The following is a 56,717-nucleotide window of genomic DNA, read 5'->3' as shown; positions in this document are numbered from 1 at the left end:
CCCGTGGCCGCGTGGCCGGCATCGTGATCAACCCCGGTGCCTGGACCCATACCTCGGTGGCGATCCACGACGCGCTGATCGCCGCCGAGGTGCCGGTGATCGAGGTGCACATTTCCAACGTGCACAAGCGTGAAGCCTTCCGCCACCACTCCTATGTGTCGCTGGTGGCCCAGGCGGTACTGGCCGGGTTCGGCACCCATGGCTACGTGCTGGCTATCAACCACTTCGCCCACCTGCAGCGCACCGCGCAAGGAGCCGCGCAATGAAAACCGTAGCCAACCCCAGCCAGCGCCTGCGCCTGGGCTTTGTCGGTGGCGGCCTGGAGTCGTCGATCGGCGCCACCCACCGCTACGCCGCGCAACTGGACGGGCACTTCGAACTGGTGGCCGGGGTCTTCGCCCGCGACCCGGCACGCAACCGCGCCGCTGCCCAGGCCTACGGCGTAGCGCCGGAGCGGGTGTACCCGGACTTCCAGCGCATGGCCGTGGCCGAAGCCGCGCGCGCCGATGGCGTGCGGGCGGTGGCGATCATGGCGCCCAACGCGGTGCACGTGCCGGCCAGCCTGGCGTTTCTCGACCAGGGCATCGACGTGATCTGCGACAAGCCGCTGGCCTCGAGCCTGGCCGAGGCGCAGCAACTGCTTGAACGCGCACGCAAGGGCCCGGCGCTGCACCTGCTGACCCACAACTACAGTGGCTACCCATTGGTGCGCGAAGCCCGCGAGCTGATCGCGCGCGGCGCCATCGGCGAGGTGCGCCTGGTGCAGGTGGAACACGCCAGCGCCTTCGGCACCCACCCGCTGGAGCAGCAAGGGGTCAAGGCGCTGGCCTGGCGCACCGACCCGGCCCAGGCCGGGGCCTCATCGGTGCTGGCGGATGTGGGCGTGCATGCCCACCAGTTGCTGCGCTTTGTCACCGGGCAGGAGGTCAGCGAAGTGTCGGCCGAGCTGAGCACCCTGGTGCCGGGGCGCCAGTCGGACGACAACGCACACGTGAAGCTGCGCCTGCAGAATGGCGCGCGCGGCATGCTGTGGGCCAGCTTCGTGGCGGCCGGGCACCGGCATGGCCTGCAGTTGCGCGTGTTCGGCTCCACCGGATCGCTGTACTGGAATCAAGAGGAACCCGACCGGCTGGAGCTGCGTCATCAGGACCAGCCGCACCAGATCCTGCGCCGTGGCGAGGCCTGGCTGAGCGAGTCGGCCAGGTTGTCGACGCGAATCAAGGCGGGCCAGCCGGAGGGGCTGCTGGAGGCGTTCGCCAACATCTACAGCGAGGCGGCCGAGCGGATCATGGCGCGCCGCGAGCACCGTGCGCCGAGCGCGCAGTCGCTGCTGTGCCCGACGGCCGAGGATGGGGTACGCGGCATGCGCTTCATTGATGCCTGCGTGCGCTCGGATGCGGCGGATGGGCGCTGGACGCAGGCCTGAACGCCAGAAGCTGCACTTATGCAGGCCCAGCAGAATTGATTTTGCTGATCAACAATCGGCTGCCAGACTGGCGGCCGATTTCTTTTGCAGGGGCACGATCATGTCGGGTGAAACAAGTCTGGCCACGCTGTTGCGCAGCATGCGGCCGCAGTTGAATGAAGGCAGCTACGTGTTCTGCACGCTGGCCGACTGGTCGGGGCTGCAGCCTGACGAGGTGATCGGCAGTTTTCGCGAGCAGGAGGGGCTGACGGTGATCGTGTCGCGTGGGCGGGCGGAGGCGCTGAAACTGCCTTTCAGCTACGAGGCCGCGTGGATCACCCTGACGGTGCATTCGTCGCTGGAGGCGGTGGGCCTGACCGCGGCGTTCGCCACGGCGCTGGGCCAGGCCGGCATCAGCTGCAACGTGGTGGCCGCGTTCTACCATGACCATATCTTCGTCGCGCAGGCCGATGCGCAGCGGGCGATGGCGGTGCTGGAAGGGTTGGCGGCGGGGGCCTGATGATAGCAGGGGCCTTCGCCGGCAAGGCCGGCTCCTACAGGTTCGGCGTTCTCTGCAGCAGCCAGCCTTGCCGGCGCCTGGGCCATCGGCCACGATGCACCTCCCCCCGCCCTACACGGAACGTCAGCATGGCCCAGATCAAGATCTATGGATTGCGCACCACCCTCGACCAGCACCGCCCTGCCCTTGCCGAAGCCATCCATGGCGCGGTGATGAGCGCCCTGCAGTACCCGCCGGAAAAACGCTTCCAGCGCTACCTGGCCCTGGACCCCGCCGACTTCCTCTACCCCGACGACCGCAGCGAACACTACCTGATCATCGAGATCAGCCTGTTCGAAGGCCGCTCCAGCGCCGCAAAGAAAGACCTCATCCGCCAACTGTTCCAGCGCATCGGCGAGCACACCGGCATCGGCGCCCAGGACATCGAGATCACCCTGTTCGAGACCCCCCGCGAAAACTGGGGCATACGCGGCCTGCCCGGCGACGAGCTGGGCCTGAACTACACCGTGGAGGTCTGAACACACGCGCCGACCGGTAGCAGCAGCCGTGCATTCTTCTGCTTAACTGGAAGAACCCGGGCCACAGGCTGCCCGCCTTTTGCACAGGTGAACGACCATGGCGCGCACCACCCCCATCGAGCTGTACCGCAATATCGGCATTGTCGCCCACGTCGACGCGGGCAAGACCACCACCACCGAACGCATCCTGTTCTACACCGGGGTCAACCACAAGATGGGCGAAGTGCACGACGGCGCCGCGACCATGGACTGGATGGCCCAGGAACAGGAGCGCGGCATCACCATCACCTCCGCCGCCACCACCGCCTTCTGGCAGGGCTCGACCAAGCAGTTTCCCGAGAAATTCCGCTTCAACATCATCGATACCCCCGGCCACGTCGACTTCACCATCGAGGTGGAGCGCTCGCTGCGCGTGCTCGATGGCGCGGTGGTGGTGTTCAGCGGCGCCGACGGGGTCGAGCCGCAGTCCGAGACGGTGTGGCGCCAGGCCAACAAGTACCATGTGCCGCGCCTGGCCTACATCAACAAGATGGACCGCCAGGGCGCGGACTTCCTGCGCGTGGTCAAACAGATCGACAAGCGCCTGGGCCACCACCCGGTGCCGATCCAGCTGGCCATCGGCGCCGAGGAACACTTCATCGGCCAGATCGACCTGGTGAAGATGAAGGCCATCTACTGGAACGAGGCCGACAACGGCACCAGCTACCGCGAAGAGGCGATACCGGCCGACATGCTGGAGCTGGCCACCGAGTGGCGTGCGCACATGATCGAGGCCGCCGCCGAGGCCAACGACGAGTTCATGGAGCTGTACCTCAACGGCACCGAACTCGACAACGAGCAGATCAAGGCCGGGCTGCGCCAGCGCACCCTCAACAACGAGATCGTGCCGGCCATCTGCGGGTCGTCGTTCAAGAACAAGGGCGTGCCGCTGATGCTCGACGCGGTGATCGACTACCTGCCCGCCCCGTCCGAGATCCCCTCCATCAACGGCACCGACCCGGATCATGAAGACCGGCACCTGGAGCGCCATGCCGACGACAGCGAGCCGTTCTCGGCGCTGGCCTTCAAGATTGCCACCGACCCCTTTGTAGGCACCCTGACCTTCGCCCGGGTGTACTCCGGGGTACTGAACTCGGGCGATGCGGTACTCAACTCGGTCAAGGGCAAGAAGGAGCGCGTGGGCCGCATGGTGCAGATGCACGCCAACCAGCGCGCCGAGATCAAGGCGGTGTGCGCCGGCGACATTGCCGCACTGATCGGCATGAAGGACGTGACCACCGGCGACACCCTGTGCGACATCAACCAGCCGATCATCCTCGAACGCATGGACTTCCCCGATCCGGTGATCTCGGTGGCCGTGGAACCCAGGACCAAGGCCGACCAGGAGAAGATGGGCATCGCCCTGAGCAAGCTGGCCCAGGAAGACCCGTCATTTCGCGTGCGCACCGATGAAGAAACCGCGCAGACGATCATCTCCGGCATGGGCGAGTTGCACCTGGACATCATCGTCGACCGCATGCGCCGCGAATTCGGCGTCGAGGCCAATGTGGGCAAGCCGCAGGTGGCCTACCGCGAGAAGATCCGCAACACCTGCGAGATCGAAGGCAAGTTCGTGCGCCAGTCTGGCGGGCGCGGCCAGTACGGGCACTGCTGGATCCGCTTCGCCCCGGCCGAGGAAGGCAAGGAAGGCCTGGAGTTCGTCAACGAGGTGGTCGGCGGCGTGATACCGCGCGAGTACATCCCGGCGATCCAGAAGGGCATCGAGGAGCAGATGAAGAACGGCGTGCTGGCCGGCTACCCGCTGATCGGCCTGAAGGCCACGGTGTTCGACGGCTCGTACCACGACGTCGACTCCAACGAGATGGCGTTCAAGGTGGCGGCGTCGATGGCCACCAAGCAACTGGCGCAGAAAGGCGGCGCGGTGCTGCTGGAGCCGGTGATGAAGGTCGAGGTGGTGACCCCCGAGAAGTACCAGGGCGACATCCTCGGCGACCTCAGCCGGCGCCGCGGGCTGATCCAGGAAGGCGAGGACACCCCGGCCGGCAAGGTGATCCGCGCCGACGTGCCGCTGGGCGAGATGTTCGGCTATTCGACGCAGATGCGCTCGATGACCCAGGGCCGCGCCAGCTACACCATGGAGTTCACCAAGTATGCCGAGGCGCCGGCGAGCGTGGCCGATGCCATCATCAAAAAGCAGGGCTAGGTCGTCGCGCGATTACTGCACGGTCGACGCCCCGCCGACCCGGTCGCTGGGTGCAAGGATGTGCTGATTGCTGACCACCAGCTGCAGCAGGTGTGCACTTGGCCGGTAAAAGGGGCGCCTGCTCAGTGTGTGGTCAAGCCAGGCATTGAGCTCGTACAGGCGCACCGGTGCTTCACCCGGGTAGTCCGCCAGTACGGCGAGGACCATGTTCCGCACCGCAGGGCTGGAACGCAGGCAACGGCTGTCGATGTACTGCCCTATGAACTGGCGAACATCCGCTGTCTCGCTGTGTGAAATGAAGATTGTCCGCACGCTGTCGGGGCATCGCTGCTCAAGATCGGGCGCCATGATTGCCTCCTGTGGAATGCTGCCGTCGCTTGACGCCATTGAACGATACAGCCGGGCCCCGTTCCATCAGGCAAACCTGAAAACGCGGGCACGCCTACTGGAACAGGTTGGCCTCCAGGCAGTACGAGATCAGCTCCTGGTCGCTGCGCACATCCAGCTTGCGCATGGCCGCGATCTTTTGCGTGCTGATGGTCTTGGGGCTGCGATTCTGATTGATCGCGATGTCGCGCAGGCTCATGCCCGCCACGAACAGACGCAGGATCTCCACTTCGCGGGTGGAAAGCGAAGCCATGCGCTCGTCGATCTGGTAGCCGTTGTCGATCACCGAGTTCCGGTTCGCCGGCGCCAGCTTGTAGATGCGGTTCTGGCTCAAGGCTTCCAGTGCGCGCAGCAACTCTTCGTTCACCGTACGCTTGTCGATCACACCCGCCACGCCCAGATTGTAAAGCCGCGTGAGGATGAGGCTGTTGGACACCATCGTCAGCACCAGCACGCGCAGCGCGGGGAAGTTGCGCGTCAGGTAGGTGATCAGCCGCAGGCCGTCGCCATACTGGGAACTCTCCGGCATGTTGTAGTCGGTGATCAGGATCTGGGGCTGCTTGTCGTGCAGCACGTTGATCAGTTCGGTAGAGCTGCCCGCTTCGCCAACCACCTCGAAGCGCGGGTCGGACTTGATGAGTTCGCGTACGCCAAACAGCACGATCGGGTGGTCATCGGCGATGACTACGGTGATTTTATGCATGATCGCTCCGGTGTGCACAAAGTGTGGCAAGTCTCGGCCCGGGTCATACCGACCTCATCAAGTCGCAGAGCCGGTCGAGCGCCTGGTGAATATCGTCAATCAAGGTGAGCTGCAGGCTGGGCGCGCGCAGGCGGTGCTCAAGCTCACCGAACAGCCTGGCCAGCGCGTGCGCCTGCACCACCGACAGTGCGCCACTGACACCATGCACTTTGTGCAGGACGTCGGTTTGCTCGCCGGCCGCCAGGGCCAGGCGAATGGCGCGGATGTCCTTCTCCATGGTACTCAAAAACAGGTCGCGCATGGCCGGCGACAACACGATGCCCGCTGCCGATGACTCCGCCTCGGCCAACTGCACCGACAGCTCTAGCGACGGCTGGCGCCCGGCCTCCTCGTGCGCCAGCGCCGGGGTGACATTGAGCAGCAGGTTGCGCAAGGTGGTCAGGCTCAGCGGCTTGACCACCCAGCAGGTCATGCCCGCTGCCTGGCAACGCTCGCCCTCGTCGCGCATGGCATTGGCGGTAACGCCGATGATCGGCGCCTTGGCGTTCTGCAGGCGTATCGCGCGCGCCAACTCGTAGCCGTTCATGACCGGCATGTTGACATCGGTCAGCAGCACGTCGAAGCGGTACTTGCGCCACTGCTGCAGCGCCTGCTGGCCATCGCTGGCCAGTTCCACGGTGCAGCCCAGGGCTTCGAGTTGTTCCTTGAGAATGGCCTGGTTGATCAGGTTGTCCTCGGCCACCAGCACCTGCAGGCCAAGCGCCGGCAAGGCAGGGGGTGCGCCAGGCGGCGCGGGCTCGGTGACGCCGTTCTTTTCCATCAGCACGGCGCCGGCAATCGCCCGCACATGATTGGCGCTGACGCGCCAGCCCGCCTCCATCGGCTCGGGAACCTGCGGGCCGTCGTAGTCGCACAACAGGCGCCGGCCGTTCCAGTCCGGCAGCCACTTGCCGTTGCCCAGTACCTCGACCAGCAGCGCCCCGCTGTGCACCTCGTGCTGCGCGGCGCTGAGCACCGTAACCGTGGCATGCCAGCGCAGCAGCCAGCTGCCGATGTTCTCGGCCAGCTCCAGCACGGGCGCACGCACGTACACCTGCACGCCGCCGAGGTCGATGCCAGGTTCTGCCGGCAACGGCGTGTCCGGCAGCACGAACGGCAGGCGTAGCGTGAAACTGCTGCCCAACCCCTGTTCGCTGACCACCTTAACCTCGCCGCCCATCAACGCACTGAAGCGGCTGCAGATCGACAGGCCAAGCCCGGTGCCGCTGACAAGGTTGCTCGCGCGGGCCTGGTAGAACGGCTCGAACAGGTGCAGCTGCTGCTCCGGGGAAATGCCGATGCCGGTGTCGGTGACCTGGAGTTCCAGCATGATGTCTTGCCCTTCGCCCCTGGCCACGCGACAGCGCAGCACAACCCGCCCGATGTCGGTGAACTTGATCGCATTGCCCAGCAGGTTGTTGAGGATCTGCCAGATGCGCACCTCGTCCCCTACCAGCTGGTCGGGTATTTCCGGTGCCACGCAGGCATAGATCTGCAGGCCCTTTGCACGCGCGTTGGCGATGTGCGCGGACATCACGTCCTCGATCAGGCCCAATGGCGAAAAGGCCACCGACTCAAGGGTGAGTTGACCCGACTCGATCCTGGACACGTCCAGCACATCGCTGATCAGTTGCAACAATGTCGAGGACGAGCGCTGGATGATGCTGAGGTAATCCATCTGGCGCTGGTCGAGGCCGGTCAGGCCGAGCAGCTCCAGGGTGCCCAATACGCCGTACAGCGGGGTGCGGATCTCGTGGCTCATGGTCGCCAGGAAGAGGGTCTTGGCTTCACTGGCCTTGTCGGCCATGGACTTGGCCTGGCTCAAGGCCACCGCGCGTTCCAGGTGTTCGGTGACGTCGGTGAACGCGCACAGCAGAACCTGCTGGTCCTGGTAGCGGGTCGAGGAGAAACTGAGCCGGAAACAGCGACCCTGCAGCACCATGCTCGCCTCGCCGCACAGTTCGATGCCGGGTTGGCGCGCCATCTCGACGATGGACTGCGCCACTTCGCGACTGTCCTTGGCACGCTGATTCTCCACCACCACCTGGAGGTCGTGCAGGCGGATGACAATCAGCCCGGCAGGTGCACTTTCGATCACCGCCAGGCTGAACGCCTGGCTGTCGAGCAGCTCGCTCCGGGCCTGGCGAGCCGGCGCGATGACCTGCCGGCGATAGTGGTAGTACAGCCACCCCAGCAGGGCACTGAGCAACGCGAATGCCAGCACGATGCGCAGCAGCGGTAAATTCGCCCCACGGATGAAGCTGACGCAATCGACGCAGTACTGCGCTGCCCATTGCTCGTGGGTCATCGCCAGCAGGAAGATCAGGGCAATGCCAAGCAGCAAGCCGATACCGAGGCGTAGGGAGCTTCTGGCCAACGACGTCACTCTCGCCTCTCTTCACGCTGGCAGTGCTGCAGGCAGGTGAACAGCGCACCGAGGCCGAAGGGTTTGACCAGCAGCTGCTGCATGCCTACCGCCAGGCACCGATCGCCCTCGTCGCGCATGGCATTGGCCGTGGCACCGATGATGGGCACCACGCAGCCTTGACGACGAAGGGCCTTGGCCAGGTCATAGCCATTCATGCGCGGCATGTTGATGTCGGTGAGCACCACGTCGAACACCTCGTTCTGCCACAGCGCCAGGGCCTCATGCCCATCGCGGGCCAGGCCCACGCTGCACCCCAGCTCTTCCAGCTGGTCCTTGACGATCAGCTGGTTGATCACATTGTCTTCGGCGACCAGTACCCTCAGGTCCAGTTGCCGGGTGATCTCGTGCTCGATCCGGCCAGGCGCCGGGGGGGCGATGCCCTGGGCCTGGCTGACGGCCGCCAGCAGCCCGTTCAGGTCGTTGAGCTTGACCCGCCAGTAGCGTTGCTGCGACGGCGGCTCGCACTCCTGCGGGCAAATCACTACACGCGGCCCGCTCCACTCCAGCAGGACGGGGTGCGCGGTGTGCGGGTGGGCCTCCACCAGCAGCACGTCATGCGCGGCCTGGATCTCGGGTGGCAGCCCCATATGGGTCTGCGCGCCCCAGCGCCGCAGCCAGCCACTGACGTATTCGGCCATTTCCAGCACCGGGGAATGCACGTAGATCATCTCGTCGGCCAGGCGCGGCGTGTCGCTCGCCGGCATCGGGTACGAGCGCCCCAGCGGAATGCTCAAGGTAAAGCTGCTGCCCAGGCCCACGGCGCTGACCACGCGGATGCTGCCGTTCATCAAGGCGGCCAGGCGCTGGCAGATGGACAGGCCCAGGCCGGTGCCGGGCACCACGTTGGTCTTGGTCGAGGACTGGTAGAACGGCTCGAACAGCAAGGCCTGGTCGTCCGGGGCAATGCCCGGGCCGCTGTCGCTGACCTGCCAGAGGATGTCGGCCCGTTCCTCGGTCATCGAGCCGACCTTGGCACGCAGTACGATCTGCCCGCTCTCGGTGAACTTCACCGCATTGTTGAGCAGGTTGTTCAGCACCTGGCGGATGCGCGTTATGTCGCCGCGCAACAGCGCCGGCATGTGCGGGTCGACGAAGGCATACAGATACAACCCCTTGCTGCGCGCAGCACCGGCGTAGCTCTGGGTCACGTCGTGGATCAGCTCCAGCGGCGAGAACTCGCTGGCCTCCAGGGCCAACTGACCGGCTTCGATCTTGGCCACATCGAGAACATCGCACACCAGGTTGAGCAGCGCTGCCGAGGAACTCTCGATGGCGTGCAGGTAGTCTTTCTGCGGCCCCCTCAGCTCGGTACGGGCCAGCAGCTCCAGGGTTCCGAGCACGCCATACAACGGCGTGCGTATCTCGTGACTCATGGTCGCCAGGAACAGTGTCTTGGCTTCATTGGCGGCATCGGCCATCTGCTTGGCCATGGTCATCGCGGCCTCGGCCTGCTTGCGCGTACTGATATCGCTGAAGGCGCAGAACAGCACATCCTCGCCGTTGTAGCGGGTGCGCACGAAACTCAGGTGCAGGTGGCGACCGTCGCCAGCCTGGAACTCGTCGGACTGGACGATTTCGCGGTCGCTGAAGGCTTGTTCGATCCAGCCGTGGCACAGGCGCTCGCGCTCCTTGCACTCGCCCAGCCACTGCTGCGACAAGGTGTTCTCCAGTACCACCTGGCCATCCGCGCGGCGCAGCACGCACAGCGCCACCGGGGCGGTCTGGATGATCGCGCGGTTGAACGCTTCACTTTCGATCAGTGCATCGATGCGCTGGGTTGCCGGGGTGATCAGGCGCCGTTCGACGCGCGTCACCAGGCGCCCCACCAGCACGCCGATCAGCAGGATCAGGGCGCTGGCAGCCAGCAACGGCCACCACAACACCTTGAGCAAGGCCTCCAGCCCAATGGCATAGAACAGCTTCCAATCCGAGTAGCCCAGCTTCTTGCGCATCACCAGCTGGTCGGGCCAGAAGCCTTCCCCGGAGAAGCCGAAGTCATGGCCTGTCTCCAGCTTCGGCAAGGGCAGCGACGGGTACACGCTCGACACGCTGCGCATCATCACATCGCCTCTGGGGTTGAGCATCATGAACTGCCCTGCCGCGTCATCGTGCAGCGTGCTGGCCACGTCGCTGGCATCCATCTCCATGCCGAGCCAGCCCGATCGGGGCTGGTGGAAATCCACCCGCACGAACAGATACAGCCGCGGCGTCGACGCCTGCTGATCGCTGAGCCAGACCGCCTGGTCCGCCTCGGGCAGGGTGGGATCAATACGCTGCAGGCGGCTCAGCACCGCGCCAGGGATCGGCGTATCGAAGCTGACCGTGCGGTTCAGGTACACCACGCGGGCCGCCACCTGATCGGCGACGTACAGCAGGTTGATGCGGTTTGTGGTGAGGAAATCCACCATGCGCCCGGACAACTGCAGGTCCCAGCGGAGGTCGTCACCGGGCTGTCGGTGGCCGACCTGCTGCGCCACCGCGAACTGTTGCCCAGGTGGCTTCGCCACCGCCGACAGCGCGAGGCTCTTGAGCAGCGCCTCGCGCTGGGTGAAGAACACCCGTGCATTGGCGATGGCATCGCTCATGAGCCCCTGACGACGGGAAACTTCGTTCCTGAGAATCGAGCTCAGGGAAATGATCGCACCCACCACCATGCCCAGCACCAGTAACTGGGCGAACAATCGCAGCAGCCGGCGCACGGCCTTGGGGGTGGAGAAGAACGAGTCGGTGGGTTGCAGGAAATGCTTCAATTTCATGGCGCCAGCTTAAGTGCCCTTTGCTGCGCAGCACTATCAGGCAAGCCTTAAAAATGCGCCCCAGCACAGCCAGGGCGCTTGGCTCAGCTCGATGTACCGCCGCGAATGCGCATGCCGTGGCTGGGGCACGGGCGCGGTTTCACGTGGTGAAGCGCCGGGTCAGGTCGGCCATGGCAATCGCCAGCCTGGACAGCTCGTTGCTTGCAGTGGCCGTCTGGCTGGCGCCGTCGGAGGTCTGCACCGAGTGATCGCGAATGCTCACCAGGTTGTGGTCCACCGAACGTGCCACCTGCGCCTGCTCTTCGGAAGCGGTTGCAATCAGGAAGTTGCGGTCGTTGATCTCGGTGATCGAACGGGCAATCGCATCCAGTGCGGCGCCGGCTTCCTGCGCGATCCCCAGGGTGTCCTGGGCATTGACGCGGCTTTGCGACATCGCCGTTACCGCCTGCTCGGCCCCCGCCTGGATGTCGGCGATCATGGTCTCGATTTCCTTGGTGGACTCCTGGGTACGGTGGGCCAGTGCCCTCACCTCGTCGGCCACCACAGCGAACCCGCGCCCCTGGTCACCGGCCCTGGCAGCCTCGATGGCAGCATTGAGGGCCAGCAGGTTGGTCTGCTCGGCAATCGCGCGAATCACGTCCAGCACCTTGCTGATGTTCTGTGCCCTGTTCGCAAGGCCTTCGACTTCCCCGCTGGTGGACTCGACAATCGTTGTCAGGTTCTGGATGGCGACAACCGCCTGGGTCACCCGCTCGGAACCGGTGCGGGTCGAACTGGCGGATTGCTGGGTGACTTCCGACGCGGAGGCTGCGTTGCGCGCCACCTCTTCGACCGCAACCGTCATCTCGTTCACGGCGGTGGCGGCCTGTTCGATTTCATCGCTCTGCTGCTGCAGCCCGCGGCTCGATTCCTCGGCCACCGAATGCATCTGTTCGGCCGCTGCGGCCAACTGGTTCGACGAGTCGCCCATCAGACGAATGGTGTCACGCAGGCTGGCCTGCATGCTCGCGGTCGAGGCCATCAGGTCGGTCAGCTCGTCCTTGCCGGACATCGGCACGACACTGCGCAGGTCGCCTTCGGCAATCCGCTGGTTGATCCCCAGCACCGCCAGCAACGGTACGGTGATGCTGCGCGCAAACAGAACCCCCATCAGGATGCTCAACACCACGACCACGCTGATGATCACGATCACGGTCTTCACCGAGCTCTGATAGATGGCCTCGGACTCGATCCCCGATTGGCGGGCACCTTCGCGGTTGATGTCCATCATCTTGCCGATAACGACCTGCAGGCTGTTCGCCAGCGGCCGAGTCGTCTGGTTGAGGTACTCGGTGGCTTCGGCGGCGTGGTCGGCCTGCACCCGTTCCAGAAAGCTGTCCAGCTGCCCTATGTAGTTGGCGATCCCTGTCTTGACATCGTCGTAGGCCGCTTGTTCGTCCGGGCTGGACACCTGGTGACGATAGTCGGTGACCGCCTTGTCGAGCTCGCTGCGTGCGCCGGTGATGGTCTCGATGGACATCTTCCTGATCGCTGGGTCATCGGTACTGAGGAGGCGATAGCTTTCAAGCCGCAGGCGCAGCACCAGCGCGTCGATCGCGCCTCCCTGGCGCACACTTTCCATCCAGTTCTTCTCGATTTCCAGGGCAGCGGCACGCACTCGGCCCATTTGCATGATGGAAACCACACCCAGGACAATGACCAGCACGTTCAATACGAAAAACACCAGTATTGCTCGATGGCCCAGCCTGAAATTTCTAAGCAGCATGTTCAATCCCTCATAGAAACAAGCAGAAAATCGGAGGCACCCGACTCCGCGTCGTTGCTGGTGGGGACTTTAATGAGGGCGTTTGAAATAGCCTATCAGGCAAGCCTGAAAACGGGCCTGCACACCGCCCTCCGATGATCGGCGATCGAGGTACGCCCACACTCCGAGCGGCAAGGCGCCCTTGCGTGGCGGTGGCAGCCGCTAGTTGAACAGGCGTTGCAACTCCGTCGGCGGCAAGGGCCGACTGAGCAGGTAACCCTGCGCGTAATGGCAGCCCTGGCCCACGATGAAGTCCAGGTGGTCAGCCTCCTCGACGCCTTCGGCAACCACTTCGAAGCCCAGCTCGCACCCCAGCCCGATGATTGCACGACAGATCGCGTGCAGCTTGCCGCTCTGGGGCTGGCCGCTGACGAAGCTCCTGTCGACCTTGAGGATGCTCAATGGAAAACGCAGCAGGCAACTCAGGGCTGAGTAGCCGGTGCCGAAATCATCCAGCGCCAGCCGCACGCCCATGCTCACCAGTTCATCGAGGCAGGCCTTGACCTGGGCACTGTCGCTGACCCACTGGCTTTCGGTGATTTCCAGGATCAGGCTCGCCGGCGGCAGCCCGCAGGCCTGCAGAACGCGCCGCACCGAGGCGGCGAAGCCGACCTGCTCCAGCTGCAGGCTGGAGACGTTGACCGAACAGTGCAGCTGCCCCTGCCCGGCCAGTTGCCAGTCGCGGACCTGTCGACAGGCGCGCTGCAGCACCCACTCGCCAACCGGTACGATCTGCCCGGTGGCTTCAAGGGTGGGGATGAACGCCAGCGGCGGCACCAGTTGCCCGGCAGATCGCCAGCGCAGCAGCGCCTCGACACCCGCGATGTAGGGGCGACCCTGATCGACGCGGTAGAGCGGTTGATAATGCAGTTCGAACTGATCCCGCTCCAGGGCCCTTCCGAGGTCCGACTGCAACGACGTACTCGCGACGGGCGTCGAGACCACGCAAAGCGCCGACTGATTCATCACTCACCCCTCCCACGCAGGCGTGCCATAGCCCATCCACCGCTTCGAAAGACTCCTCCAATCAACAGGCTTGCCGTCAGAGAACGTCACTCCCGTGACAGGCCAATGTTCAGGCACATGCCGCAGCGCGGACCATCAGCAGATCCTTAAAAATGCGCGTGGGCTCAGGCGGTGTGCTGCTCCCCCGCACGCCTGAGCAGTTGCTTGCAGCGCTCGGTCAGGTGCACCACGCGCAGGTGCTTGCCGGCCTTGGCATAGCGCTCGCGCAGGGTCTTGATGGCAGCGATCGCCGAGTAGTCGACCACCCGCAGGTGGGCGCAGTCCAGGGTCACCTCGGCCGGGTCGTCGGCCGGGGTGAACTGGTTCAGAAAGGTGGTGACCGACGCAAAGAACAGGGTGCCGTGCACGCGGTACAGCTTGCTGCCGTCGGCGTGCACGTCGCTGTCGGCGTACAGCTCGCGGGCCTGCTGCCAGGCAAAGTTCAGGGCGGCGATGATGATGCCGAACATCACGGCAGCCGCCAGGTCGGTGAACACCGTGACCACGGTGACCGCCACGATGGTCAGCACGTCGTTCACCGGCACCTTGTGCAGCACCCGCAGCGATGCCCAGGCGAAGGTCTGCTGCGCCACCACGAACATCACCCCCACCAGTGCCGCCAGCGGAATGCGCTCGATCAGCGGCGCGAGAAACAGCACGAACATCAGGATCATCACCCCGGCCACGACGCCCGACAGCCGGCCGCGCCCGCCGGAGCCGAGGTTGATCACGGTCTGCCCGATCATCGCGCAGCCGCCCATGCCGCCGCACAGGCCCGAGACCATGTTGGCCGCGCCCAGCGCCACGCATTCGCGGTCGGGGTGGCCGCGGCTCTCGGTGATTTCGTCGGTGAGGTTGAGGGTGAGCAGGGTTTCGAGCAGGCCGACCATGGCCATCAGTACTGCGTATGGCGCGATGATGCGCAGGGTGTCGAGGGTCCATGGCACCTCGGGCAGGGCCAGGCCCGGCAGGCCGCCGGCAATGTGCGCCATGTCGCCCAGGGTGCGGGTGGGCAGGTCGAACAGGTACACCAGCAGGCCCACGCCGAGAATCGCCACCAGCGCCGGCGGCACGGCGCGGGTCAGGCGTGGCAGCACGTAGACGATGGCCATGGTCAGTGCCACCAGGCCGAGCATCAGGTACAGCGCATTGCCGGCAAGCCAGGCCTGGCCGGACTTGAAGTGTTCGAGCTGGGCCAGGGCAATCACGATGGCCAGGCCGTTGACGAAGCCGAGCATCACCGGGTACGGCACCAGGCGCACCAGCTTGCCCAGGCGCAGCAGGCCGAACAGCAGCATCACCAGCCCGCCCAGCAGCACCGTGGCCAGCAGGTATTGCACGCCGTGCTGCACCACCAGCGCGACGATCACCACCGCCATCGAGCCGGCGGCGCCGGAAACCATGCCCGGGCGCCCACCGAACAGTGCGGTCAGGGTGCAGATGATGAAGGCGCCGTACAGGCCCATCAGCGGGTTGAGGTGCGCAACCAGGGCGAAGGCGATGCACTCGGGCACCAGGGCGAAGGCGGTGGTGAGGCCGGCGAGCACGTCGGCGCGCACGGGGGCGAGTCGGAAGGGTTTGCGTGTGGGCTGCATCGGGGTTCCAATCGGCAGGGCATCGCCTGCGGGGGTGACAGGGCATCGAGGGGGTGCAAAAGGTTGGCTAGCTTACCTCAAACACAAACGGCGTCGCAGCCATCGCGGGGCAAGCCCGCTCCCACAGGACTGTGCAGAGCCTGTGGGAGCGGGCTTGACCCGCGATGAAGGGGACACCCTCATCGCACCCGGTCGCGGCTCTGCACCGCCAGGTCCAGGGCCTTGTGCATGTCCAGCCGCGCCGAGCGGCCGACGTCCTTGTCATTGAGCTGGTAGTTGCGCTCGGACGGCAGGATCGGCGCGGTCAGGTCTTCGGCGTCCATCGGCTCGAAGTCGCCCTCGCCGCCCAGGGTCATGGCGCTGCGGCGCAGCAACAGGCGCAGTTGCTCGGGCTGCAGGCGCGGGTTGATCGAGAGCATGGCCGCCACCACCCCGGCCACCATCGGCGTGGCATAGGAGGTACCGCAGTGCACCTCGCCGCGCTGGTCGGCCTGCACAGTGGACGCCTGCACGCAGGCGGCGGCGGTGATGTCCACGCGCGCATCGATGTTGGAGGCGGCGCGCTTGACCACATAGGCCGGATCATCCACCGCCACCGGGCGCTCGCTGCGCTGGTGCCCGCCCACCACCAGCAACTGCTCGGTGACGAACGAGGACGGCAGGCGGTACTCGTCGGTACCCGAGTACGACGCGCCATTGCCCGCCGAGTTGATCACCACCACGTCCTGGTGCTCCTTGCGCAGCCACAGGAAGAACTCCTCCAGCAGCTCTTCATAGCCGCTCATGGCCAGGCCCGAGCGCACCAGCGAGTCGACCTCGTCGCCCTCGACGTTCTTCGCCCCCACCCGGTGGATGCCCCAGCTCCAGTTCAGCACCCGCACGCCGTCCTCCACCAGGTTGACCGAGGCGGCGATGTTGGCGGTGATGCCGGCGTCGGAATTGCGCTCCACGATCACCTCGAAGCCGGGGCTGGCCGGGTCGAGCCCGCGCAGAAAACCGGTATTGCCGCCCTGCTCCCAGCGCGCGGCGAGCACCCCGGCCACCGTGCTGCCATGCCCGTCGGGCTTGTCGGCGTCACGCGCGTACAGGCAGGTGCGTGGTCGCTCGCCGCGGCACGGGCCCAGGTAATCGGCGAAATCGGGGGCGTCGAAATCCACGTCGCGCTCGATCACGCCGATGCGAACCGGGCTGACCGGTACCGCCGCATCGCGGGCAGGGATGCGCCGCTGGTAGAAGTTGACCGCGTCCATGAAACGGTTGGCGGCCCACTCCTCGCCGCCGGGCCGGGCCTGCGCATCTGCGGATTCGCGCTCCTCGCCCTTTTCCGGCGCGGACTCCTCGATCACCACGGCGTCCACGCTGACCTCGCTGCCCAGGCGCAGCACCATGGCATCGCGCTGCACCAGGTCACTGACCGGCAGGCGCAGCTGGTAGACGTTCAGCGGCGCGATCGCCCCCACCACCTTGGCGCCGTACTTGTCGGCCAGGCGCCGGGCCTCCTGCAGGCCGTCGTGGCGCTCTTCGATCAGCAGGCTGACCAGGTCGACATAGGTGGTCAGGCCGTCCATGTTCTTCGCCACCTCGCCCGGCCCGGCGGGCACCACATGGCTGGCCTTGAGCGACAGCCACACCGGGTTGCTGGCCTGGCCGCCCGCGTCCTGCAGCCACAACGGGCCGCTGTCCAACCGCGCCGTATCGAGGTTCAGGCGCAGCGTATCGCCATCGCGGGTGACACGGGCGGCGGGCAGCACGTGCCCGTCCAGATGCACCCCGGGCGTGCCCTGCGCCAGGCCGCGGGTGCTCACGCACCACTGCTGCTGCACCGCGCTCAGCACATCGCCACAGCGCTGCAGGCCGGTGATGCGCAAGGGCTCGGCGGCGATGGCCAGGGTGCTGGCCAGGGCCAGCAGGGCGAAACCGGGTGCAAACAGGTGGGGCAGCATGGGCGACTCCGTTGCAGGGTGGCAGGCAATGACCATCCGACCGGCTGGCGCAGGTCATCGTTCAGCGGGGCAAGGCTTGACCCCGCGTTTGCGCGCCGCGCATGCTTCGGCCTCCACGACTTTCAAGGAACGACTGCATCATGAAGCTGGAAACCTTGGCGATCCATGCGGGCTTCAGCCCCGATCCGACCACCAAAGCGGTTGCGGTGCCGATCTACCAGACCACCTCGTTCGCCTTCGATGACACCCAGCATGGTGCCGACCTGTTCGACCTCAAGGTGGCCGGCAACATCTACAGCCGCATCATGAACCCCACCAACGATGTGCTGGAACAGCGCATGGCCGCGCTGGAAGGCGGCGTGGGCGCACTGGCGGTGGCCTCGGGCATGGCGGCGATCACCTACGCCATCCAGACCGTGGCAGAGGCCGGCGACAACATCGTCTCGGTGGCCAAGCTGTATGGCGGCACCTACAACCTGCTGGCCCATACCCTGCCGCGCTTCGGCATCCAGACCCGCTTCGCCGCCCATGACGACATCGCCGCCCTCGAGGCGCTGATCGACGACAAGACCAAGGCGGTGTTCTGCGAGTCGATCGGCAACCCGGCCGGCAACATCGTCGACCTGCGCGCGCTGGCCGATGCCGCGCACCGCCATGGCGTGCCGCTGATCGTCGACAACACCGTGGCCACGCCGATCCTGTGCCGCCCGTTCGAGCACGGCGCCGACGTGGTGGTGCACTCGCTGACCAAGTACATCGGCGGCCACGGCACCAGCATCGGCGGCATCGTGATCGACTCGGGCAACTTCCCGTGGGCCGACCACAAGCAGCGCTTCGCCCTGCTCAACACCCCCGACCCGTCCTACCACGGCGTGACCTACACCGAGGCCTTCGGCCCGGCGGCGTTCATCGGGCGCTGCCGCGTGGTGCCGCTGCGCAACACCGGCGCGGCGCTGTCGCCGTTCAACGCCTTCCTGATCCTGCAGGGGCTGGAGACCCTGGCCCTGCGCATGGAGCGTCACACCGAGAACGCCCTGAAGGTGGCCCACTACCTGCAGGGTCACGAGCAGGTGGCGTGGGTCAAGTACGCCGGCCTGCCGGACCACCCCGAGCACGCGCTGGCGCTGCGCTACACCGAGGGCAAGCCGGCGTCGATCCTGTCGTTCGGGATCAAGGGCGGCCAGGAGGCCGGTGCACGCTTCATCGACGCACTCAAGCTGGTGGTGCGCCTGGTGAACATCGGCGATGCCAAGTCGCTGGCCTGCCACCCGGCCTCCACCACCCATCGCCAGTTGAACGACGAAGAGCTGGAAAAGGCCGGCGTGCCGCGTGACATGGTGCGCCTGTCGATCGGCATCGAACACAGCGACGACATCCTGGCCGACCTGGCCCAGGCACTGGAAGCGTCGCGCGGCTGAGGCATCGGCGGGCAGGCAAGCGCTACACATTCATCTGTATATCCATACAGATAAACCTTGCCTGCATCGCCAATCCTGCGCATTCTAGGGCCCATCACAGCCCGACCAAGAGCTCACTCGGCCATGCGCCTGTACCTCTGCGAAAAACCCTCCCAGGCCAAGGACATCGCCAAGGTCCTTGGCGCCAGCCGCCGCGGCGACGGTTGCTGGGTCGGCACGGGTGTCACGGTGACCTGGTGCATCGGCCACCTGCTCGAAACCGCCCCGCCCGACGCCTACGATGCCCGCTACAAGCGCTGGTCGCTGGCCGACCTGCCGATCATCCCGGCGCAATGGAAAATGCTGGTAAAACCCAGGACGGCCGCCCAGTTCAAGGCGGTCAAGCGCCTGCTCGGCGAGGCGGCCGAACTGGTGATTGCCACCGACGCCGACCGCGAGGGCGAAATGATCGCCCGCGAGCTGGTGGAGCACTGCCGCTATCGCGGGCCGATCCAGCGCCTGTGGCTGTCGGCGCTGGACGACGCCTCGATCCGCAAGGCCCTGGCCGCCCTCAGGCCCGGCGCCGCCACCTTCAACCTGTACCACTCGGCCCTGGGCCGCTCGCGTGCCGACTGGCTGATCGGCATGAACATGAGCCGGCTGTTCACCCTGCTCGGCCGCCAGTCCGGCTATCAGGGCGTGTTGCCGGTGGGCCGGGTGCAAACCCCGACACTGCGCCTGGTGGTGGACCGCGACCGCAGCATCGCCGATTTCGTGCCGGTGCCGTTCTGGGCCATCGATGTGCAGTTGCGCAGCGCCGGCGAGGTGTTCAATGCCCAGTGGCGTGCGCCCGACGAGCTGTGCGACGACCAGGGCCGCTGCCTGAACCAGGCGTTCGCGCAGCAGGCGGCTGCGGCCATCCAGGCGACGTCCATGGCGCGCCTTTTGACGCTGACCACCGAGCGCGTGCGCGAGGCAGCGCCGCTGCCCTTCGACCTGGGCACCCTGCAGGAGCTGTGCTCGAAGAAATTCGGCCTGGGCGCCCAGGAAACCCTCGACATCGCCCAGGCGCTGTACGAAACCCACAAGGTCATCACCTACCCGCGCAGCGACTGTGGCTACCTGCCCCTGAGCCAGCACGCCGAGGCGCCGGCGATTCTTGCCGCGCTGGGGCGCGCCGACCCGAGCCTGGCGCCCTTGCAGCCGCACCTGCAGGCGCAACGCCGCTCACGCGCGTGGAACGACGCCAAGGTCAGCGCCCACCACGGCATCATCCCCACCGCCGCCGCGCGCGACCCGGCGCGCCTGCCGCCCAAGCACAAGTCGGTGTACGTGCTGATTCGGGCACGTTACCTGGCGCAGTTTCTGCCCAACCATGAATACGACCGCACCCAGGCCGACTTCGATTGCGCCGGGCAGGCGCTGCGTGCGGTGGGCAAGCAGATCGTCGAGCCGGGCTGGCGGCGCGCGCTGCCCGAAGCCCTGACCCCGCCCAAGGGCCGCGAGGCGCCGGTGGCGCAAGTGCTGCCGGCATTGCACGAGGGTCAGCTGTGCGAGGTGGCCGGGGTCAACCTCAAGGACCTGTGGACCCAACCGCCCAAGCCCTTCACCGAAGGCGACCTGATCAAGGCGATGAAGAACGTCGCCAAGCTGGTGGACGACCCGCGCCTTAAACAGAAGCTCAAGGACACCACCGGCATCGGCACCGAAGCGACCCGCGCCGGGATCATCCAGGGCCTGCTCGACCGGGGCTACCTGGTCAAGCAGGGCAAGGCGCTGTCGGCCACGCCGGCGGCGTTCAGCCTGATCGACGCGGTGCCAAGGGCGATTGCCGACCCTGGCACCACGGCGATCTGGGAGCAGGCGCTGGACATGGTGCAGAGCGGCGAAATGAGCCTGGAAGCGTTCGTGGCCAAGCAGTCGGCGTGGATGAGCAAGCAGGTGGAGCGCTGCTCGGGCATGAGCCTGCGCATTTCAGGGCCGCCGGTGCCGGCCGGGCGCGGCGGCGCGCCGTGGAAGAAGAAGCGCAAGAGCAGCGCCACGGCCGGCAAGCGACCCCGTGCCACCAAAGCGAAAAAAACCGGGGCTTAGGCCCGTGCCGGCTGCTTCGCCGGCAAGGCCGGCCCCTACAGAAACCACCGACAAGGAATGTGTATGAAACTGGGCTACACCATCGTTTATGTACCCGATGTTGAGGCATCGTTGAGCTTCTTCGAGAATGCCTTCGGCCTGAAGCGTCGTTTTCTGCATGAGTCCGGCGATTACGGCGAGCTGGACACCGGGCCAACCACCCTGGCCTTCGCGTCGCTGGAACTGGGCGAGTCGAATTTCCCGGAAGGTTTCGTTGCCGCCAGCAACAGCCACAAGCCCCTGGGCATGGAGATCGCGCTGGTGACCGAGAAGGTCGCGGCGGCCCACGCCAATGCCCTGGTCAACGGCGCCGAGGAAATCAGGGCGCCGCAGAGCAAGCCCTGGGGCCAGACGGTTTCCTACTTGCGCTGCCCGGCCGGGGTGCTGGTGGAGCTGTGCTCGCCGATGGGTTGAAAGCGCTTGGCCAGCAAGGCTGGCGCCTACAGGGGCCGTCCTTGGCAAAGCCTTTGGCTCACGCGCGAATCACTGCCTTGAGCACCGTCTTGAACGTCTCGATCTGCTCGTCGCTGAACGCGGCAAACACCGTGTCCTGCTGCTCGCGCGCAATCGTCCACAGGGCCTCGGTCTGGTCGATGCCGGCCACGCTCAGGCGCACATGCCCGGCCGCCTCGCTGTCGCACACCAGCCCCTTGCGCTTGAGGTTGGCCACCGCCTCGTCGATCTCTCGCGCCGGCATCGCCACCTCGCGCTGCAGGTCGGCCAGGTTCAACCCCGCATCGTTCTCCAGCACCATCAGCATGCGCGCCTCGCTGGTGCGCAAGCCACTGGACAGCTGGCGCGGCTGGTAACTGGCTTGGTAGGCACGCAGCGCCTGGGTCATCAGGTAGTACAGGTTGTGGCTCAGGCGCCCCTGAAAATGGCTGCTGGGGGCCTGCCCCTCTTCGCGTCGGGTCATGCGGGTGTGCGGCAGCACCATCGAGTACGCACCCTGGTGGTAGAGCAACGGCGAACGCCCGCCATCGTCGAACGCTACCACCTTGCCCAGCATGATCCAGTGGTCACCGCCGTCGAGCAGCTGATGGCGTTCGCACTGGAAGCACGCGGCGCAATCGGCCAGCAGCGGTGCGCCCCCCTCGCCCGCCCGGTGCTCGATGCCGGCAAAGCGGTCCTCCCGTGGCTTGGCGAAGTTGTTCGACAGCTCGATCTGGTCGGCGGCCAGGATATTCACCGCAAAGTGGCTGGCGGCCTCGAACACCGCGAGGCTGCTGGAGCGCTTGTCCAGGCTCCAGAGGATCAGCGGCGGGTCCAGCGAGACCGAATTGAAGCTGTTGGCCGTGACCCCGACCTTGTTGCCCGCGGCATCGGCGGCGGTGACCACGGTGACGCCGGTGGCGAAGTTGCCCAGGGCGCGGCGGAACGCGCGGCTGTCGAAGGCCACGGCAGGTTCAGTAGACATGCAAGACTCCCCGGCTGCCGCCAGGGCAGCCGTACGTTGTTGTTATGGGCCGGGCGCGGTGTTCACACCATGCTCGGGTCGGGCTCCAGGCCCATCAGCTCGCGACCGAGGATCTGCGCGCAGACGTCGTAGTCGGTGTAGGCATGGGCGCCGGTCATGTGCGAGTCGCGCCACAGGCGCTGCATCTCGTTGGCCTCGAACCAGGCGGTGCCGCCCGCGGCTTCGAACAGGCGATCCACGGCCTGGATGCACATCTTCACCGCATAGCCCTGGTTGGTGCGCCAGAACGCCAGGGTCTCGCGGCTGGGGTACTGGTGGCGGGCGCTGTGGTCGGCGTGCTCCTGCCAGGTTTTTTCGAGAAAGGCCCGCGCGGCGGCCACCTGGTGGGTGGACTCGGCCAGGCGCATCAATGCGGGGGTGGCTGCGCCAACCGCAGCGCCGGTGTAGGCGCGCACGCGGTTGGCGGTCTTCTCGCGGAAGGCCTGGAGCATGCGCTCGGCCACCCCCAGGCTGACCGTGGAAAAGCCACTGGCGAAGTACGGCCGGTACGGCGAATAGAACACCTTGCTGTCCGGGTACAGGCCGAAGCCGGCGGACTTGCCTTCCATCATGTCCTTGGCTTTCTGGATGCGGTACTCGGGCACGAAGGCCTTGTCGATGAGCAGGGTCTTGGTGCCGCTGCCCTTCATGCCCGCAGCGTGCCAGTCGTCGCGGATCACGTAGTCGCTGCGCGGCAGCACGGCGAAGCAGTAGTCCTGGGTGCCTTCGGCGTTGGCGCGGCGGCAGCCGACGATGGCCCATTCGGCATGGTCGCTGCCGCTGCTCCAGCCCATCTCACCGCTGAACAGCAGGCCGCCCTCGACCTCCTCGATACGCCCGAACGGCGCGATGCTGCTGCTGGCAGTGGCGTCGCGGTCGGTGCCCCAGATCTCTTCCTGCAACCGGGCCGGGAACATCGCCAGCTGGTGGCTGTGGGTGCACAGCAGGCTCATGGCCCAGGCGGTACTGGCACAGGCACCGGCCAGCGCGGCGATGCAGTCGGCGAATTCGGGCAGGGAAATTTCCAGGCCGCCATACAGCTTGGGCTGGAAGGTGCGGTGCAGGCCGATGCCCTTGAGCAGCGCGATGTTTTCGGCGGGTACCTGGCGATCCTGCTCGGCACGGGCGGCGTTGGCGGCGATGGTCGGCAACAGTGGCTTGAGGTCTTCAAGCAGCGGGTTTGGCTTTTTCATGGAGGGCCCTGCTTATTATTGGATGTCCGGGCCGGGCTGCGAGGTGGGCAGCTGGCGGCGGATGCAGGGCCAGTATGGGATGGGTGTGACGGGGGGAAAATGCACCTTCCAGAGGCAAGGTTGTACTTTTCATGGGCCTCTTCGCCGGCAAGGCCGGCGCCTACTATCGGTAGGAGCCGGCCTTGCCGGCGAAGGGGCCGCAGGGATCAGCCCTTGACCACCTGCTGCAACCGCTCCCACAGCCTTGCCACATGCTCGCGCTCGGTGGGCAACGCGCCCACCGACACCCGCACCATCCACTGCCCGTTCAACGTCGCCGGGGTCACATACGCCGCGCCCGACGCATTGAGCCGGTCGGCCCAGGCGCGGGTGTGGCGGTCCAGTGCCTCGCCTTCCAGCCCGCCAGGCTGGTGACGAATGCACAGGGTCTGCAACTGCACCGGCGCCAGCACCTCCCAGCCCGGCGCCGCACCTACCTGCTGTTCAAGCCAGCGAGCATTGCCCAGGTCGCGGCGCAGGCGTTGCTGCAAGCCTTCCACGCCTTCGCTGCGCAACATGAACCACAGCTTCAACGCACGAAACCTGCGCCCCAGCGGGATGCCCCAGTCGCGCAGGTTCTTCACTTCGCCATCGACCGCCGACTGCAGGTAGCTGGGGTTGGTGCTCATCACACGGATCAGGTGCTGCGGGTCACGCACGAAATACAGCGAGCAGTCGAACGCCACCCCCAGCCATTTGTGCGCATTGACCACGATGGAGTCGGCCTGCTCGATGCCGGTCCACATCCAGCGGCATTCGGGCAGGATCATCGCCGAACCGGCCATGGCCGAGTCCACATGCAGCCACAGGCCATGGGCGCGGGCGATGCGGCCGATCGGTTCGAGCGGGTCGAGGGCGGTGGTGGCCGTGGTGCCGGTGGTGGCGACCACCGCGCATGGTTGCAGCCCTGCGGCAAGGTCCTGCTCGATGGCCGCTGCCAGCGCTTCAGGGCGCATGGCGAAGGCTTCGTCGACTTCGATGTAGCGGATGTTGTGCTTGCCGAAGCCGGCCAGCAGCGCGGCCTTGTCTACCGAGCTGTGGGCCTGGGCGCTGGTGTAGATCATCAGCGGCCGGGCCTGCGCTTGCAGGCCACCCTTGACCAGCGCGTAGTCGCTGGCGCGCTCGCGGGCGCAGATCAGCGCCACCAGCGTGCTGCTGGAGGCGGTGTCCTGGATCACCCCACTCCAGGCACCGGACAGGCCGATCATCTGGCGCAGCCAGTCGACCGTGGTCTCCTCCAGCTCGCTCAGCGCCGGGCTCGACTGCCACGACAGGCCGAGCACGCCCAGGCCGGTGCTGAGAAAGTCGCCCAGCACCGAAGACAGCGTGCCGTTGGAGGGGAAGTAGCCGAAGAAGTCCGGGTGCTGCCAGTGCGACAGGCCGGGCATCACCAGCTGGTCCACGTCGGCGAGGATCTGCTCGAAGGGTTCGCCCTGCTGCGGCGCGGCCTGGGGCAAGGCATTCTTCAGGTAGCCCGGCTCGACCTGGGCCATGACCGGCAGGCTGGCGACATTGACACGGTAATCGGCGATGCGGTCGATCAGTTGGTGACCTTGCTGGCGAAATTCTTCTGGGCTCACGCGCTGGCTCCTGTGGGGGTGATTGCAGTGCCAGCGAGTCTAGGCGCTGGCTGGCCGCTGAAACACGCCGCGCCGCGCATAGCTGCTATGGCGAATCCACATAGCTGCCGGTGACGCCGAACTGCGACTGCTGCCACAGCTCGAACACCTGCGCACGAAACCAGCGGTGCTCGGCCGAAGCCTGCAGGCGCTGGTGCCACACCACCCAGTAGCGCTGGGTGTGTTCGACGAACGCCAGCGGGCGCCACACCACCGGGTGCAGGCGGCTGAGCTGGCGGGCGATGTGCTCGGGCACGGTGACCAGTGTCTGGCTGGCGCACACCACCTGCACCGCCGCCGAGAAGAACGGCACCTGCAGGGTGATGCGCCGGGCAAGGCCCTGGCCGCGCAGGTGGCGGTCGATGAAGCTGTCCTTGTCGCCGCCGCCACAGATGCGCACGTGCCCCCGGGCCAGGTAGTCGTCCTGGCTCAACTCGGCGTGCCGGGCCAGCGGGTGTTCGCGGTGCATCAGGCACACCGCGCGATCCTCGCCGAGCATGCGCCCGTGCAGGTTGGCCGGGGCGCTGTCGAACAGCGTGGTGGCCAGGTCGATTTCACCGCTGGCCAGGCGTTCGAACTGGTCCGGCGACCAGCTGCGGTAGTCGATCGACACCCCCGGCGCCTGCTCGGCCAGGCGGCTGACCAGCAACGGCAGCATGTGTTCGGCGATGTAGTCGGAGGCGGCCAGGCAGAATCGCCGCTCGCAGCGCTGCGGGCTGAAGGCCTCGGGTTGGCGCAGGGCGTCGAGCTCGCCCAGTACCTGGCGCAGGGGCAGCACCAGCGCCTGGGCCCGTTCGCTGAGTACATAGCCGCGGCCCTGGCGAACCAGCAGCGGGTCGTCGAAGGCTTCGCGCATGTGCGCCAGCTGGCGGCTGAGCACCGACTGGCTGCTGCCCAGGCGCTCGGCGGCATGGCTGAGGTTCTTGAGCTGCAACAGCGTGTCGAGGGTACGCAGGTGCGCAAGGCTCAACGAGGCGAAGGTGGGGTTCAAGGCGCGCTCCGGCTGTGTAGTCGCCCTAGGCTAAGGGGTTTTGTACCTGATGCAAAATCCGTTGCGTGGCCTTCGCCGGCAAGGCCGACTCCTACAAGGGCACTGAAAGCTCTAGACTGTGCGCTCGTAGAACACGAGGCCCCCATGGATATCGACCTGGCGCGTACCTTCATCGAAATCGTGCGCAGCGGCAGCCTGGTGGCCGCCGCAGAGCATCTGCACGTGACCCAGACCGCGATCAGCGCACGGGTGCAGAAGCTCGAGCAGTTGCTCGGCTGCCAATTGTTCGTGCGCAGCCGCAACGGCGCCAGCCTGACCGCCGACGGCAAGGGCTTCGTGGCCTACGCCAACCAGCTGGTGCACACCTGGGAGGCGGCGCGGCGCGACCTGCCGTTGCCCGCCGGCGGCTACCAGGTGCTGCACATCGGCGGCGAAGTCAGCCTGTGCAACCCGCTGCTGCTGGACTGGGTTCGCGTACTGCATCAGAAGGTGCCCAGCCATGCGATCCGCAGCGAGGTGGGCGACAGCGACACGCTGCTGCGCAAACTGGACATGGGCCTGCTGGATGCCGCGCTGGTGTACCAGCCGGGGTACGGCCCGGGGGTGCAGGTGGAGCAATTGCTGGAAGAGAAGCTGGTGTGCGTACGCCGTGCCGGCCAGCCCGAGCCGTATATCTACATCGACTGGGGCGAGGCGTTCCGCCGCCAGCATGACGCGGCGCTGCCCGAGCACGCGCGCCCTGCCTTGAGCTTCAACCTCGGCCCGATGGCCTTGCAGTACATCCTCGAACACGGCGGCAGCGGCTACTTTCGCGCCCGCGTGGTGCAGAGCTACCTGGACTGCGGCGTGCTCGAACGGGTATTGCAGGCGCCGGAGTTCACCTACCCGACCTACCTGGTGTACGCCCGCGAGCGCGACTCGGCAGCGCTGCAACAGGCGTTTGGCCTGTTACGCGGCGTGGTCGCGGGGGACAGTGACTGGTCCCAGCGCTGGGACCCGCTGATCTAGACCGGCCTGCTCGCGCTGCAGCAGTTGCTGGTGCAGCGCGCCGATCAGGTCGGTCTGGGTGACCACCCCGACCAGTTGCCCGGCTTCGAGCACCGGCAGGCAATGCAGGCCCTGGTCGCACAGCAGCGGGATCAGGGCCACCGCCGGTTCGTCGCTGTTCACGCTGCGTACCGGTTTGGTCATGACCTGTTCCAGGCGCACCGGGCGACGCCGGCCGAACAGCGCGCGCCAGCTGAAACGGCGTGCGGCCATTGCCGAATCGAGCAGGTCGCCGACGCTGACGATACCCACCAGCTGGCGCGCCTCGTCGAGCACGGGGAGGATCTTCAGGCGATGCTCGCCCAGCATCTTGAAGGCTTGCTCAAGCGTGGTGTCCGGGCTGGCGGACTGCACGTCGCGCGACATCACCCGGGCAGCCGTCATGCCGCCCAGGCTGCGCTGCAAGGCATGGCGCTCGGTGGCCAGGATGATGCGCTCCAGATCATCACGGGTCACGTCGACGAACTCGCCCAGTTCATTCAATGCGCGGTCCAGGTCGCCGGCACTCACCCCTACCCGCTCGCTCACGGGCGCATCCTGGGTACGGTGCAGGTCGGGCCGCGGGGCGACGATCTTGGGGTAGCGCACGCCGGTCAGGCGGTTGTACACCACTGCCACCAGCAGCAGGCACAGGGCATTGAGCAGCACCGGCTCGACCACCTGGGCGCCCAGGCTCGCCAGCGACGGGTCGGCCATCGCCAGGCTGACCGCCAGTGCCGCGCCCGGCGGGTGCAGGCAGCGCAGCAGGCACATCAGCAGCACCACCAGCACCAGCGCCATGCACACCACCACCAGGCTCGCGCCCAGCCAGTGGTGCAGCACCAGGCCCACCAGCATCGCGCAGCTGTAGCTGCCCAGCAGCGGCCAGGGCTGCGACAGTGCGCCCGAAGACACCCCGAACAGCAGCACCGCCGACGCAGCCAGCGGGGCCATCAGGTGCAGGGTGACGGCGTTGCCGAACAGCACGCTGCACAGCCCGCCGGCCACCAGCAGGCCGAGCACGGCGCCAAGGCCGGCCCGCAGCCACTCTTTGGGCGGGATATGCAACGCGGCGGGGATGAAGCGATCGAGCCAGTTGTTCAGACGGCGGGTGGACATGCGACGACCTGGTACCTGTTGAAATAAAAGAAGCCCGCCCAAGACGAGGGGGCTTTGTATCGCGAGGGGGCAATACGCAAAGGGCTCCGTCCCTGGAGATGGAAATCCGGGGGTTCGGATGCGCGCAGTCTGAACAAAAGCGGGGATGGGCTCCAACGCAAAAAAATGCAGCTTGAGTGCAATTATTTTGCTGGATGAGCCGGCGGGAGGGTTCTGGCAGGAGCGCAAGGCTGCGCTCCTGCCGCTGACCGGGCCTGAACGGCCGAATCAGCCAAGCAGTGCCGGGTCGATGCCGTCGCAGTCGAAGGCGATGTAGCCACCCACTTCATCGGCCCTGCCATCGGTGATCTCGCCGTGATAGGACAGGCCGTTGCTCAGGGTGACGCAGATGTGGGTGGGGTCCTGCGGGGCGTCCAGCTTGCCGTTGAACTCGACCGTGAAGCGGGTTTCGCCATCGACCTTCAACCCGATCAACACATTGGCATTGTCCACGGCCTCGGTCTCCTTGCCTGCGTATTCGGCGCTGACGGTCACGGTGGCGGTGTCTTGATACATGCTAGAGCTCCAACGGCAGGAATGCGTGACGCCCACTGGCGCCAACCGGCGGCTAGGGTAAGCCACCAGGCGGGGTGTGGGGAATCCCCGTCGGGCGCAAGGTTGCAATTTGCATGAGGCAAAACGGGCACTCATGCAGGCTGCATGGCCTTAGGACGGTTCGGTTTTACAACTGATTGATTTTGAAAGGATAAATATTTCGTAGCATTTGGCACAGCAACTGCTCTACAGGAGGGGGAAGACCCATTTCATGACTGGAGCACCAACAATGATTACAAGTGCCGATACCTACGCCGTCCCCGCGGGGGACACCTCCAGCCACTCAGGGGTGTCCTGGGCGGCCATCTTCGCCGGTGCCACCGGTGCCGCCGCACTGTCGCTGATCCTTATCGTGCTGGGCTTCGGCCTGGGGTTCTCGGCTGTCTCGCCGTGGCCGGGTGATGGCGCCACGGCCAAGCAACTGGGTATTTCGAGCATCGTGTGGCTGGCGCTTACGCAGATCATTGCCTCGGGCCTGGGCGGCTACATCGCCGGGCGGCTGCGGGTCAAATGGGCCAACCTGCATGGCGATGAAGTGTATTTCCGCGATACCGCCCACGGTTTCCTGGCCTGGGCCTTTGCCACGCTGGTAACTGCGGTGCTGGTGGTGGGTTCGGTGAGCTCGGTGGTGAGCGGCGGCGTCCAGGCCGGCGCGATGGCGGCCTCTGGCGTGGCTGCGGCCGGTGCCGGCGCGGCTGCCAACAGCAGCAAGGCGAGCAATGACGATTCGGCCTACTTCATCGACATGCTGTTCCGTGACGAACGCCCGGTGGCGGTCACCGATGACGCGGCCCACGGCATTGCCGCGCGCATCTTCGTGCGTGGCCTGGCCGACGGCCAGCTGAACGCCGAAGACCGTACCTACCTGGCCAACGTGATTGCCCAGCGCACCCAGATCAGCCAGGCAGAAGCCGAACAGCGCATCGACACCGTGTTCGCCGAAGCCCGCCAGGCCATCGAAGAGGCCAAGCAACTGGCCGACGCCGCACGCAAGGCCGCTGCCGCCTCTGCGCTGTGGATGTTCGTGGCCCTGCTGTGCGGCGCGTTCTTCGCCAGCCTGTTCGCCATCTGGGGTGGCCGTCGCCGTGATGCCGCCGTGTTCCTGGCGGCCGACCCGGTGCGCGTCGACCCCACCACTGCCCGTACCCTCTGACAGGAGATTCACCATGCGCTCGATACTGCTGTTCTTCCTCGGTGTGCCTATCCCGATCATCATTCTGATCGCCTTGTTCATGCATTGATGCACACCCAAAGCCCCCGACCCGTCGGGGGCTTTTTTGTGGGCGACTGGCGCGGCCGATAAATTCAAAAAGGATATAAAAATAACTATTTATTCTAACTAAAAGTAATAAAAAAATTGCACTCCGCGGGCGTCAGCCTTTACTTTCAGGCCCTACCAGAAAACACCTGACGAACCCGCCTGCGGAGCCCTCACCATGTCCAGCAAACCTCCTTCGACCCTGCGCCGCGTGCTGCTTGGCGGTGCCTTTGCCGCGCTCGCCAGCCTGGTACTGCCTGGCCCGGCCGCCTACGCCGAGCCAACCAAGAACCTGCGTATCGGCTACCAGAAGTTCAACAGCGTCAACATTCTCAAGGGCTCCGGCGCCCTGGAAAAAGCCCTGGCGCCGCAAGGCATCAAGGTCAGCTGGTACGAGTTCGCCGCCGGCCCGCAGTTGCTCGAGGCCCTGAGCACCGGCGCCATCGACCTGGGGCACGCCGCCGATGCGCCGTCGGTGTTCGCCCAGGCGTCGGGCAAGTCGGTGGTGTACCTGGCCGCCGAACAGCCCTACCCGCGCGGCATCGGCATTGTGGTGCGCGAGCAGGACAAGGTCGCCGATATCGCCGCCCTCAAGGGCCAGCGCGTGGCCACCGGTCGCGGCTGGAATGCCCAGTATCTGCTGGCCGTGGCCCTGCAGGACACCGGCCTGAGCTACAAGGACATCGACCCGGCCTACGTCAACAACGCCGCCGATGCCGTGGCCGCCCTGCAATCGGGCAGCGTCAAGGCCGTGACCCTGTGGGACCCCTTCCTCGCCGCAGCGGAAAAACAACCCGGCCTCAAGACCCTGCGCGACGGCACCGGGCTGACCAACAACCGCACCTTCTACCTGTCTTCGCCAGCCTTTGCCGACGAGAACCGTGGTGTGCTCAAGACCTTCTTCACCGAGCTGGGCAAGGTCAGCAACTGGGCCAACGCAAAACCCAAGGAAGTGGCGGCCCTGCTGGCTCCGCAACTGGGTATCGGCGCCGACGTGCTGGAAGTGGCCAGCGAGCGTCGCAACTACAACGCGGTGGCCATCACCCCCGAGATCACGGCCGAACAGCAGAAGCTGGCGGACACCTTCCAGGGCCTGGGCCTGATTCCCAAGCCGCTCAAGGTCGCCGACGCCGTGTACCCCGTCTCCGTACTGCCTTGACCGCGAGCGATTCGAGCATGTCCAAGCCCATCCGTTTCAACGCCTTCAGCATGAACGCCGCCACGCACCAGTCGCCGGGGCTGTGGCGCCACCCACGCAACACCAGCAGCGATTTCAATCGCCTGAGCTACTGGACCGGGCTGGCCAGGCTGCTGGAGCGCGGACGTTTCGACGCGCTGTTCATCGCGGATGTGCTGGGCGTGTACGACGTGTACCAGGGCAGCCACGACGCAGCCCTGCGCGGCGGCGTGCAGGTACCGGTGAACGATCCGTTGCTGATCGTGCCGGCCATGGCCGGGGTCACCGAGCACCTGGGCTTCGGCATCACCTTCAGCCTCACCTATGAGCACCCGTACCCGTTCGCCCGGCGCATGTCGACCCTCGATCACCTGAGCGACGGGCGGGTGGGCTGGAACATCGTCACCGGCTACCTGGACAGCGCCGCGCGCAACCTGGGGCTGGCCCGACAGCTGGCCCACGACGAGCGTTACGAGCTGGCCGAGGAGTACCTGCAGGTGCTCTACAAGCTGTGGGAGAAGAGCTGGGACGACGATGCGGTGGTCCGCGACCGGGCCCGCGGGGTGTTCGTGGAGCCTGCGCGGGTGCACCCGATCGGGCATGCCGGTGCGCACTTCCAGGTGCCTGGCGTGCACCTGAGCGAACCATCGCCACAACGCACCCCGGTGCTGTTCCAGGCCGGCGCCTCGGCACGCGGGCAGCGCTTTGCCGCTACCCATGCCGAATGCGTGTTTATCAGCGGCCCGACCCAGACGGTACTGCGCAGCTATGTGGACGGCATTCGCCAGGCCACGCGCGAGGCCGGGCGCCAGGAAGGCGAGGTGCTGATATACGCGCAGGCGCTGCTGATCGTGGGTGACACGCGCGAAGCGGCCCAGGCCAGGCTGGACGAGTACCGCCAGTACGTGGATATCGAGGCGGCGCTGGCCTTGCTGTCGGGCTGGACCGGCATCGATTTTTCCAACCTGGAGCCGGATGCGCTGATCGAGTACATCGAAAACGATGCCGGGCGCACAGCGCTGGCCGCCTTTACCAGGTCGGACCCGAACCGGCGCTGGACCGTGCGCGAGGCGGCGGAGTTCGTCAGCCTGGGCGGGCGTGGCCCGGTGCTGCTGGGGTCGCCGGTGGAGATTGCCGACCAGCTGGAGCAGTGGCTGGATGCCACCGGCATCGACGGCTTCAACCTCACCTACGCGGTGGTGCCGGATGACCTGCAGGCGGTGGTCGACAAGGTGGTGCCGGAACTGCAGCGGCGCGGGCGCTATCGCACCGAGTATGAGGCGGGCACCTTGCGCCACAAGCTGTTCGGGCGTGGGGATCGGTTGCCGGCCGAGCATGCGGGGCGGTTGGTGCAGATCTGAGACCGTGCCGTCTGCAATCGCGGGTCAAGCCCGCTCCCACAGGTTCGACGGTTTCTGTGGGAGCGGGCTTGACCCGCGATTGCAGCACCACCGTTACCGCGTGATATATGGCCACTTGCCTCCACGCTATTGACCAGGATCAACAGATCGCAAAATCACACTCCTACACTAGATAGAGGAAATCAGAACGCAAAACAGGCCCACCATGAGCGAAGAATCCACCGTACACCCCCTGCCCCTGCCATCCGCCTCGTCCAACGACAGCAGCTCGCCGGCCACGCCCAAAGCGGCCGTCACTCGTTCGCGCCGCCCACGCGCCCCGCGCAAGCCTGCTCAGGTGATCCCTGCCGAAATCGAAATCAGTGCCATCAGCCACGAGCCTGCCGCGCTGCAGGTGGCCAGTGCGCCGCGTCGCGGCTCCAACGAAGACAGCGTGTCTGCCGCCCTGCCCGCCAATTACCCCTACCGCAACCGCATGCGCCGCGCCGAGTACGAAAAGGCCAAGCATGAGCTGCAGATAGAGCTGCTGAAGGTACAGAACTGGGTAAAAGCCACCGGCCAGCGCATCGTGGTGCTGTTCGAAGGCCGCGATGCCGCCGGCAAGGGCGGCACCATCAAGCGCTTCATGGAGCACCTGAACCCGCGTGGCGCACGTATCGTGGCCCTGGAAAAACCTTCCGACCAGGAGAAGGGCCAGTGGTACTTCCAGCGCTATATCCAGCACCTGCCCACCGCCGGTGAAATGGTCTTCTTCGACCGCTCCTGGTACAACCGCGCCGGCGTCGAGCGGGTGATGGACTTCTGCACGCCGATGCAGTACCTGGAGTTCATGCGTCAGACCCCGGAGCTTGAACGCATGCTGTGCAACAGCGGCATCCTGCTGTTCAAGTTCTGGTTCTCGGTGAACCGCGAAGAGCAACTGCGCCGGTTCATCTCGCGCCGTGACGACCCGCTCAAGCACTGGAAGCTCTCGCCCATCGACATCAAGTCGCTGGACAAGTGGGACGAGTACACCGCCGCCAAGGAGGCGATGTACTTCCACACCGATACTGCCGATGCACCGTGGACCGTGATCAAGTCGGACGACAAGAAGCGGGCGCGCCTGAACTGCATCCGCCACTTCCTGCACACGCTGGACTACCCCGACAAGGACCCGAAAGTCGCCCACCAGCCCGACCCGTTGCTGGTCGGCCGCGCCTCGCGCGGGCTGGAGGAAGAGGACCTGGTCAACACCCACTGACCACCGCTGGGGGCGCGTCAGGATGGCGCGCTACCTGCGGCCTAGCGCTTGTTTTTCTTCTTCAGGGCCTTCAGGCGCTTGGCCGCCCGCTCCACCGTGGCCATTTTCTCGGGCCGCTTCATGCGCTTCCACTGCTTGATCTCGTCCTTGCTGCGCCCGCAGCTCACGCACAGCTCGCCGCTGAGCTTGCACGCCGAGATGCACGGGTTGTCGATATCCTTGGCCATGCTGCGCGCTCAGCGCCCACCGCCCAGGTCGATGAAGCTGCCGGTGGTGTAGGAGGCCTTGTCCGACAGCAGCCACAGGATCGCTTCGGCCACTTCGGCCGCCTGCCCGCCACGGCCCATGGGGATGCCCGGTTCCAGCTTGCGGACCCGCTCGGCATCGCCGCTGAGGGCGTGAAAGTCGGTGAAGATGTAGCCCGGCCGTACGCCATTGACACGCACGCCCTCGCCCGCCACTTCCTTGGCCAGGCCCAGGGTGAAGGTGTCCAGCGCGCCCTTGGAGGCGGCGTAGTCGACATACTCGTTGGGCGAACCCAACCGCGCGGCCACCGATGACACGTTGACGATGGCACCGCCCGGCCCGCCATGGCGGGTCGACATGCGTTGCAGCGCATGCCTGGCGCACAGCATCGGCCCCACCACGTTGGTTTTCATCAGCTTGAGCAGGCGAAACTCGGACATCTCTTCCACCCGGCTCTGGTGGCCGATGGTGCCGGCGTTGTTGACCAGCGCCGTGACCCGGCCCAGTTCCTTGTCGACACGCTGGAACAGCTGGATGATTTCATCCTCGACGCTGACATCGGCGCGCACCGTGATCGCCTCGGCACCCAGCGCGCGCACCTGCTCCAGCACGCGATGGGCCGAGGCGTCATCGGCAAGGTAGTTGATGCAGATGCGGTAGCCGGCCCGCGCAGCGGCCAGCGCAGTGGCCGCGCCAATGCCGCGACCGGCGCCGGTAATGATGATCACGTTGTCCATGGATACTCCTGGCCCCAATGCCGTTCACCCGGCAAGGCTAACGCAGCATGGGGCAGCGGGCAAAGGGCTATCAGGCCTTGGGCTCGGGCTTTTGCAGCGGGTACAGGTGCTGGCGCACGATGCCTTCGGGCAGGTCCTTGCCGAATACGCCGTAGCGGGTCGGCCATTCCTTGCGCGGCAGCTTGAAGGTGCCGAACAGCATGTCGACCAGGGGCAGGTGGATCGCGTAGTTCTTGTAGATGTAGTCCTTGTGCCGGGCATGGTGCCAGTGGTGGTAGCGCGGCATCACCAGCACGTAGTTCAGCCACCCGCCGTCGATTCGCACGTTGGCATGCGCCAGCACCGCCTGCACGCCCACCAGGATCACGTAGGCATTCATCGCCTGCGGCGAGAAGCCCAGCAGGATCAGCGGTACCAGCACGCCGGTGCGGGTCAGCAGGATTTCGGCGAAATGGATGCGCGAGCCGGCCAGCCAGTCCATCGCGGTGCTGGAATGGTGCACCGCATGGAAGCGCCACATCCACGGCACCACGTGGTACAGGCGGTGCAGCCAGTACTGCCCCAGGTCGGCGACGAACACCGCCAGCACGAACTGCACCACGATCGGCAGGCTCTGCACCTTGGCCTGCAGCGTTTCGGACACCACCCAGCCGGCCAGCCAGGTGGACGAGGCGGTGACGAAGATCAGGATGAACTGCACCAGCATGTGGCTGACGAAGAAGTAGCTCAGGTCGGTGCGCCACTGCGGGCGCAGGATGTTCTGCTGCGGGTCCTTGGCGTAGAGCTTTTCCAGCGGGATGAAGATGATCGCCGAAACCAGCAACGCCAGCACGAACCAGTCAAGGCCAAGGGAATACGGGGTTTGACCGATGGTTTCGGTCTGAATGTTGGTGCCGCCCAGAAACACGGCCAGGCCCGCCGCGCTGATGCCGGTGAAGCCCAGGCGCTTGCGCCGGTTGAGCAGGATGTTGAGGGTGCCCAGGCTGAACGCCAGCACCAGCCCGGCCAGCAGCAGGGTGCGGGCGAACTGCTCGCTGTAGACCTTGCGGAACTCGCCGAAGGTCAGCCACTGCGGGAACAGAAAGCACAGCACCGCCAGCAGGCTGAGCAAGCCGAGCATGGCCGACAGGTAGCCGCTGATACGCCCTTCACCGAACCGGAACGGCTCGTGCCCGTGACGCTTGAAGTAGGCCTTGAGTGCCTGCATGGGTCATGTTTCCTTGATTGACTGTGGTACTCCATCACCGATGGTCGCCCTGACCAGGCACGACGCCATCGTTTGGGGTTAGAGGAGCGAGTGCTCCCACAGGTCACGCAGGCAGTGTCCTACCTTACAAATCTGTAATGCAGCGCTCAGTCTGGCGACAGCTTCACCCGGCTATGCTCCAGCCATGAGCCCGGTTACCCTGTTGCACTGACCGACCACCGATCATTCGAGACGCGGGTTGCCCTGACGGCGGCCCCGGAGATCCACGATGCTGAAAAAGAATTTCGTTGCCTTCGGCCTGCTGGCCATGAGTGCGCTGGCCCAGGCCGGCCAGACCATCGATGTGTACCGCGACCCCAACTGCGGTTGCTGCAAGGAATGGATCAGCCACCTGCGCGACAACGGCTTTAGCGTGAATGACCATGTGGAGCCGAACATGAGTGCAGTCAAGCAGCGCCTGGGCGTGGCGCCGCGCCTGGCGTCGTGCCACACCGGGGTGATCGACGGCAAGTTCGTCGAGGGCCATGTGCCGGCCGAGCAGATCCAGCTGCTGGCCAAGCGTCCCGACCTGCGCGGCCTGGCCGTGCCGGGCATGCCGATGGGCTCGCCAGGCATGGAGATGGGCGATCACAAGGATGCCTACCAGGTCATCGGCCTGACCCGCGACGGCACCGACGAAGTGGTCGCCAACTACCCGTGAGCACGGCGCCATGCTGAGCGGCTGGGGGCTGTTCCTCAGCGCCTTTGGCGCCGCCACCCTGCTGCCGTTGCAGTCCGAGGCGGTATTGGTCGGGCTGCTGCTGCACGAACCTGATGCCTGGTTGCTGCTGCTGGCGATTGCCACCGCCGGCAATGTACTGGGCTCGGTGGTCAACTGGCTGCTGGGTCGGGGTATCGAGCACTTGCGCGACAAGCGCTGGTTTCCGTTCAGCCAGGCCCAGCTGGACAGGGCCCAGCAGCGCTACCAGCGCTATGGCCAGTGGTCGCTGCTGTTGAGCTGGATGCCGGTGATCGGCGACCCGCTGACGCTGATCGCCGGGATCATGCGCGAGCCATTCTGGCGTTTCATGCTGCTGGTGACCGTGGCCAAGGCCGGGCGTTACCTGGTGCTGGTGCTGCTGACCCTGGGCTGGGTGCACAGCTGAGCGGCTTCAGCAGAAGCGTTGCAGTTGCATCTCGCGCAGCCGGCTGAGGGTGCGACGGAACGGGAACTCCAGGTAGCCTTCGGTATACAGCGCCTCGAGTGCCACCTCGGCCTCCAGGTACAGCGCCACGCGGCGGTCATAGCATTCATCGACCAGCGCGATGAAGCGCCGCACGCTGTCGTCGTGAATCGACAGCTGCGGCAGTTCGCGATCCCCCGCCACTACCCGCTCGGCGCCGTCCTCGGTGCCGCGGGCGATTCTGCCCGGTCGTTGCCGGGCCCCGAGTGCAGGCACCTCGCCCAGCAGAATGACCTTGAAGCGATCACACAGGGCCATGAAGTCCATGGCGGCCAGGGGCTGCTCGCACAGTTCGTTGTAAGTGCACCACACCGCCGAGGTGCTGCGTCGCACCACCTTGACCGTGCGGTAGCCCAGGCTCAGGTCCTCGCAGGTGACCGGTTCACCCGCGCTCGACTGCTCGAACACCCGGGCCAGCGCGCTGGGCTGGCCCGGCTGGCGCACCCAGTAGCGTTGCAGTTCGGCACCGGGATGCAGGCGATGGTCCTGGCCGCCGTCCACCGCCACCACGTGCATGTGCCGCTCGATGGCGGCAATCGCCGGCACGAAGCGTTCGCGATTGAAACCGTCGGCGTAAAGCTGCGCCGGCGGCTGGTTGGAGGTGGCGACGATGACCACGCCGCTGTCGAACAGCACCTGGAACAGGCGACCGAGAATGATGGCGTCACCGATGTCGTTGACGAACAGTTCGTCGAAGCACAGCACGCGGATCTCTTCGGCCAGGCCGTGGGCAAGGGCCTGCAAGGGGTCGGCGGTGCCGTTGAGCTGGAACAGGCGCTGATGCACCCAGCGCATGAAGTGGTGAAAGTGCTGGCGGCGGGCGGGCACCTGCAGGCAGCGGTGGAACTGGTCCATGAGCCAGGTCTTGCCGCGCCCGACCGGGCCCCACAGGTATACCCCACGCGCCACCTCGCCGCGCTCAAGAGCCTCGAAGCAGGCTTGAAGGCAGTCGACGGCATGCTGCTGCGCAGCGTCGGGGACAAAGCCATTGAGCTCGATGGATTGCTGGTACAACGACAGCGGGGTGAGGCTGGACATGCCGGGGGCCTGTGCGGAAAAAGGCCAAGGGTAGCATCAGTGAGGTTTGCGGGGCATGCTTCGCCTGCAGCAGCCGGCCTTGCCGGCGAAGCACGCGCCACCGCTTACTGCGTCAGGCCCACCTTCAGCAGCGCACCGTCACTCTCGTCGGTCAGCACATAGAGAAAGCCGTCCGGCCCCACCCGCACATCGCGAATACGCGCATTCAACTGCCCCAGCAGGCGCTCTTCATGCACCACCTTGTCGCCATCCAGTTGCAGGCGGATCAGCTCCTGGGCGGCCAGCGCGCCGATGAACAGGTTGTGGTCCCAGGCCTTGAAGCGCGGGTTGTCGTAGAACGCCATGCCGCTGATGGCCGGGGACTTCTCCCACACGTGCAGCGGGTCCACCGCGCCCTCGACGCGCTTGCCCTTGGCCTCGGGTATCGGCAGCAGCGAGTAGTTGATGCCGTGCGTCGCCAGGGGCCAGCCGTAGTTCTTGCCCGGCTTGGGAATGTTGATCTCGTCGCCGCCGCGAGGCCCGTGCTCGTTGGTCCACAGTTCGCCTGTCCACGGGTTCAATGCCGCGCCCTGCTGGTTGCGATGGCCATACGACCAGATCTCGGGGCGCACGTTGCTCTGGCCGACAAAGGGGTTGTCCTTGGGCACCTGGCCGTCGGGCAGGATGCGCACCACCTTGCCCTGCAGCTTGTCCAGGTCCTGCGCGGTGGGCCGCTGGTTGTTCTCGCCCAGGGCGATGAACAGGTAGCCGTCGCGGTCGAACACCAGCCGCGAACCGAAGTGGTTGCCGCTGGACAGCTTGGGCTGCTGGCGGAAGATCACGTTGAAGTCGTCCAGGCGCAGGTTGTCGCTCGACAGGCGGCCGCGCCCCACGGTAGTACCGGCCGTGTCGCCATCACCCCCGCCTTCGGCATACGAGAGGTAGACCATGCGGTCCTGCTTGAACTGCGGCGACAGCGCCACGTCGAGCAACCCGCCCTGCCCCTTGGCCCACACCTGAGGCACGCCGCTCAACGGCGAACCGACCTTGCCGTCGGCACTGATGATGCGCAGGTTGCCCTGGCGCTCGGTCACCAGCATGCCCTGCCCGTCGGGCAGGAACGCCAGCGCCCACGGGTTCTTCAGCCCCTCGGCCAGGGTACTGACGGTGAGCTGGCCTTCTTCGCTGGGGAAGGTGCGCTCGGGGGCGGCGGTGGCGGTCAGTGGCAACAGCGCCGCAGCGCAGAGGAAGAGTAGCCAGGTACGTGAAGACATGCAGGGTTCCTTGCAGTGGGCCAAGCGATCAGGGCGTACGCGTCGATTCGCGCGGCGGGCGGGAGGGGTCCAGGCGCGGCGGCACCTGTTCACGGCGCAGGTTCTGGCCGTTGCCGATGCCGCCATTGTCGAGGGTGGGTGGGCGCGGCAGCGGCTGGGTGGAAGGCCCGCGCGGCGGTGGCGTGGAACGCACGGTGCCCTGCTGGGAATTGGGGTTGGCGCGGCGCACCGGGTCGTTGTAGGGATTGCCCGCGTCGGCGGCCTGAACAGGCATGCCCAGTATCAGGCTCAGTGCTGCGCCGGTCAGGGCCGGCAACCATCGGTTCATCGCGTTCATCTCCTGCACAACGTCAGTGGCCCCAGGCGTTGGATAGCCTACGGCGCGAGAGGTTCGCGATGAAACCCGCTGCCGGGCCGGAGATGATTCAGATTGTTACGCTGCTTGCGCCACTTTCAACCGCGCCGGGCATTTGCCACACTGCAGAGACATTTGTCCGGAGCCAAGCCCCATGCCCTGTTTCCTGCGTCATACCCTGCGTGTCGGCCTGGGCCTGCTGCTGGCCCTGAGCCTGAGCGCCTGCGCGTTGCTGCAGGGGCGCGACCCGTTGACCATCAGCGTGATCGGCATCGAGCCGCTGCCCGGCCAGGACCTGGAAATGCGCATGGCGGTGAAACTGCGGGTGCAGAACCCCAATGAAACGCCCATCGACTACAACGGCGTGGCGCTCAACCTGGAGGTCAATGGCCAGCCGCTGGCAACCGGGGTCAGCGATCAGCACGGCAGCATCGGGCGCTATGACGAAGCGGTACTGAGCATTCCGGTGAGCATCACCGCCTTCTCGATGCTGCGCCAGGCCGTGGGCCTGAGCCGGGTGAGCAACCTGGATGGCATGCCCTATGTGCTGCGCGGCAAGCTGGCCGGGGGCGCCTTCGGCACGATGCGCTTCACCGACAGCGGGCGGCTGGCGCTGCCCAAGCCCACCGATACGGCGTGGTAGCGCTGGGGGTCGGCTACTTGGCAGCCGCCATCAGCTTGTTGACTTCGCTGCGCACCATGTTGGCGAACTCCGGCGGCGACATGCCGTCGAGCTCGGCGCGCACCCACTCGGCCCATTTGCCCTTGCGCCGCGGCTTCTCGCTGATCAGCCGCGCGGCTTCGGCCTTGGCCTTGCCCAGGTTCGATTGCCAGAGCTCGAACAGTCGCGACTTCTCGTCCTCGATCTGTGCCCGCTCGGCGAAGCTCATGTTGGCCAGATTGAAACTCATGGGGATTCCTGCCACTTGAAAATGGGGGCTATCTTACACTGTAGCCACCGAGCGCCGCCAAGGCGCTGCAACTTTCGGCGCGCTCAGGCATCCATTGATACAGTGACCATCATTCAACGAGGAAGCGTACATGGCCAGGAAAAGCACCCTTAAAGCCGATGCCGAACAAATCAAGGACCAGGCCTTCAGCGAACTGCAGGCGCTGATCGAAGAGTCTGACAAGCTGCTCAAGGACAGCTCCACCCTGGTGGGCGAAGAAGCCGAGACCCTGCGCGCACAGGTGGGCCTCAAGCTCAAGCAGGCCCTGGATGCGGTGGGCGGCGTGCGTGAAAAGGCCAAGCCGGCGGTGGATGCCACCGAGGATTACATTGGCGGCCACCCGTGGCAGACCGTGGCGATTTCGGCGGGCTTCGGGCTGGTGGTCGGGCTGTTGCTGGGACGTCGCTCCTGACACCCAATCGCGGGTCGAGCCCGCTCCCACAGGCTTGCACTGTACCTGTGGGAGCGGGCTTGACCCGCGATGCATTCAACGCAGTTTCAAGGGGTCCACCACCCCACACGCAATCGCCATCCCCACCAGGTCCGGCAGGTGTTCGGCCTGCATGCGCTTCATCACCCGCGAACGGTACAGGTCCACGGTCTTCACGCTGACCTGCAACTGCTCGGCAATCTCCCGATTGGTATAGCCCTGCACCAGGGGCACGAACACGTCGCGCTCACGCGGGGTGAGGCTGTCGATGCGCCCCTGCACTTCATCGCGCTGGCGACTGCTGACCTGAACCCGTGACGAGCGCCCGAGGGCATCCTGCACGCTGTCGAGCAACAACTGGTCGTTGTAGGGCTTCTCGATGAAATCGATGGCCCCGGCCTTGAAGGCGCGTACCACGATCGGCACATCGGCATGCCCGCTGACAAAGATCACCGGCACCTGCACGCCCCGGGCGCGCAAGGCTTCCTGCACGCTCAGCCCACCCATGCCGGGCATGCGCACATCCAGCAGCACGCACGCCGGCAACGCCGCATCGCAGGCCTCCAGAAAAGCCTGGCCACTGGTGAACGGCAGCGCCTGCAGGCCCACCGACTCCAGCAGCCAGACGGTGGAGTCGAGCATGCCCTGGTCGTCGTCGACCACGTAGACCTTCGGTTCCTGCATGGAAATCCCCTTGTTCATGCACTGGCCACCGGCGCCAGCCGACAGCACAAAATCAATCCGCCGGTATCACCCGGGTGCGCCTGCAAGGTACCGCCGAACCCTTCGACGATACTGCGGCTCATGCTCAAGCCCAGCCCCAGCCCTTCGGGCTTGCTGGTGGTAAACGGGGTGAAGATGCCGTCCAGCTGCTCGGCGGCCACCCCGGGGCCCTGGTCGGCCACCTGGATACGCAGCCAACCGGCCTGCTGGTCGGCGCTGATCAGCACGCGCGAAGGCGCCCCGGCATGCTGCTCGCGGTTGGCGTCGATGGCGTTGCGCAACAGGTTGAGCAGGACCTGTTCGAGCAAGACACGGTCGGCATATACCGGCGGCAGGTTGTACACCATGTGCTGCTCGATGGTCACCTGGGCCTGCGCCGCCTCCCAGGCACACAGGCGCACGGCCTCGCGCGATACATCGGCCACGTTGAGCGCCTGCAAGCGGCGCGGCTCCTTGCGCAGGAACGAGCGCAGGCGCTTGATCACTTCGGCGGCATGGGTGGCCTGCTCGGTGATGCGCTGCAGGCCCTGGGCGACCCGCCCGGCCGCCTGCGGGTCACGCTCCACCGCCAGCAGGTAGCGCTGGCTGGCACTGGCATAGTTGACCACCGCTGCCAGCGGTTGGTTGATCTCGTGGGCGATGCCGGAGGCCAGCTCGCCCAGGGTGACCAGCCGCGCGGTGTGCGCCAGTTCATCCTGGTGTCGGCGCTGCTGGCGTTCACGCAGCTCGCGCTCGGTCATGTCGCGAGCCACCAGCGAGTAGTAGCGCTCGCCACCTGCCGCCCGGTGCGCCAGCAGTACCAGCGACACCGGGAACGGCGCCGAGCCGTTGTAGGGCGCCAGCCGCGCCTCGCATTGCCACACCCCTTCGCGCTCGGCGCAGGCCCAGCCCTCTTCGTCGAGGCGTTGCAGGGCTTCTTCGTCCAGCAGCTCGCGCAGGGGCGGCACGGCCTGCACCTCCAGCAGGCCCAGTGCACGCCGGGCGGAACGGTTGAGGTAGGTGAGCTGGCCGGCGGGGTCGGTGAACAGCACCAGGTCGGTGTTGGCCTCGACCACCTCGGCCAGGCGCCGGCGGTTTTCCTGGGCTTCGATGCGCACGGTGATGTCACGTGACACGCTGACGATCTCGACCACCGCACCGGTGTAGGTTTCGCGGATGGCGCGGCTGGCGATCTCGAACCACAGGTCGCGGCCATCGCGGTGGCGCACGCGGCAGGTCATGGTCTGGTAGCCGTCCTGCTCCAGCGCCTGGGAGGCCTGCAGCAGCGATTGCTGGCGGTCCTGGGGGTGAAACAGCGACTGCACCGCCACCCCGCGCAGCTCTTCCGGCCAGTAGCCCAGCAGGCGATAGGAGGCCGGCGAAGCATCCAGGAAACACCCGTCGGGGGTATGGCGCGAGATCAGGTCGGTGGTGTTTTCGGTGATCAGGCGGTACAACCGACGTGCCTGGCTGGCCTCGCGCTCGGCCAGGCGCTCCACCGTGGCGTCGCGGCAGCGGGCCAGCACCTGCAGGCCGCCCTCCAGCGGGACGAAGGTCCACAACAGGATACGCTGTTGCACCAGGGCCTCGACCTCGGCAATCGCCCGCTGCTGGTGCAGGCAGGCGCTCACCAGCGCCTTGTAGTTGGCAGGCAGCAGGCTGCCCACGGGCGGCTTGGGCCAGGTGTCGAACAACGCCTGCACCGCCGGGTTGGCGGCCACCACCTGGGCGGCGGCATCGAGCAGCACGGTGGGTTGCGGGTCCTTGTCGAGCAAGGCCGAGGGAGGAAAGGTCACTTGGGGCTCCGGCTTTTTATAGTATTTATACCATATTGCTATAGTCTATCTTCCAAGTAATATGGAGAACAGCGTAAAAATGAAACACCGAAGTCGGTCTGCGTACCGCCTTCCAGAAACCTGATCAGAGCTAACAATCAGCCATCGGAGGTTTCAGCCAGCGCCTGATCGCGGCTGCCTCCTGCACAGGAACCGTTCATGTCGATCTTCTCCCAGGGCCTGCAGCCCGCCCCCGTCAACCATGTCGCCCTTTCCCCGCTGAGTTTCATCGAACGCACGGCTGCGGTCTATGGCGATTACCCGGCGGTGATCCATGGTGCCATCCGCCGCAACTGGCAGGAAACCTACCAGCGCTCCCGCCGCCTGGCCAGCGCCCTGGCCGGCCGTGGTATCGGGCTGGGCGATACGGTGGCGGTGATGCTGCCCAACATTCCGGCCATGCTCGAGGCGCATTTCGGTGTGCCGATGATCGGTGCGGTGCTCAACGCCCTGAACGTGCGCCTGGATGCCGAGGCCATCGCGTTCATGCTCGAGCACGGTGAAGCCAAGGTGCTGATCACCGACCGCGAATTCCACAAGGTGATCGAAGCAGCGCTGGGCCTGATGGCCCACCCGCCGCTGGTGATCGATGTGGACGACCCGGAGTACGGCGAGGGCCGCGCCGTCAGCGACCTGGATTACGAAGCCTTCCTGGCCGAGGGCGACCCCGAGTTCGTGTGGCACTGGCCCGAGGACGAGTGGCAGGCGATCTCGTTGAGCTACACCTCCGGCACCACCGGCAACCCCAAGGGGGTGGTCTACCACCACCGCGGCGCCTACCTGAACGCACTGGGCAACCAGATGACCTGGGCCATGGGCAACCACCCGGTGTACCTGTGGACCCTGCCGATGTTCCACTGCAATGGCTGGTGCTACCCGTGGACCGTGACGGCCCTGGCCGGCACCCATGTGTTCCTGCGCCGGGTCGACCCGCAGAAGATCCTGACCCTGATTCGCGAGCACCAGGTCACCCACCTGTGCGGCGCACCGATCGTGCTCAATGCGCTGATCAACATGCCCGACTCGGCCAAGGCCGCCATCGACCACCCCGTGAACGCGATGGTGGCCGGGGCGGCGCCACCCGCCAAGGTGATCGGCGCGGTGGAGGAAATGGGCATCAAGGTGACCCACGTCTACGGCCTGACCGAGGTCTACGGCCCGGTGACGGTGTGTGCCTGGCATGCCGAATGGGACGCGCAGCCGCTGGAGGAGCGGGCCCGCATCAAGTCGCGCCAGGGCGTGCGCTACCCTACCCTCGAGGGGCTGATGGTGGCCGACCCGCAAACGCTTGAGCCGGTGGCCCGCGACGGCAACACGCTGGGCGAGATCTTCATGCGCGGCAACACCGTGATGAAGGGCTACCTGAAGAACCCCGAGGCCACCGCCGAAGCCTTCCGAGGCGGCTGGTTCCATACCGGCGACCTGGCAGTGTGGCATGCCGACGGCTATGTGGAGATCAAGGACCGGCTCAAGGACATCATCATTTCCGGAGGCGAGAACATCTCGACCATCGAGGTCGAAGACACGCTGTACCGCCACCCGGCCGTGCTCGAGGCTGCGGTGGTCGCCCGCCCGGATGAAAAATGGGGCGAAACCCCCTGTGCCTACGTCACCCTCAAGGCCGGTTTCGAAGGTACCCGCGAGGCGGACATCATCGCCTTCTGCCGCGAGCATCTGGCCGGCTTCAAGCTGCCCAAGACCGTGGTGTTCAGCGAACTGCCGAAAACCTCCACGGGCAAGATCCAGAAGTACCTGTTGCGCGACTGGGCCAAGGCGCTCTGACCTTTTTTCACCTTTATTCGGAAACCGTTATGCCTGAGTTCAATGCACCGCTGCGCGACATGCGTTTTGTTCTTCACGAAGTGTTCCAGGGCCCGGCCCTGTGGGCACGCCTGCCGGCGCTGGCGGCCAGCGTCGACGCGGATACCGCCGATGCGATACTGGAAGAGGCGGCCAAGATCACCGGCCAGCTGATCGCCCCGCTCAACCGCAGCGGCGATGAGGAAGGCGTGCACTTTGCGCAGGGTCGGGTCACCACTGCGCAGGGGTTCGTGCAGGCCTGGCAGACCTACCGCGAAGGCGGCTGGGTCGGGCTGGCGGGCAACCCCGAGTACGGCGGCCTGGGCATGCCCAAGATGCTCGCGGTGCAGTTCGAGGAGATGCTCTACGCCGCCAACTGCAGCTTCAGCCTGTATTCGGCGCTGAGCGCCGGCTGCTGCCTGGCCATCGACGCGCACGCCAGCGAGGCATTGAAGGCCACCTACCTGCCGGCGCTGTACAGCGGGCAGTGGGCCGGCACCATGTGCCTGACCGAACCGCATGCAGGTACCGACCTGGGGATCATCCGCAGCAAGGCCGAACCCCAGGCCGATGGCAGCTACCGGGTCAGCGGCACCAAGATCTTCATCACCGGCGGCGACCAGGACCTGACCGAGAACATCGTGCACCTGGTGCTGGCCAAGCTGCCCGACGCGCCGGCCGGGCCCAAGGGCATCTCGCTGTTTCTGGTGCCCAAGCGCCTGGTGGGCGAGGACGGCAGCCTGGGTGAAACCAACGCGGTGAGCTGTGGATCGATCGAGCACAAGATGGGCATCAAGGCCTCGGCCACCTGCGTGATGAACTTCGATGGCGCCGTGGGCTACCTGGTGGGCGAACCCAACCGCGGCCTGGCGGCGATGTTCACCATGATGAACTACGAGCGCCTGTCCATCGGCATCCAGGGCATCGGCTGCGCCGAGGCGTCGTACCAGAATGCCGCACGCTACGCCCGGGACCGCCTGCAAAGCCGCGCCGCCACCGGACCGCTGGCCAGCGACAAGGTGGCCGACCCGATCATCGTGCATGCCGATGTACGGCGCATGCTGCTGAGCATGCGCGCCCTGACCGAAGGCGGCCGGGCGTTCGCCACCTATGTCGGCCTGCAGCTGGATATCGCCAAGTACGCCGAGCAGCCGGAGGAGCGCGAGGCCGCGCAGCGCCTGGTGGCCTTGCTGACACCGGTGGCCAAGGCGTTTTTCACCGACATGGGCCTGGAAAGCTGCGTGCTGGGCCAGCAGGTGTTCGGCGGCCATGGCTACATTCGCGAATGGGGCCAGGAACAGCTGGTGCGCGATGTTCGCATCGCGCAGATCTACGAAGGCACCAACGGCATCCAGGCGCTGGACCTGCTGGGGCGCAAGGTGGTGGCCGATGGCGGACAGTCGCTGGCGCTGTTCGCCAACGAGATCCGCAGCTTCTGTGAAACCCGTCCGCCCCTGTGCGAACCGCTGCTGCATGCCCTGGCGCAGCTGGAAAGCGTGAGCCAGTGGGTACGCGAGCAGGCCACCGGTGATGCCAACGCGGTGGGCGCGGCGTCGGTGGAGTACCTGCACCTGTTCGGCTATGTGGCCTACGCCTACATGTGGTCGCGCATGGCGGCCACTGCCCGCGAACGGCGCGAGCAGGAGCCGGCGTTCTACGAGGCCAAGCTGGCCACGGCTACCTTCTACGTCGAGCGTCTGCTGCCCAGGGTACTGTCGTTGCAGGCCAGCATCCGCGCAGGCAGTGCGCCGCTGTACCAGTTGCCAGCCGAGCTGTTCTGAGCCGCGCAACGCTCCAGGCGGGTGCTTAAACGATAAAAACCACGCATTTGCGTGGTTTTTCGTTCAAATATTTCTTACAACTGATAGTCATTCACGATGAACTCGGTTCTCGTTGGCCACCTGCCAAGGGTAGAATGGCCAAAACCGGGAGTATCAATGAACCAAACCAGCCTCAGCGCAGCCGAACTTGATGCCATCACCGATGCCGCTGCGCACTGGTGCATGCGCCTGCATGCTGAGGACTGCAGTGAACAGGAACGTGCCGCCTGTGCGCAATGGCGCGCAGCCGACCCACTGCACGAGCAGGAATTCCAGGCCATGCAGGAGATCTGGCAGACCGCCGACCACCTGCCCCGCCCTGCTGCCCCGGTAATCACCCTGTCAGCCAGGCCCCGCGGGCGCGCCTTGCGTCGGCTGGCCTCGGCTGCGGCCGTGGCGCTGGTGGCGCTGCCGATCGGCGCCTGGGTGGGCTGGGAACAAGGCTGGCTGCCCAACAGCTATGAGCGCGTTGAAAGCGGCAATGCCATCGCCCGCGCGGTGCTGCCGGATGGCAGCGAGGTGGAGTTGAACCTCAACACCACCCTGCGCTACGCCAACTACAAGGACGAACGACGGGTGACGCTGGTCAACGGCGAGGCCTTCTTCAAGGTGCAGCACGATACCCAGCACCCGTTCGTGGTGCGTGCCGGCAAGGGCCAGACCCGGGTGACCGGTACCCAGTTCAACGTGTGGAAGTACCAGGTGAAGGTCACCCTGGTGGAAGGTTCGGTGCTGGTCAGCAGCAACAGCAGCGACCCTGACAGCGGCTATCGCCTGGGCCCCGGCATGCAGGCCAGCTACCGTCGCGGCGACTACGAGCCGGCCCTCAGCCAGACCTATGCCCACGACACCAGCCTGGCCTGGCGCGGCGGCAAGCTGATCCTCGACAATCTGCCACTGGACCAGGCCCTGCCGCTGATCAACCGCTACCTGGAAACGCCGTTGCTGCTGGCGGACGCCAGTACCGGCAGCATCCGCATCAGCGGCATCTACAACACCACCGAGGTCAATCGCCTGGTGAGCAACATGCCCAAGGTGCTGCCGGTGTACCTGACGCGCAACAAGAACGGCGATACGGTGCTCAACCGCATCTCGCCGCCCCCGCGAAAAAGCTGAGCCTCGCGCCCAGCTCCTGCGCCCTGGCGCGCTACAGCACCATCGCCGCTACCCAGCCGAACGCCAGCAACGGCAGGTTGTAATGCAGGAAGGTCGGCACCACCGTGTCCCAGATGTGATGGTGCTGGCCATCGACGTTCAGGCCCGAGGTCGGGCCCAGGGTCGAGTCCGACGCCGGTGAGCCGGCATCACCCAACGCGCCGGCAGTGCCGACGATGCACACGGTGGCCAGCGGGTCGAAGCCCAGTTGCACGCACAGCGGCACGAAGATCGCCGCCAGGATCGGCACCGTGGAGAACGACGAACCGATACCCATGGTCACCAGCAGGCCCACCAGCAGCATCAGCAGCGCCCCGACCGCCTTGCTGTGGTCGATCCAGCCGGCCGAGGCCTCCACCAGGGTCTTCACTTCGCCGGTGGCCTTCATGACCTCGGCAAAGCCGGACGCGGCGATCATGATGAAGCCGATCATGGCCATCATCTTCATGCCTTCGGTGAACAGGTCATCGGTGTCCTTCCAGCGCACGATGCCCGACAGCGAGAAGATCAGAAAGCCCGCCATCGCACCGATGATCATCGAGTCCAGCCACAGCTGGATGATGAACGCCGCGGCGATCGCACAGCCGGCCACCATCAGCGTCAACGGGTTGTAGCTGACGGCCACCTGCTCGACCTGCTCGATCTTTGCCACGTCGTACACGCGCTTTTTGCGGTAGCTGAAGAACACCGCCAGCAGCAACCCGAACAGCATGCCCGCCGCCGGTATGGCCATGGCCTGGGTCACGTTGACGCCGCTGACGTCCACCCCGCTGCGGCTGACGTTGGCCAGCAGGATCTGGTTGAGGAAGATGTTGCCGAACCCCACTGGCAGGAACATGTAGGGGGTGATCAGGCCGAAGGTCATCACGCAGGCCACCAGGCGCCGATCGATCTGCAGGCGGGTCAGCACGTACAGCAGCGGCGGCACCAGCAGCGGAATGAAGGCGATATGAATGGGCAGGATGTTCTGCGACGAGATCGCCACCACCAGCAACAGGCCGATCAGCAGCCACTTGATCTTGCCGCCTTCGGCATTGCCCTGACCATGGAACATCGACAGGGCGCGATCGGCCAGCGCATGGGCCAGCCCGGACTTGGCGATGGCCACGGCGAATGCGCCCAGCAGCGCATACGACAATGCCACCGTGGCACCGCCACCCAGGCCGCCGTTGAACGCCTTGAGCGTGCCTTCGATACCCAGGCCGCCCACCAGGCCGCCGGCGAGCGCGCCGATGATGAGGGCGATGACCACGTGCACACGGGCCAGGCTCAATATCAGCATGATGCCGACCGCGGCAATTACTGCATTCATTTCATGACCTCTAGAAACCAGACAAAGCTTGCGCTGCGGCGACAGACTGCGAGCGCAGTGGCCGAACGACAGGTGTTTTTATGGGAGGGCGCACACTCTGAAGCAGCACCCGCCACTTGTCAAAGTACGGGGCTAGACGGCTGCACGCGGGTCGCATGCATGACTGAAAACGACGCATTTCAATTGAACGTTTGAATAAAGAAAAACTGCGCCTGGCCGTTACAGTCGTCAGCCTCAATCTTTTTTTGGATCAAAGGACTTCGTCATGTCGTCGAGACAACTTTCCATCCAGTGGAAAATCACCCTGCTGGCCGGGCTCTGCCTGGCCAGCATCGTTACGCTGCTGGTGGGCCTTTCGCTGTACCGCATGGAGCACAACTCCGAGCTGGTCAAGGCCAGCAGCATGCAGATGCTGACCGAAGCGGCCCAGTCGCGTATCGAGTCCCAGGGCGAAGTCCAGGCCTTGAGCATCCGCCGCCAGTTCATGGATGCCTACCAGTACGGTGCAGGCTTTGCGCGCCAGGTGCTGTTTTTGCGCGAGCAGGCCGAAAAGCGCTTTCTGGACGCCTTCGACCTGCGCGAGGACATGACCCGCCAGGTGCGCGCCGCGCTGCAGGCCAACCCCGACCTGCTGGGGCTGTCGCTGGTGTTCGAGCCCAACGCCCTGGACAACAAGGATGCCCTGTTCGCCAACCAGGCCGAGCTGGGCAGCAACGAGGCCGGCCGCTTTGCCCTGTACTGGTCGCAGCCCACGCCCGGCAAGCTGACCTCGATGGCGCTGCCCGAAAAGGACATGACCGACACCAGCATCGGCCCCAGCGGCGAGCCGGCCAACACCTGGTCGGTGTGCCCGCGTACCACGCGCAAGACCTGCGTGATCGAACCCTACTTCTATGACATCGCCGGTCAGCGGGTGCTGATGACCAGCATCGTGTTCCCGCTGATCGTGGCCGACAAGGTGGTCGCCACCCTGTCGATCGACATCAACCTGAACAGCCTGCAGGCGCTGAGCCAGCAGGCCAGCCAGAACCTGTACCAGGGCCAGACCCGCATCGGCATCATCAGCCCGGTCGGCCTGCTGGCCGGCTACAGCCCGGATGCGGGCAAGCTGGCGCAACGCTTCGACCAGGTCGACAGCACCAGCGGCAAGGAACTGATAGGCCTGCTGAGCAGCGGCACGCCCCTGCAGAGCCTCCACAAGGACGAGCGCCTGAAGGTGCTGGCATCGTTTGCACCGATTCCGGGGGGCAAGCCCTGGGGCGTGCTGCTGGATGTGCCGCAAAGCGCCCTGACCGGCCCGGCCGAGACCCTCAAGAACGAGCTCGACCAGCGCAATACCAGTGGCACCCTGATCGAGCTGGGCCTGGGTGTGCTGGCCGCGATCGTGGGGCTGCTGCTGATCTGGGTGATGGCGCGCAGTGTGACCCGCCCCATCCTGGGCGTGGCCGCCATGCTCAAGGACATCGCCAGCGGCGAAGGCGACCTGACCCGCCGCCTGAACTACGACAAGCGCGACGAGCTGGGGGAACTGGCCGGCTGGTTCAACCGCTTCCTCGACAAGCTGCAGCCGATCATCGCCGAGGTCAAACGCTCGGTGCAGGCGGCGCGCGACACCGCCGACCAGTCTTCGGCGATTGCCTCGCAGACCAGCGCCGGCATGGAGCAGCAGTACCGTCAGGTCGACCAGGTGGCCACGGCGTCCCACGAAATGAGCGCCACCGCCCAGGATGTGGCGCGCAGTGCTGCGCAAGCGGCCCAGGCGGCGCGTGACGCCGACCAGGCGACCCGTCAGGGCCTGGCGGTGATCGACCGCACCACCACCAGCATCGATACCCTGGCAGCCGACATGAACACCGCCATGGCCCAGGTCGAAGGCCTTGCCGACAACAGCGAGAAGATCGGTTCGGTACTGGAAGTGATCCGCTCCATCGCCGAGCAGACCAACCTGCTGGCGCTCAATGCCGCCATCGAGGCGGCCCGTGCCGGGGAAGCCGGGCGCGGCTTTGCGGTGGTCGCCGACGAGGTGCGCAACCTGGCCCGACGCACCCAGGAGTCGGTGGAGGAGACCCGTCAGGTGATCGAGCAACTGCAGGCCGGCACCCGCGAGGTGGTGGGCGCCATGGACAGCAGCCACCGCCAGGCCCAGGGTAGCGTCGACCAGGTCGGTCAGGCCGTGACTGCGCTGCGCCAGATCGGCGAGGCCGTCACCGTGATCAGCGACATGAACCTGCAGATTGCCAGTGCCGCCGAAGAGCAGAGCGCGGTGGCCGAGGAAATCAACAACAACGTGGCGACCATTCGCGATGTGACCGAGTCACTCTCGGAGCAGGCCAATGAGTCGGCGCGGGTCAGCCAGTCGCTGAACAGCCTGGCCAACCAGCAGCAGGGGCTGATGGACCAGTTCCGCGTCTGATGGTGTTATCGGGCTACCCTGCGGGGTAGCTCGATGCTCACCCGCAGCCCGCCCAGCGGGCTTTCCAGCAACCTCATCTGCCCACCCCAGGCTTCGGCGATATCGCGAACGATGCCCAGGCCAAGCCCATGGCCATCGACCTGTTCGTCGAGCCGCGCACCGCGCTCCAGCACCCCCGCCCTGGCATTTTCGGGGATGCCCGGGCCATCATCGTCCACCCACAGGCGATACACCCCGCCCTCTTGCTCGATGCTCAGGCAGACCTCGCTGTCGGCCCACTTGCAGGCGTTGTCCAGCAGGTTGCCCAGCAGCTCGAGCAGGTCTTCGCGGTCCCAGGGCAAGGACAGCCCATCGGGCACCTGATGGCGGATGAGCAGGTGATCGCCGTGAATCATGCCCAGGGTCGATAGCAGGCCCGGCAGTTCGGTGGCGCAATCGAAATGCGCCCCCGGCAGGGCATCGCCGGCCAGCCGGGCGCGATTGAGTTCGCGGCTCAGGCGTTGCTGGATCTGCTCCAGCTGAGCCTGCAACTGGGCGCGAACCTCGGGCAGGTCGTTCAGGCGCTCGCTCGACGCCAGGCTCATCAGCACCGCCAGGGGGGTCTTCAGGGCATGCCCCAGGTTACCCAGCGCGTTGCGTGAACGTCTGAGGCTGTCTTCGGTGTGTGCCAGCAGGTGGTTGATCTGCGCCACCAGGGGCTCGAGTTCGACAGGCACCTCACTGTCGAGCTGCGAGCGCTTGCCCTGCTGCAGTTGGGCGATCTGTTCGCGCGTGCGTTCCAGTGGGCGCAGGGAGCGTGTGACCGTGATGCGTTGCAGCACCAGAATCAACAGCAGCGCCACCAGCCCCAGGCCAAGGCCGAGCTGCTGCATGCGCCGGAAGCCGTCGCGCACGGGGGTATAGTCCTGCGCCACGCTGATCGAGATCGCCTGGCCCAGGCGCCGGTAGTCGGCACGCAGCACCAGCAGTTGCTGGCCAGCCGGGCCCAGCTCCAGGCCCGCGTGCAGGCCGGGAGTTGGCGGACGGGGCATGTCCATGTCCCAGAGCGAGCGGGAACGCCAACTGCCCCCTTCGAAATCGATACGGAAGTAGTAGCCGGAAAACGGCCGCTGGTACGCCGACGACAGACGTCGCTCGTCCAGTTCGAGGCCGCTGTGGCCGCGCACCAGCGCCACCAGCAGGTTTTCGCTTTCCTTGCGCAACCCCGTCTCCAGGTAGCGCTGCAACCCGACCTCGAACAGCCACAGGCTGATCTGCGCCAGGGCCAGGCCGACCACCACCAGTACACCGACCAGCCCCAGGCTCAGGCGCGCCTGGATCGACTTCACTCGACCACTCCGCCAAAGCGATAGCCCTGGCCGCGATGGGTTTCGATAACGCTGCGCCCCAGCTTGCGGCGCAGGTGGTTGACGTGTACTTCGAGCACATTCGAGTCGCGCTCGGTTTCGCCGTTGTAGAGGTGCTCGGCCAGGTGGCTTTTGGAAAGGATCTGCTGCGGGTGCAACATGAAGTAGCGCAGCAGGCGAAACTCGGCGGCGGTCAGTTGCACGTCCTGCCCGTCGCGGCTCACGCACTGGCGGCCTTCGTCCAGGTGCAGGCCGGCGGCCTGCAGGGTCGGCTGGTTGGCCAGGCCACGGGCGCGGCGCAGCAGCGACTGGATGCGCAGTTGCAGCTCTTCGGGGTGAAAGGGTTTGCTCAGGTAATCGTCGGCACCGGCCTTGAGGCCCTCGATGCGCTCGGCCCAGGAACCCCGTGCGGTCAGGATAAGCACCGGGGTCGACAGCCCGCCGGCGCGCCATTGGGCCAGCACCTCGAGGCCGGGCAGGCCGGGCAGGCCCAGGTCCAGGATAATCAGGTCATAGGGCTCGCTGCTACCCTGGTACACCGCATCTCGGCCGTCGGCCAGCCAGTCGATGGCGTAGCCCTGGCGCTGCAGGCTCTGGGTGAGTTCATCGGCCAGCGGGACGTTGTCCTCGACCAGTAACAGGCGCATCAGTCATCTTCCTCATCTTTGATCAGCACACCCGTGCGTGCATCGAACTTGATTTCACGTACGACCCCTTGCGGGGTGACCAGCTCGACTTCGTACTCGTAGCGGTTGTGCTTCTCTTCCAGCTCCGCCTCAAGCAACTTCGCCCCGGGGTAACGCCCCAGGGCGGAGTTCAACAGTTGCTCCAGCGGCAGGATGATGCCCTTCTGACGTAGCTCCAGGGCTTCATCCTGATCGAGGTCGCGGGCCAGGGCCGGCGTACAGAAAACCAGCAATGCGAGGAACAGCCACGGTGCCGTTCGCTTGCGTGCAGTCATCAGGTGTCCTTGGCGTCCTTGAGTACTTCACCGGTCTTGGCATCAAGGTCCACGTCCCATTCGACGTTCTGCGCGTCACGCAGTTCGACCTTGTACACATAACGGCCGTACACGTCCTCGAGCTCGGAGTCCTTGATGGTGGCACCCGGATGCTTGGCCAGCGCTTTTGCGTTGAGGTCATCCAGCGACAGGATGGTCTTGGCCTGGACCAGCTGCACGACTTCATTGGTGGGGATGTCTTTAGCCAGCGCAACGTTGGCGCTCAGGGCAAGGGCGGCGGTGGCGAACAGGGCAGTCAATGTTTTCATCGTGTCTCTCCATTTAGGATCAATCTTGCTTACGGGTTCAGAATACCGAACCGAACTTAACTGAAACTGAAAACAACTGGCGCCATGATAGCTCAGGCGCGCCCCTGTTCCGTCCACGCTTCTCTATAATCGTTGATCCAGGACAACGAGGCCCTTATGAGCTCAATCCAGATCAAGTTTCCAGCGCTGACACTCAAGGCCGGCACGCGGGCGTTTGCCCATGTACGTGAACGCGGTCTGCAGGCTGCAGACGTGGGGGTGCTACCGGGCGCTGCAGGCGGCCCCAAGGCGCTGGGTATCCAGGGTATCGACCTGGCGCTGTTCGGCCAGTGGCTGCCCACAGCACCGCGCGCGCGCTCGCTGATCGGGGCATCGATCGGCTCCTGGCGCTTCGCCAGTGCCTGCCTGCCCGACCCCGCCCAGGCCCTGCTGCGCCTGGGCCATCTGTATACCGAGCAGGATTTCGCCAAGGGCGTGACCCAGGCCCAGGTCAGCCAGAGCTGTCGTCGCATGCTCGATGACCTGCTGGAGGGCCAGGATGCTCGCATTCTCGACAACCCCCACTATCGGCTCAACATCATGCTGGTCAGAAGCCACGGCCTGCTTCAGCACGATCATCGAGGCCGACTGGGCGTAGGCCTGTCGTCGGTGATTGCCGACAACCTCGTGAGCCGTTCGCGGCTGGCCCGGCACTTCGAACGCGTGATCCTGCATGACGCACGCTGCGCACCGCCGTTGAACCCCCTCACGGACTTCCCTTCGCGCTGCCTGCCGCTGGCGGTCGACAACCTGCGTCATGCCCTGCTCGCTTCAGGCTCCATTCCCATGGTGATGGAAGGCGTGCGGGACATTCCGGGGGTCGGGGCGGGCACCTACCGGGATGGTGGCTTGCTCGACTATCACCTCGACCTGCCCTACAGCGGCGAGGACATCGTGCTTTACCCTCACTTCACCCACAAGGTGGTGCCGGGGTGGTTCGACAAGGCCCTGCCCTGGCGGCGCAGCAATGCGCAATACCTGCAGAACGTGCTGTTGCTGGCACCCTCGCCGCAGTACCTGGCCCGCCTGCCCTACGGCAAGCTGCCGGATCGCAGCGACTTCAAGCGCTTCATGGGCGATGCCGGTAACCGCCAACGTTACTGGCGTACCGCCATGAGCGAAAGCCAGCGGCTGGGCGACGAGTTTCTCGAACTGGTGGAAACCGGCAAGCTGCACCAGCATCTGCAACCGTTGAAGTAGGCTTGCTGTTAAACTGCCGATCAGCATTGGTTTTCAGAGTTCTAAGATACCGTGGAAATTTTCAAAGAGTTCACCTTCGAATCGGCCCACCGCTTGCCGAATGTGCCCGCCGGGCACAAATGCGGGCGCCTGCACGGCCACTCCTTCAAGGTTGCCTTGCACCTGACCGGCCAGCTGGATCCGCATACCGGCTGGATTCGCGACTTCTCGGAGATCAAGGCGATTTTCAAGCCGCTGTACGAGCAGCTAGACCACAACTACCTCAATGACATCCCTGGCCTGGAGAACCCGACCAGCGAAGTGATTGCCAAATGGATCTGGGACCAGGTCAAGCCGTTGCTGCCAGAACTGAGCAAGGTGCGTATCCATGAGACCTGCACCAGTGGCTGCGAGTATTACGGCGACTGAGCTGACAGTGACAGGTCTGAAAACCACCTCCCGAGGTGGTTTTTTTATGCCCGCCTTGCAGGAAACTTTCAGC

Annotated in this window: 51 protein-coding genes and 1 pseudogene (1 of these 52 running past the window's edge); 23 read left to right on the top strand and 29 right to left on the bottom strand. The window is 65.8% G+C overall.

Annotated elements, in window-relative coordinates; genetic code table 11:
- The 5 genes from aroQ to fusA form a co-directional block, all read left to right on the top strand.
- A protein-coding gene (gene aroQ, locus NP552_RS16580) for a type II 3-dehydroquinate dehydratase (RefSeq protein WP_229590242.1) crosses the window boundary here: on the top strand, positions 1-266 show its 3' portion. The gene continues 190 nt to the left of window position 1, outside the view; only the last 266 of its 456 coding nucleotides appear in the window; the start codon falls outside the window, past its left edge; its stop codon occupies positions 264-266.
- The gene (locus tag NP552_RS16575; protein WP_274096928.1) at positions 263-1,426 is read left to right on the top strand and encodes a Gfo/Idh/MocA family protein; all 1,164 of its coding nucleotides are present in this window, start codon (positions 263-265) and stop codon (positions 1,424-1,426) included. Before aroQ ends, NP552_RS16575 begins: the two co-directional genes overlap by 4 nt.
- Before the next feature lie 100 nt (positions 1,427-1,526).
- The gene (locus NP552_RS16570) at positions 1,527-1,925 is read left to right on the top strand and encodes an ACT domain-containing protein (protein ID WP_210015095.1); all 399 of its coding nucleotides are present in this window, start codon (positions 1,527-1,529) and stop codon (positions 1,923-1,925) included.
- A gap of 128 nt (positions 1,926-2,053) precedes the next feature.
- On the top strand, positions 2,054-2,443 hold the full coding sequence (locus tag NP552_RS16565) for a tautomerase family protein (RefSeq protein WP_058540411.1): 390 nt from the start codon (positions 2,054-2,056) through the stop codon (positions 2,441-2,443).
- Positions 2,444-2,540: 97 nt separating this feature from the next.
- Positions 2,541-4,646, top strand: coding sequence for an elongation factor G (gene fusA / locus NP552_RS16560; RefSeq protein ID WP_274096927.1), 2,106 nt, complete (start codon positions 2,541-2,543; stop codon positions 4,644-4,646).
- 12 nt (positions 4,647-4,658) lie between these two features.
- On the opposite strand, the gene NP552_RS16555 is transcribed toward fusA, so the two are convergent.
- The 9 genes and pseudogenes from NP552_RS16555 to NP552_RS16520 form a co-directional block, all read right to left on the bottom strand.
- Complete coding sequence (locus NP552_RS16555; protein WP_274096926.1) at positions 4,659-4,994, bottom strand: hypothetical protein; 336 nt, start codon at positions 4,992-4,994, stop codon at positions 4,659-4,661.
- A gap of 94 nt (positions 4,995-5,088) precedes the next feature.
- The gene (locus NP552_RS16550; RefSeq protein WP_043861102.1) at positions 5,089-5,736 is read right to left on the bottom strand and encodes a response regulator; all 648 of its coding nucleotides are present in this window, start codon (positions 5,734-5,736) and stop codon (positions 5,089-5,091) included.
- Positions 5,737-5,779: 43 nt separating this feature from the next.
- Positions 5,780-8,152: an ATP-binding protein gene (locus NP552_RS16545; RefSeq protein ID WP_274096925.1), complete on the bottom strand. Its 2,373-nt coding sequence runs from the start codon at positions 8,150-8,152 to the stop codon at positions 5,780-5,782.
- A gap of 5 nt (positions 8,153-8,157) precedes the next feature.
- On the bottom strand, positions 8,158-10,959 hold the full coding sequence (locus tag NP552_RS16540; protein ID WP_274096924.1) for an ATP-binding protein: 2,802 nt from the start codon (positions 10,957-10,959) through the stop codon (positions 8,158-8,160).
- Positions 10,960-11,098: 139 nt separating this feature from the next.
- Positions 11,099-11,887, bottom strand: a complete 789-nt coding sequence (locus NP552_RS26090; RefSeq protein WP_404702909.1) for a methyl-accepting chemotaxis protein — start codon at positions 11,885-11,887, stop codon at positions 11,099-11,101.
- A 69-nt stretch (positions 11,888-11,956) separates the two neighbouring features.
- Positions 11,957-12,724: pseudogene (locus NP552_RS26085) on the bottom strand (MCP four helix bundle domain-containing protein); the annotation flags it as partial.
- Between the two features lie 201 nt (positions 12,725-12,925).
- Positions 12,926-13,729 carry a putative bifunctional diguanylate cyclase/phosphodiesterase gene (locus NP552_RS16530; RefSeq protein ID WP_274096923.1) on the bottom strand — a complete coding sequence of 268 codons (804 nt, stop codon included), beginning with the start codon at positions 13,727-13,729 and terminating at the stop codon, positions 12,926-12,928.
- A 164-nt stretch (positions 13,730-13,893) separates the two neighbouring features.
- Positions 13,894-15,363 carry a SulP family inorganic anion transporter gene (locus NP552_RS16525; RefSeq protein WP_043861106.1) on the bottom strand — a complete coding sequence of 490 codons (1,470 nt, stop codon included), beginning with the start codon at positions 15,361-15,363 and terminating at the stop codon, positions 13,894-13,896.
- Positions 15,364-15,542: 179 nt separating this feature from the next.
- Positions 15,543-17,306, bottom strand: coding sequence for a S8/S53 family peptidase (locus NP552_RS16520; RefSeq protein ID WP_274096922.1), 1,764 nt, complete (start codon positions 17,304-17,306; stop codon positions 15,543-15,545).
- A 140-nt stretch (positions 17,307-17,446) separates the two neighbouring features.
- On the opposite strand from NP552_RS16520, the gene NP552_RS16515 reads away from it, so the two are divergent.
- The 3 genes from NP552_RS16515 (at position 17,447) to NP552_RS16505 (ending at position 21,247) form a co-directional block, all read left to right on the top strand.
- Complete coding sequence (locus tag NP552_RS16515) at positions 17,447-18,724, top strand: bifunctional O-acetylhomoserine aminocarboxypropyltransferase/cysteine synthase (RefSeq protein WP_054916502.1); 1,278 nt, start codon at positions 17,447-17,449, stop codon at positions 18,722-18,724.
- 123 nt (positions 18,725-18,847) lie between these two features.
- Positions 18,848-20,794 carry a DNA topoisomerase III gene (locus NP552_RS16510; protein ID WP_078481087.1) on the top strand — a complete coding sequence of 649 codons (1,947 nt, stop codon included), beginning with the start codon at positions 18,848-18,850 and terminating at the stop codon, positions 20,792-20,794.
- 63 nt (positions 20,795-20,857) lie between these two features.
- Entirely contained in the window at positions 20,858-21,247 is a 390-nt protein-coding gene (locus tag NP552_RS16505; protein ID WP_054916504.1) for a VOC family protein, read from the top strand.
- Between the two features lie 58 nt (positions 21,248-21,305).
- Here NP552_RS16505 and NP552_RS16500 read toward each other — a convergent pair whose 3' ends face one another.
- From NP552_RS16500 to NP552_RS16485, 4 genes are all read right to left on the bottom strand, one after another.
- Positions 21,306-22,250: a p-hydroxyphenylacetate 3-hydroxylase reductase component gene (locus NP552_RS16500; protein ID WP_043861111.1), complete on the bottom strand. Its 945-nt coding sequence runs from the start codon at positions 22,248-22,250 to the stop codon at positions 21,306-21,308.
- 62 nt (positions 22,251-22,312) lie between these two features.
- Positions 22,313-23,482 carry a p-hydroxyphenylacetate 3-hydroxylase oxygenase component gene (locus NP552_RS16495; protein ID WP_274096921.1) on the bottom strand — a complete coding sequence of 390 codons (1,170 nt, stop codon included), beginning with the start codon at positions 23,480-23,482 and terminating at the stop codon, positions 22,313-22,315.
- Positions 23,483-23,688: 206 nt separating this feature from the next.
- A complete protein-coding gene (locus NP552_RS16490; RefSeq protein WP_274096920.1) occupies positions 23,689-25,101 on the bottom strand; it encodes a DOPA decarboxylase in 1,413 nt (470 codons plus the stop codon).
- Positions 25,102-25,186: 85 nt separating this feature from the next.
- Entirely contained in the window at positions 25,187-26,131 is a 945-nt protein-coding gene (locus NP552_RS16485; protein ID WP_255000072.1) for a LysR family transcriptional regulator, read from the bottom strand.
- Between the two features lie 144 nt (positions 26,132-26,275).
- Between NP552_RS16485 and NP552_RS16480 the strand changes: the two genes are divergently transcribed.
- On the top strand, positions 26,276-27,139 hold the full coding sequence (locus NP552_RS16480; RefSeq protein ID WP_274096919.1) for a LysR family transcriptional regulator: 864 nt from the start codon (positions 26,276-26,278) through the stop codon (positions 27,137-27,139).
- Here NP552_RS16480 and NP552_RS16475 read toward each other — a convergent pair.
- Complete coding sequence (locus NP552_RS16475; RefSeq protein ID WP_043861116.1) at positions 27,080-28,276, bottom strand: HPP family protein; 1,197 nt, start codon at positions 28,274-28,276, stop codon at positions 27,080-27,082. The genes NP552_RS16480 and NP552_RS16475 overlap by 60 nt on opposite strands.
- Positions 28,277-28,543: 267 nt before the next feature.
- Positions 28,544-28,831, bottom strand: a complete 288-nt coding sequence (locus NP552_RS16470; protein WP_043861117.1) for a hypothetical protein — start codon at positions 28,829-28,831, stop codon at positions 28,544-28,546.
- Between the two features lie 268 nt (positions 28,832-29,099).
- On the opposite strand from NP552_RS16470, the gene NP552_RS16465 reads away from it, so the two are divergent.
- The 4 genes from NP552_RS16465 (at position 29,100) to ppk2 (ending at position 33,906) form a co-directional block, all read left to right on the top strand.
- Positions 29,100-30,023 (top strand): hypothetical protein, encoded by a 924-nt coding sequence (locus NP552_RS16465; protein WP_058540420.1) that lies wholly within the window; start codon positions 29,100-29,102, stop codon positions 30,021-30,023.
- A gap of 283 nt (positions 30,024-30,306) precedes the next feature.
- Positions 30,307-31,287: an aliphatic sulfonate ABC transporter substrate-binding protein gene (locus NP552_RS16460; RefSeq protein ID WP_058540421.1), complete on the top strand. Its 981-nt coding sequence runs from the start codon at positions 30,307-30,309 to the stop codon at positions 31,285-31,287.
- Positions 31,288-31,304: 17 nt separating this feature from the next.
- Positions 31,305-32,666 (top strand): LLM class flavin-dependent oxidoreductase, encoded by a 1,362-nt coding sequence (locus tag NP552_RS16455; RefSeq protein ID WP_058540422.1) that lies wholly within the window; start codon positions 31,305-31,307, stop codon positions 32,664-32,666.
- Between the two features lie 205 nt (positions 32,667-32,871).
- On the top strand, positions 32,872-33,906 hold the full coding sequence (gene ppk2, locus NP552_RS16450; protein ID WP_043861121.1) for a polyphosphate kinase 2: 1,035 nt from the start codon (positions 32,872-32,874) through the stop codon (positions 33,904-33,906).
- 41 nt (positions 33,907-33,947) lie between these two features.
- On the opposite strand, the gene NP552_RS16445 is transcribed toward ppk2, so the two are convergent.
- From NP552_RS16445 to NP552_RS16435, 3 genes are all read right to left on the bottom strand, one after another.
- A complete protein-coding gene (locus NP552_RS16445; RefSeq protein ID WP_043861122.1) occupies positions 33,948-34,133 on the bottom strand; it encodes a DUF1289 domain-containing protein in 186 nt (61 codons plus the stop codon).
- 9 nt (positions 34,134-34,142) lie between these two features.
- The gene (locus NP552_RS16440; RefSeq protein WP_043861123.1) at positions 34,143-34,889 is read right to left on the bottom strand and encodes an SDR family oxidoreductase; all 747 of its coding nucleotides are present in this window, start codon (positions 34,887-34,889) and stop codon (positions 34,143-34,145) included.
- 70 nt (positions 34,890-34,959) lie between these two features.
- The gene (locus tag NP552_RS16435) at positions 34,960-36,096 is read right to left on the bottom strand and encodes a sterol desaturase family protein (protein ID WP_043861124.1); all 1,137 of its coding nucleotides are present in this window, start codon (positions 36,094-36,096) and stop codon (positions 34,960-34,962) included.
- Positions 36,097-36,364: 268 nt separating this feature from the next.
- On the opposite strand from NP552_RS16435, the gene NP552_RS16430 reads away from it, so the two are divergent.
- Positions 36,365-36,796, top strand: a complete 432-nt coding sequence (locus tag NP552_RS16430; RefSeq protein ID WP_043861125.1) for a DUF411 domain-containing protein — start codon at positions 36,365-36,367, stop codon at positions 36,794-36,796.
- Between the two features lie 10 nt (positions 36,797-36,806).
- On the top strand, positions 36,807-37,241 hold the full coding sequence (locus NP552_RS16425) for a YqaA family protein (protein WP_043861126.1): 435 nt from the start codon (positions 36,807-36,809) through the stop codon (positions 37,239-37,241).
- A 6-nt stretch (positions 37,242-37,247) separates the two neighbouring features.
- Here NP552_RS16425 and zapE read toward each other — a convergent pair whose 3' ends face one another.
- The 3 genes from zapE to NP552_RS16410 form a co-directional block, all read right to left on the bottom strand.
- Complete coding sequence (gene zapE, locus NP552_RS16420; protein WP_274096918.1) at positions 37,248-38,357, bottom strand: cell division protein ZapE; 1,110 nt, start codon at positions 38,355-38,357, stop codon at positions 37,248-37,250.
- 104 nt (positions 38,358-38,461) lie between these two features.
- On the bottom strand, positions 38,462-39,610 hold the full coding sequence (locus tag NP552_RS16415) for a PQQ-dependent sugar dehydrogenase (RefSeq protein ID WP_274096917.1): 1,149 nt from the start codon (positions 39,608-39,610) through the stop codon (positions 38,462-38,464).
- A 28-nt stretch (positions 39,611-39,638) separates the two neighbouring features.
- Entirely contained in the window at positions 39,639-39,938 is a 300-nt protein-coding gene (locus NP552_RS16410) for a hypothetical protein (protein ID WP_043861129.1), read from the bottom strand.
- A 181-nt stretch (positions 39,939-40,119) separates the two neighbouring features.
- Between NP552_RS16410 and NP552_RS16405 the strand changes: the two genes are divergently transcribed.
- On the top strand, positions 40,120-40,608 hold the full coding sequence (locus tag NP552_RS16405) for an LEA type 2 family protein (RefSeq protein ID WP_043861130.1): 489 nt from the start codon (positions 40,120-40,122) through the stop codon (positions 40,606-40,608).
- Positions 40,609-40,621: 13 nt separating this feature from the next.
- Here NP552_RS16405 and NP552_RS16400 read toward each other — a convergent pair whose 3' ends face one another.
- Positions 40,622-40,876, bottom strand: coding sequence for a hypothetical protein (locus tag NP552_RS16400; protein ID WP_043861131.1), 255 nt, complete (start codon positions 40,874-40,876; stop codon positions 40,622-40,624).
- A gap of 130 nt (positions 40,877-41,006) precedes the next feature.
- On the opposite strand from NP552_RS16400, the gene NP552_RS16395 reads away from it, so the two are divergent.
- Positions 41,007-41,327 carry a DUF883 family protein gene (locus NP552_RS16395; protein WP_043861132.1) on the top strand — a complete coding sequence of 107 codons (321 nt, stop codon included), beginning with the start codon at positions 41,007-41,009 and terminating at the stop codon, positions 41,325-41,327.
- Between the two features lie 75 nt (positions 41,328-41,402).
- Here the strand turns inward: NP552_RS16395 and NP552_RS16390 are convergent, their stop codons facing one another.
- On the bottom strand, positions 41,403-42,029 hold the full coding sequence (locus tag NP552_RS16390; RefSeq protein WP_088514900.1) for a response regulator transcription factor: 627 nt from the start codon (positions 42,027-42,029) through the stop codon (positions 41,403-41,405).
- Between the two features lie 14 nt (positions 42,030-42,043).
- The gene (locus NP552_RS16385) at positions 42,044-43,843 is read right to left on the bottom strand and encodes a PAS domain-containing sensor histidine kinase (protein WP_043861133.1); all 1,800 of its coding nucleotides are present in this window, start codon (positions 43,841-43,843) and stop codon (positions 42,044-42,046) included.
- 198 nt (positions 43,844-44,041) lie between these two features.
- Between NP552_RS16385 and NP552_RS16380 the strand changes: the two genes are divergently transcribed.
- From NP552_RS16380 to NP552_RS16370, 3 genes are all read left to right on the top strand, one after another.
- Complete coding sequence (locus NP552_RS16380) at positions 44,042-45,664, top strand: acyl-CoA synthetase (protein WP_088514884.1); 1,623 nt, start codon at positions 44,042-44,044, stop codon at positions 45,662-45,664.
- 29 nt (positions 45,665-45,693) lie between these two features.
- Entirely contained in the window at positions 45,694-47,463 is a 1,770-nt protein-coding gene (locus NP552_RS16375; RefSeq protein ID WP_058540428.1) for an acyl-CoA dehydrogenase C-terminal domain-containing protein, read from the top strand.
- 156 nt (positions 47,464-47,619) lie between these two features.
- A complete protein-coding gene (locus NP552_RS16370) occupies positions 47,620-48,618 on the top strand; it encodes a FecR family protein (protein ID WP_274096916.1) in 999 nt (332 codons plus the stop codon).
- Between the two features lie 31 nt (positions 48,619-48,649).
- Here the strand turns inward: NP552_RS16370 and NP552_RS16365 are convergent, their stop codons facing one another.
- Positions 48,650-49,969, bottom strand: coding sequence for a Na+/H+ antiporter family protein (locus NP552_RS16365; RefSeq protein WP_078481101.1), 1,320 nt, complete (start codon positions 49,967-49,969; stop codon positions 48,650-48,652).
- Between the two features lie 265 nt (positions 49,970-50,234).
- Between NP552_RS16365 and NP552_RS16360 the strand changes: the two genes are divergently transcribed.
- The gene (locus NP552_RS16360; RefSeq protein WP_054916516.1) at positions 50,235-52,382 is read left to right on the top strand and encodes a methyl-accepting chemotaxis protein; all 2,148 of its coding nucleotides are present in this window, start codon (positions 50,235-50,237) and stop codon (positions 52,380-52,382) included.
- Positions 52,383-52,387: 5 nt separating this feature from the next.
- On the opposite strand, the gene NP552_RS16355 is transcribed toward NP552_RS16360, so the two are convergent.
- Genes NP552_RS16355 through NP552_RS16340 form a run of 4 tightly spaced genes read right to left on the bottom strand, consistent with a single transcriptional unit; the run spans position 52,388 to position 54,997 of the window.
- Complete coding sequence (locus NP552_RS16355; protein ID WP_078481102.1) at positions 52,388-53,710, bottom strand: sensor histidine kinase; 1,323 nt, start codon at positions 53,708-53,710, stop codon at positions 52,388-52,390.
- Entirely contained in the window at positions 53,707-54,375 is a 669-nt protein-coding gene (locus tag NP552_RS16350; protein ID WP_043861139.1) for a response regulator transcription factor, read from the bottom strand. The genes NP552_RS16355 and NP552_RS16350 overlap by 4 nt, the downstream gene beginning before the upstream one ends.
- The gene (locus tag NP552_RS16345) at positions 54,375-54,689 is read right to left on the bottom strand and encodes a PepSY domain-containing protein (protein ID WP_043861140.1); all 315 of its coding nucleotides are present in this window, start codon (positions 54,687-54,689) and stop codon (positions 54,375-54,377) included. The genes NP552_RS16350 and NP552_RS16345 overlap by 1 nt, the downstream gene beginning before the upstream one ends.
- Positions 54,689-54,997, bottom strand: a complete 309-nt coding sequence (locus NP552_RS16340; RefSeq protein WP_043861141.1) for a PepSY domain-containing protein — start codon at positions 54,995-54,997, stop codon at positions 54,689-54,691. The genes NP552_RS16345 and NP552_RS16340 overlap by 1 nt, the downstream gene beginning before the upstream one ends.
- A gap of 156 nt (positions 54,998-55,153) precedes the next feature.
- On the opposite strand from NP552_RS16340, the gene NP552_RS16335 reads away from it, so the two are divergent.
- Positions 55,154-56,236, top strand: a complete 1,083-nt coding sequence (locus tag NP552_RS16335; RefSeq protein WP_078481103.1) for a patatin-like phospholipase family protein — start codon at positions 55,154-55,156, stop codon at positions 56,234-56,236.
- 51 nt (positions 56,237-56,287) lie between these two features.
- Positions 56,288-56,644, top strand: coding sequence for a 6-carboxytetrahydropterin synthase QueD (queD, locus tag NP552_RS16330; RefSeq protein ID WP_043861143.1), 357 nt, complete (start codon positions 56,288-56,290; stop codon positions 56,642-56,644).
- Positions 56,645-56,717: the final 73 nt, after the last annotated feature.

The organism is Pseudomonas sp. 8209, from assembly GCF_028682105.1.
Taxonomy (GTDB): Bacteria; Pseudomonadota; Gammaproteobacteria; order Pseudomonadales; family Pseudomonadaceae; genus Aquipseudomonas; species Aquipseudomonas palmensis.
The sequence above is the reverse complement of the archived record's forward strand: the minus strand, read 5'-3'. Positions and strand labels throughout refer to the sequence as shown.

Bases quoted from the DNA above. Each gene is read 5' to 3' on its own strand.
- NP552_RS16575 (WP_274096928.1), top strand. From the start codon at position 263: ATGAAAACCGTAGCCAACCCCAGCCAGCGCCTGCGCCTGGGCTTTGTC.
- NP552_RS16570 (WP_210015095.1), top strand. From the start codon at position 1,527: ATGTCGGGTGAAACAAGTCTGGCCACGCTGTTGCGCAGCATGCGGCCG.
- NP552_RS16565 (WP_058540411.1), top strand. From the start codon at position 2,054: ATGGCCCAGATCAAGATCTATGGATTGCGCACCACCCTCGACCAGCAC.
- fusA (WP_274096927.1), top strand. From the start codon at position 2,541: ATGGCGCGCACCACCCCCATCGAGCTGTACCGCAATATCGGCATTGTC.
- NP552_RS16555 (WP_274096926.1), bottom strand. From the start codon at position 4,994: ATGGCGCCCGATCTTGAGCAGCGATGCCCCGACAGCGTGCGGACAATC.
- NP552_RS16550 (WP_043861102.1), bottom strand. From the start codon at position 5,736: ATGCATAAAATCACCGTAGTCATCGCCGATGACCACCCGATCGTGCTG.
- NP552_RS16540 (WP_274096924.1), bottom strand. From the start codon at position 10,959: ATGAAATTGAAGCATTTCCTGCAACCCACCGACTCGTTCTTCTCCACC.
- NP552_RS26090 (WP_404702909.1), bottom strand. From the start codon at position 11,887: ATGCATTCGGTGGCCGAGGAATCGAGCCGCGGGCTGCAGCAGCAGAGC.
- NP552_RS16530 (WP_274096923.1), bottom strand. From the start codon at position 13,729: ATGAATCAGTCGGCGCTTTGCGTGGTCTCGACGCCCGTCGCGAGTACG.
- NP552_RS16525 (WP_043861106.1), bottom strand. From the start codon at position 15,363: ATGCAGCCCACACGCAAACCCTTCCGACTCGCCCCCGTGCGCGCCGAC.
- NP552_RS16520 (WP_274096922.1), bottom strand. From the start codon at position 17,306: ATGCTGCCCCACCTGTTTGCACCCGGTTTCGCCCTGCTGGCCCTGGCC.
- NP552_RS16515 (WP_054916502.1), top strand. From the start codon at position 17,447: ATGAAGCTGGAAACCTTGGCGATCCATGCGGGCTTCAGCCCCGATCCG.
- NP552_RS16510 (WP_078481087.1), top strand. From the start codon at position 18,848: ATGCGCCTGTACCTCTGCGAAAAACCCTCCCAGGCCAAGGACATCGCC.
- NP552_RS16505 (WP_054916504.1), top strand. From the start codon at position 20,858: ATGAAACTGGGCTACACCATCGTTTATGTACCCGATGTTGAGGCATCG.
- NP552_RS16500 (WP_043861111.1), bottom strand. From the start codon at position 22,250: ATGTCTACTGAACCTGCCGTGGCCTTCGACAGCCGCGCGTTCCGCCGC.
- NP552_RS16495 (WP_274096921.1), bottom strand. From the start codon at position 23,482: ATGAAAAAGCCAAACCCGCTGCTTGAAGACCTCAAGCCACTGTTGCCG.
- NP552_RS16480 (WP_274096919.1), top strand. From the start codon at position 26,276: ATGGATATCGACCTGGCGCGTACCTTCATCGAAATCGTGCGCAGCGGC.
- NP552_RS16475 (WP_043861116.1), bottom strand. From the start codon at position 28,276: ATGTCCACCCGCCGTCTGAACAACTGGCTCGATCGCTTCATCCCCGCC.
- NP552_RS16470 (WP_043861117.1), bottom strand. From the start codon at position 28,831: ATGTATCAAGACACCGCCACCGTGACCGTCAGCGCCGAATACGCAGGC.
- NP552_RS16465 (WP_058540420.1), top strand. From the start codon at position 29,100: ATGATTACAAGTGCCGATACCTACGCCGTCCCCGCGGGGGACACCTCC.
- NP552_RS16460 (WP_058540421.1), top strand. From the start codon at position 30,307: ATGTCCAGCAAACCTCCTTCGACCCTGCGCCGCGTGCTGCTTGGCGGT.
- NP552_RS16455 (WP_058540422.1), top strand. From the start codon at position 31,305: ATGTCCAAGCCCATCCGTTTCAACGCCTTCAGCATGAACGCCGCCACG.
- ppk2 (WP_043861121.1), top strand. From the start codon at position 32,872: ATGAGCGAAGAATCCACCGTACACCCCCTGCCCCTGCCATCCGCCTCG.
- NP552_RS16445 (WP_043861122.1), bottom strand. From the start codon at position 34,133: ATGGCCAAGGATATCGACAACCCGTGCATCTCGGCGTGCAAGCTCAGC.
- NP552_RS16440 (WP_043861123.1), bottom strand. From the start codon at position 34,889: ATGGACAACGTGATCATCATTACCGGCGCCGGTCGCGGCATTGGCGCG.
- NP552_RS16435 (WP_043861124.1), bottom strand. From the start codon at position 36,096: ATGCAGGCACTCAAGGCCTACTTCAAGCGTCACGGGCACGAGCCGTTC.
- NP552_RS16430 (WP_043861125.1), top strand. From the start codon at position 36,365: ATGCTGAAAAAGAATTTCGTTGCCTTCGGCCTGCTGGCCATGAGTGCG.
- NP552_RS16425 (WP_043861126.1), top strand. From the start codon at position 36,807: ATGCTGAGCGGCTGGGGGCTGTTCCTCAGCGCCTTTGGCGCCGCCACC.
- zapE (WP_274096918.1), bottom strand. From the start codon at position 38,357: ATGTCCAGCCTCACCCCGCTGTCGTTGTACCAGCAATCCATCGAGCTC.
- NP552_RS16415 (WP_274096917.1), bottom strand. From the start codon at position 39,610: ATGTCTTCACGTACCTGGCTACTCTTCCTCTGCGCTGCGGCGCTGTTG.
- NP552_RS16410 (WP_043861129.1), bottom strand. From the start codon at position 39,938: ATGAACCGATGGTTGCCGGCCCTGACCGGCGCAGCACTGAGCCTGATA.
- NP552_RS16405 (WP_043861130.1), top strand. From the start codon at position 40,120: ATGCCCTGTTTCCTGCGTCATACCCTGCGTGTCGGCCTGGGCCTGCTG.
- NP552_RS16400 (WP_043861131.1), bottom strand. From the start codon at position 40,876: ATGAGTTTCAATCTGGCCAACATGAGCTTCGCCGAGCGGGCACAGATC.
- NP552_RS16395 (WP_043861132.1), top strand. From the start codon at position 41,007: ATGGCCAGGAAAAGCACCCTTAAAGCCGATGCCGAACAAATCAAGGAC.
- NP552_RS16390 (WP_088514900.1), bottom strand. From the start codon at position 42,029: ATGCAGGAACCGAAGGTCTACGTGGTCGACGACGACCAGGGCATGCTC.
- NP552_RS16380 (WP_088514884.1), top strand. From the start codon at position 44,042: ATGTCGATCTTCTCCCAGGGCCTGCAGCCCGCCCCCGTCAACCATGTC.
- NP552_RS16375 (WP_058540428.1), top strand. From the start codon at position 45,694: ATGCCTGAGTTCAATGCACCGCTGCGCGACATGCGTTTTGTTCTTCAC.
- NP552_RS16370 (WP_274096916.1), top strand. From the start codon at position 47,620: ATGAACCAAACCAGCCTCAGCGCAGCCGAACTTGATGCCATCACCGAT.
- NP552_RS16365 (WP_078481101.1), bottom strand. From the start codon at position 49,969: ATGAATGCAGTAATTGCCGCGGTCGGCATCATGCTGATATTGAGCCTG.
- NP552_RS16360 (WP_054916516.1), top strand. From the start codon at position 50,235: ATGTCGTCGAGACAACTTTCCATCCAGTGGAAAATCACCCTGCTGGCC.
- NP552_RS16350 (WP_043861139.1), bottom strand. From the start codon at position 54,375: ATGCGCCTGTTACTGGTCGAGGACAACGTCCCGCTGGCCGATGAACTC.
- NP552_RS16345 (WP_043861140.1), bottom strand. From the start codon at position 54,689: ATGACTGCACGCAAGCGAACGGCACCGTGGCTGTTCCTCGCATTGCTG.
- NP552_RS16340 (WP_043861141.1), bottom strand. From the start codon at position 54,997: ATGAAAACATTGACTGCCCTGTTCGCCACCGCCGCCCTTGCCCTGAGC.
- NP552_RS16335 (WP_078481103.1), top strand. From the start codon at position 55,154: ATGAGCTCAATCCAGATCAAGTTTCCAGCGCTGACACTCAAGGCCGGC.